Source organism: Halomonas elongata (genome assembly GCF_029081005.1).
Taxonomy (GTDB): Bacteria; Pseudomonadota; Gammaproteobacteria; order Pseudomonadales; family Halomonadaceae; genus Halomonas; species Halomonas elongata_B.
Map to the genome: position 1 here is coordinate 1 of NZ_JAJQTQ010000013.1, position 56451 is coordinate 56451.

A 56451-nucleotide genomic window follows, 5' to 3' on the forward strand; every position below is an offset into this window, starting at 1 on the left:
GGCTTACGGCTTACGGCTTACGGCTTACGGCTTACGGCTTACGGCTTACGGCTTACGGCTTACGGCTTACGGCTTACCGAGGGTTTCCAGCGGCCAGCGGGGGACGGCCTGCATCTGCCCGGGTTCGTCGTGTTCGCCGGCGTGCAGGCGTTGCGCGCCCGCGTAGGCGATCATGGCACCGTTGTCGGTGCAGAATCGGCCGCGAGGATAGTAGACCCTGGCCTCGCGCTTGGTGGCTTCGCGTTCGAGGCGCTCGCGGAGGCGATGGTTGGCGCTGACGCCGCCGGCGACTACCAGTCGCTTCAGGCCGGTGGCGTCGAGGGCGCGCCGGCACTTGATCGCCAGGGTATCGACCACTGCGTCCTCGAAGGCGCGTGCCACATCGGCGCGGGCCTGGTCGTCGAGGGCGCCTTCGGTCTCGAGCTGACGGATGGCGGTCAGGGTGTGGGTCTTGAGACCGGAAAAGCTGAAATCCAGGCCCGGACGATCGGTCATGGGACGCGGGAATCGCAGTCGGCCCGGGTCGCCCATTTCGGCGAGCCGGGCCACCGCCGGACCACCGGGGTAGTCCAGGTCGAGCATCTTGGCCGCCTTGTCGAAGGCCTCGCCGGCGGCGTCGTCCACCGACTCGCCGAGCAGGCGATAGCGTCCGATTCCCGCGACTTCCACCAGTTGGGTGTGTCCGCCGGAGACCAGCAGGGCCACGAAGGGGAAGTCGGGGGGATTGTCCTCCAGCATCGGGGCCAGCAGGTGGCCTTCCATATGATGTACGCCGAGCACCGGGATGCCGAGCGCCCGGGCCATGCCATGGGCGGTGCTGGCACCGACCATCAGCGCGCCGACCAGGCCTGGTCCGGCGGTGTAGGCGATGGCGTCGAGGTCCTGGCGGCTCGCGCCGGCGTCGTCGAGCACCCGCTGAATCAGTGGCAGCAGACGACGGGTATGGTCGCGGGAGGCCAGTTCGGGTACCACGCCACCGTATTCGGCGTGCATGGCAATCTGGCTATGCAGGGCGTCGGCCGCAAGGCCTCGCTCGGTGTCGAAGAGGGCGACGCCGGTTTCGTCGCAGGAGGTCTCGATGCCCAGTACGCGCATGGTCATGGCTCGGTGGATCGGAAATGACAGTATTCTACGCGTTTTGGGCGTGGGGCGGCAGGGGCCAATCGGCGAAACGGTTTGCATGGCAGCACCACGACGACTAGAATACTGTGCGCTGCAAGACTGGGTCGTGCGCCCGGGGCTCGCTTTTTTTCGTTTTCGCCGCGCTGCGGCTCGTCCGAGCGAAGCGTGATGAATGCCCCAAGGCGTGCGTTCGAACCGAACTCAAGTTTTCAAGGTAGGTGAGTGCTTAATGCCTTCTGTCAAAGTACGCGATAACGAGCCGTTTGACGTCGCGCTGCGTCGCTTCAAGCGTTCCTGTGAAAAAGCCGGTGTGCTCTCCGAAGTTCGCCGTCGCGAGCAGTACGAGAAGCCGACTGCGGAGCGCAAGCGCAAGGCGGCAGCTGCCGTCAAGCGTCACGCCAAGAAGCTCCAGCGTGAGCGCAAGCGTTTCGAACGGCTCTATTGATCCGTACTTGGGGCGGCCCTTCTCGGGTCGTCTCGGGAGGACGCCAAGCGGCCGCCAATCGGTGGCCGCTTGTTTTTGCGTCGTTCTTCTCGCTCTCGTTTTCTCCGCTCTCGGGATAGCCTGAATGGCTGGACAGATTCCCCAACGTTTCATCGATGACCTGCTGGCTCGTACCGATGTGGTCGACATCGTGGGGGAGCGGGTCAAGCTCAAGAAGACGGGGCGCAATCACTCGGGGCTGTGCCCCTTCCATCAGGAAAAGTCCCCGTCGTTCACCGTCAGCGCCGACAAGCAGTTCTATCACTGCTTCGGTTGCGGTGCCCACGGTAACGCTCTGGGCTTCTTGATGGAGTATGACCGCCTGCGCTTCCCCGAGGCAGTGGAGCAATTGGCCGCGCGGCTGGGACTCGACGTGCCTCGAGAGGGGGATGACGACCCTCGCCAGCAGGCCCGTGAGCGCAAGCGCAAGGAAGGTGTCAACCTGCTGGAGCTGGCGGCGAGCTTCTTTCGCGAGCGCCTGAAAATGCCGGAAGGAGAGGCGGCTCGTGCTTACCTCGACAAGCGGGGGCTCTCGCCTGAGGTGGTGCGCGATTTCGGCATCGGTTTCGCGCCCGCGGAGTGGGAGGCGATGCGCCGTCATCTCGGCGAGCGAGGCATCAGCGAGGCCGTTCAGATCGAGTACGGTCTCCTGGTGCATCGGGAAGACAGCGGGCGGACCTATGATCGTTTCCGCGACCGGGTGATGTTCCCGATTCGCGACATCCGCGGTCGTACCGTGGCCTTCGGAGGTCGGGTGCTGGGCGATGCCAAGCCCAAGTACCTCAACTCGCCGGAGACACCGGTATTTCACAAGGGACGCGAGCTCTACGGGCTCTATGAGGCGCGTCAGGCCAATGCTCGACTGGATCGACTGATGATCGTCGAGGGTTACATGGATGTGGTGGCCCTGGCCCAGTTCGGCATTCGCAATGCGGTGGCCACGCTGGGGACGGCGACCACCGAGGATCATCTGTCGCGGCTGTTTCGCGTGGTCGATGAAGTGGTGTTCTGCTTCGACGGCGACCGTGCCGGCCGTCAGGCAGCGGATCGGGCCTTGCGCACGGCGCTGCCAATGATGATCGACGGCCGTCAGGCACGCTTCCTGTTCCTGCCCGAGGGGGAGGATCCGGACACCCTGGTGCGTCGAGAGGGGGCCGATGCCTTCGAGGATCGTGTGACCTGTGCGAGCCCCCTGTCGGAGTTCCTGTTCGAACTGGCGGCACAGGGGCGTGACCTGGCGCGCATTGAAGAGCGTGAGCGGTATGCCAGTCAGGTGCTGGAGGCGATCGAACTCTTGCCCGAGGGAATGCTGAAGTCCTTGCTGTTGACGGAACTCTCGCGGCGTACAGGCGTCGACCAGTCAAGCTTCGAATCCTTGATGATGCGCCACGCCAACTCGGAACTCGGCGGTCGTCCGCCGGCCGATGAGGCCGTTCCGCCTCCGATGGCCGAGGCGGCACCGGTGGTGGGCGAGGCGCCGACAGCCGATGGGACCCTCGGATTGATGGCGCGTGCCCTGCAGTTGCTGGTGCATGAGCCGGGATTGGTCGATCGCCTGCCGGAGAGCGACGACTGGTGTGCCCATGAGGAGGCAGACGCCCGGCTGTGTCGTGAGGTGGTGCGCCTGCTCAAGGCCGGACGCTATCGCAGTGCCCAGGTGCTGCTGGCGCATTTTCACGGAACGCCGGAAGGCGAGCGTCTGGCGGCGCTGGCACGCCGTGAGCCCCTGGTGCCGAAGCGGCTGCGTGGTGTCGAGCTGGATAACTGGGTGGCGTACTTCCAGCGCCATCGTCGGCAGCGCTCCCCTCAGGAAGAGTACGACGCCCTGCTGGCTCGGAGTCGCACCGGCGAGCGGTTGTCACAGGAAGAACGGCAGCGGCTGAACGAATTGCTGATGGAGCTGAAGGGATGAGAGCCGTACTGCTGTCCGGGCAGGCCCTGACACCGCCGGGAAAAGTGGCGCGAGGGTTGATTTCTCTCCTACCATCACCACATTAAGAGCGTGACCAAACGGGACGCAACCGGACAAACTAACACACCTGAATGACCGCGCAAATACACCGAACTAGCAAAACAGTACGCTAAACCGCTATACTGTTCGGCTTATCGAGTTTTTCTCCGCCTCAGTGCTTCAGGTGCTTCATTCTTCTTCGTCGAGATAGGGTTTCTATGGCTGGAAATGCGCAGCAGCAGTCACGTCTGAAGGAGTTGATCGCGCGCGGCAAGGAACAGGGCTTCCTGACCTATGCCGAGGTCAACGACCATCTACCCGAGGATATCGCCGACCCGGATCAGGTGGAAGACATCATCGGCATGATCAACGACATGGGTATCAATGTCGTCGAGGAAGCCCCCGACGAAGACACCCTGATGATGGCCGATCAATCCACCGACGAGTCGGCGGCCGAGGAGGCCGTGGCGGCGCTGGCGGCGGTGGAAAGCGATGTGGGTCGAACCACCGATCCGGTGCGCATGTACATGCGCGAAATGGGGACCGTGGAGCTGTTGACCCGCGAAGGCGAGATCGAGATCGCCAAGCGCATCGAGGAAGGTACCCGCGAGGTGATGTCGGCGCTGGCCTACCTGCCCGGCGCCGTGGATTCCATCCTCGACGCCTATGATGCCACTCAGGATGAAGAGGCCCCGGGGCGCCTTTCCGACCTGTTCTCGGGCTTCATCGACCCCGACGAGGGCATCCCCGGCGTGGCCGAGGCGGACGTGCCGGAGCCCGAGCCCGAGCGGAGTGCCGCGGGCGGCGAGGCGTCCGACGAGGATGACGACGCCGAGGAAGAAGAATCCGGCGGCGGCCCGGATCCCGAGGAGGCGAAGGCTCGCTTCGAGCAGATCCGTGAACAGAACGAGGCAGCGCGCCGCGCTATCGAGGCGCATGGTCGCGATGCCAAGCAGGCTCAGAGCGAACTGGCGCGGCTCGCCGAGCTGTTCTCGCCGATCAAGCTGGTGCCCAAGCATTTCGAGCGCCTGGTCGGCCAGGTGCGCATCAGCGTCGAGCAGGTGCGTGCCCAGGAAAAGGCGATCATGCAGCTGTGCGTCAAGAAGGCGAAGGTGCCGCGCAAGACCTTCATCAAGTCCTTCCCGGGCAATGAATCCCGTCAGGACTGGCTGGATGATTTCATGGCCGAGAACGCCAGGCACGCCGACCGTCTCGCGCCGTGGAAGGGCGATATTCAGCGCGCCCAGCGCAAGATTGCCTTCGAGGAAGAGATGGTGACGCTGCTGGTGACCGATCTCAAGGAAGTCAACCGCAGGCTCTCCATTGGCGAGGCCAAGGCGCGCCGGGCCAAGAAGGAAATGGTCGAGGCCAACCTTCGCCTGGTGATCTCCATCGCCAAGAAGTACACCAACCGTGGCCTGCAGTTCCTGGACCTGATCCAGGAAGGCAACATCGGCCTGATGAAGGCCGTGGACAAGTTCGAATATCGTCGCGGCTACAAGTTCTCGACCTACGCCACCTGGTGGATTCGCCAGGCGATCACTCGCTCGATCGCCGACCAGGCGCGGACCATCCGTATCCCGGTGCACATGATCGAGACCATCAACAAGCTCAATCGCGTTTCGCGTCAGATGCTGCAGGAGATGGGTCGCGAGCCGACGCCCGAGGAACTTGGCGAGCGCCTCGAGATGCCCGAGGACAAGGTGCGCAAGGTGCTCAAGATCGCCAAGGAGCCGATCTCCATGGAGACGCCGATCGGTGACGACGATGATTCGCACCTGGGCGATTTCATCGAAGACGGCACCATGATGCTGCCCATCGATTCGGCTACCGGCGAGGGGTTGATCGAGGCCACCCGCAATGTGCTCGGTGGTCTGACGGCACGTGAGGCCAAGGTGCTGCGCATGCGTTTCGGTATCGACATGAACACCGACCATACTCTCGAAGAGGTCGGCAAGCAGTTCGACGTGACCCGCGAGCGGATTCGCCAGATCGAGGCCAAGGCGCTGCGCAAGCTGCGTCATCCATCGCGTTCCGAGCCGCTGCGTTCCTTCCTCGACGAATAGTCGCGGTCGGCAATCTTTGGCTCGATGCACGACGCCCGCGGGTTCTTCCCGCGGGCGTCGTCGTTCCGGCTCCTGGATTCTGCCCGGATGGGCGTCAGCGGTCGGGGCCGGCGGCGAGTCGACGGCGGATCAGCAGGACCAGCTCCAGCATGGCGAACAGCAACAGGGTGTAGCCGAACAGCTCGGTGATTTCCTCTGCCGCGTCCTTGAAGGCGCGCAGGTAGTGGTCGCCGAGGATCTGCTGCCACAGTGCACTGCGTCCATAGAGGCGAGAGAAGGCATAGGTGGTCAGGAAACCGGCCGCGAAGAGCCCGAAGGAGAAGGTGCCGGTGATCGACTCGAGCTCGGTCACGAAGGCGCGGCGCTGGCGAATCACCACGAACAGGATGGGCAGTACCAACAGGGTGACCAGCGTCTGCCAGGCACCATCGAAGACATGGGTGTCGAGCCAGGCATCCTGTTCCCGGATCAGTGACGCACCGAGCAGACCGACCAGCAGCAGGGCAACATTGGGCAGTTGGCGTTGTACGAGGCGCAAGGAAAGTGCCAGCCCTGTTGCCAGCAGCAGCAGGACGGATTGGGTGATTTCCGTGAAGCCCGATTCCGAGAACTGCACGTTGACGAGTCGATGAGCTTCCTGCATCACGCCCTCCATCAGGGCGGCGATGATCAGGAGGTAAGCCAGTGCCCTCAGGCAGGTGGCACGAAAGCTGATCCGGTCGGGAGAGGTCTTGGGCATCCGTCTTCTCGCGGCAGGGTGTATCGAAAGGCGCCATTATACGCATCTTGCCCTGTCGTCGCCCGGTCTCTACCGGGGGGAATGCTGCCTTCCCGCTTCTTCCACGATCCAGTCGTGAACGGCTTTCACGCGTCGGTCGTCCAGGGCGCCGGCGGCGTAGACGATACCGTAGTGCATGCCGGTGGCGACGCGACGCTCGAGGGGCGCAATCAGGGCGCCGGTATCCAGCTCGCTGGTGATCAGGGTCTGGCGGGCGATGGCCACACCCATGCCGGCGATGGCGGCCTCCATGGTCAGATGGTTGCGATTGAAGGTATAGCCACGATGAACGTTCACCGAAGGTGCCTCGATAGCGGCAAGATAGTGTTCCCATTCGCCATAGTCACGGCTTCCTCGCCAGGCGGTGACGTCGTGCAGCAGCGGATACCAGGCCAGGTCGTCGGGGCGACGCAAGGGCGGACGTCCACGCAGTAGCGAGGGAGAGCAGACCGGAAAGATGGTCTCCTCGATCAGGGGGGTGATGGCAAGGCCCGGTGTCTGGCCATCATTGAGATCCAGAGCGAGATCGAAATCGCCTTCCCGCAGCGAGGTGCTGCTGTCTTCGGCGGTGACGTGCAACTCGATGTCGGGGAAGCGCGCCTGTAGCCGAGGCAGGCGGGGCATTAGCCACTTGTTGAGAAAGGAGGGAACGCTGCGCAGCCGGATGATGCCGCTCATCACCCCGCTGCGCAGTCGTTTCACTTCGAGGCCCACGGCCTGATAGGCATCATCGACCACCGTCGCCAGCCGTCGGCCTTCCTCGGTCAGGGCGAGGCGACGAGGCAGGCGGCGGAACAGCTTGAAGCCCAGACGTTCCTCCAGCTGCTTGATCTGCTGACTGACCGCTCCGGTGGTGACGTGCAGCTCTTCCGCCGCCCGTGTGAAGGAGAGGTGGCGTGCGCTGACGGCGAAGACCTTCAGCCAGGCGTGGGTCTGAGAGTTGAGAAGACGGCTCATGGTTTAGTCATACTATACTGGAAGCGAGATATTCTCGATTGCCCCGGGGAAAACCTGGCCCCAACATAAGGGTCAAATGAAGTGAATGCCAGTTGGCTTTAGCCTGACTGACAGAAAGCGCCAGCGAAAGGCGTTCGATAAGCGCCTTCCTCCAGACCCTGACCACCGCGTCCACTCGGTCGCGCAATGAGGCACCACCATGGCAATCAGCGTCTTCGACTTGTTCAAGATCGGTATCGGCCCGTCGAGCTCCCATACGGTGGGCCCGATGCAGGCGGCTCATGATTTCGTCCAGGCGTTGCGTGGTCGCGACCTGCTCGAACGGGTGGCGCGGATCGAGATTCATCTACACGGCTCGCTCTCTGCCACCGGCAAGGGGCATGGCACCGATCGAGCGACCATCATGGGACTGATGGGCGAGCGTCCCGACCACATCGATCCGGCGATCGTCTCGCCCTGTATCGAGGAGCTGCTGGAATCCCAGACCCTGCTGCTTGATGGGCACCTGGCGATCCCCTTCGTCTGGGCCCGCGATCTGCAATGGCACGACGAGAGCCTGCCCTATCATCCCAACGCCATGACACTGGTAGCTCATGGCCATGCCGATGAGCTGTATCGCAATGTCTTCTACTCGGTGGGAGGCGGATTCGTGGTCGATCAGGGGCAGGTCGATCGGGATGAGCTGGATGCCGATACCACGGCCTTGCCTTATGAGTTCAATAGTGCCGCCGAACTGCTGGCGCTGTGCCGCTTGCATGACCTGCGCATCAGCGAGCTGATGATGGAGAACGAGAAGGCCTGGCGGGATGAGCCCGAGATCCGTGCCGGTCTCTGGCGAATCTGGGAAGCCATGCAGGACTGTGTCAACCAGGGGTTCGCGCACGAGGGCATCCTGCCCGGCGGTCTCGAGGTCAAGCGCCGCGCGTCTGCCCTGCATCGACGGCTGCTGGCGATGGAGGACGACGCCAGCCTGATCACCACGACGTTTTCCGCCATGGACTGGGTCAATGTCTTCGCCCTGGCGGTGAACGAGGAAAATGCCGCCGGCGGACGCATGGTCACCGCGCCCACCAACGGTGCGGCGGGCATCATTCCGGCGGTGTTGCACTATTACATGAAATTCCAGCAGGACGCCTGCGAGCGCAACGTGGTGGATTTCCTGCTGACCGCCGGTGCGGTAGGCATCCTGTGCAAGAAGAATGCGTCCATTTCCGGTGCCGAGGTGGGGTGCCAGGGTGAGGTGGGCTCCGCCTGCGCCATGGCCGCTGCCGGACTCACCGAAGTGATGGGAGGCAGTGTCGGCCAGATCGAGAACGCCGCCGAGATCGGTCTCGAGCACAATCTGGGCCTGACCTGCGACCCGGTGGGTGGCCTGGTGCAGGTGCCCTGCATCGAACGCAACGCCATCGCCTCGGTCAAGGCAATCAATGCCACCCAGATGGCCCTGCGCGGCGATGGCGAGCACTTCATTTCCCTGGACAAGGCCATTCGCACCATGCGCGATACCGGCGCCGACATGCAGGAGAAGTACAAGGAAACCTCCAAGGGCGGTCTGGCCGTCAACGCCATCGAGTGCTGAACGATCTCTCTGTCGGGCGGCAAGGGCCGCCCTGTCTGGCGCGTCGCTTCGGTGGCGCGCCTTTTTTGTTTGCAACCTATTGAAATAGCGGCATCTACGCCATTGGTCGAGTTTAACGTTTCGATGGTTGCCGGCCCTCGTTTCGTCCTCTAGCTTACGTTGACGTAAAGGTTAAAGAGTCTTCGAGACTCGGGCCTCGATGCCGGCGACCACGTCATGGTCTCGGTTTACAACAATGACAACAGTAACCTAATGACGGGCCGCCCCGGCGGCCTCGAGAGGACCTCACATGACCCAGGAGTTCGTGCTCGAGACTCGCGGGTTGACCAAGGAGTTTCGCGGTTTCACCGCCGTGGACGACGTCGACCTGCAGATTCAGGAAGGTCAGATCCATGCCTTGATCGGCCCGAACGGGGCCGGCAAGACCACCGTCTTCAACCTGCTCACCAAGTTTTTGCCGCCCACGCGTGGCGAGATTCTCTATCGTGGCAAGCCGATCACCGGCATGCGGGCCAACGAGATCGCTCGGCTCGGTTTGGTGCGTTCCTTCCAGATCTCGGCGGTGTTCGCCCACATGACGGCGCTGGAGAACGTGCGGGTGGCCCTGCAGCGCAAGCTCGGCACCTCCTTCCATTTCTGGAAATCCGAGAAGAGTCTGGAGCCCCTCAACGAGCGGGCCCTGGCGCTGCTCGAGGAAGTCGATCTCCAGGACTATGCCGACGTGCTCACCGTGGAGATGCCCTACGGGCGCAAGCGCGCCCTGGAAGTGGCCACCACCCTGGCTCTGGAGCCCACGGTGATGCTGCTCGACGAGCCGACCCAGGGCATGGGCGCCGAGGACGTCGATCGCATCGTCGCGTTGATCCGTCGGGTCTCGGCCGGGCGCACCGTGCTGATGGTGGAGCACAACCTCAGCGTGGTCAGCCGGCTGTGCGATCGCATCACCGTGCTGGCGCGTGGCGCGGTACTGGCCGAGGGCGACTATGCCAGCGTCTCCGCCGACCCGCGGGTGCGCGAGGCTTATATGGGCAGCGAGACGACATCAGAGGAGGCCGAGGCATGACGGAGGCCGCACTGGAGTACCGAGACCTCGATGGTGCCGAGATGCTGCGCGTCCGTGACCTGCATGCCTTCTATGGCGAGTCGCACATTCTTCATGGTGTCGATTTCGACGTGCGGCGCGGCGAGCTGGTGACCCTGCTGGGGCGCAACGGTGCCGGGCGCAGCACCACCCTCAAGGCGATCATGAACATGGTCGGTCATCGCACCGGCTCCATCGTCATCAACGGCAACGAGACGTTGGCCATGCGGCCGCATCGCATTCCGCGGCTGGGCGTGGGCTACTGCCCGGAGGAGCGCGGCATCTTCGCGAGCCTCGACGTCGAGGAAAACCTGTTGCTGCCGCCCACGGTGCGCTCCGGGGGGATGGATCTCGACGAGATCTACGCGATGTTCCCCAACCTCCAGGAGCGGCGCCGCAGCCAGGGCACACGGCTCTCCGGTGGCGAGCAGCAGATGCTGGCCATGGCGCGCATCCTGCGCACCGGGGCCCGCTTGCTGCTGCTCGACGAGATCACCGAGGGCCTGGCGCCGGTCATCAATCAGGCGCTGGGCGAGGTGCTCGTCAAGCTCAAGGCGCGTGGCATGACCATTGTGCTGGTGGAGCAGAACTTCCGCTTCGCCGCGCCGCTCGCCGATCGCCACTTCGTCATGGAGCACGGCCGCATCGTCGAGGAGATCTCGGCGGCCGAGCTGCCGTCTCGGCGTGAGCATCTGAATTCCCTGCTGGGGGTCTGACGGCAACGCCGCCGCCCCGGCCACTCCACCATCTCTCGACAACAACAAACCGCCCCTCGGGGGCATGGAGAGCACGATGACCTTCAATAAGCGCACTCTCGCCGGCGTCATTGCTGTCGCCACCACCGCCCTGGCCACCGGCACCGCCCAGGCCCAGATGAGCGACGATGCCGTACGGATCGGCTACCTGGCCGACATGTCCGGCACCTATCGCGACCTGGCCGGCCCCGGTGGTCTCGAGGCCCTGAACATGGCCATCGAGGACTTCGGCGGCGAGGTGGGCGGGGTGCCCATCGAGATATTCAGCGCCGACGACCGCAACAGCGCCGACGTGGGCGCCAACACCGTGCGCGGCTGGATCGACCAGGAAAATGTCGACCTGGTGGGCGGCATGGTGGCCTCCTCGGTATCCATCGCCGTGACCAAGGTGCTCGAGGAGGCGAACGGCCTGGCCATCATCTCCGGCTCCGCCGCTTCCAGTATCACCAACGAGCACTGCACGCCGAACCACATCCACTGGGTCTACGACACCTACCCGCTGGCCAACGGCACCGCCAAGGCAGTGGTCGAGCAGGGCGGCGACAGCTGGTTCATGCTCACCGCCGACTATGCCTTCGGCCATGCCCTGGAGGGCGACGTGACCAAGGTGGTGGAGGAGAACGGCGGCGAGGTGGTCGGCGGGGTGCGCCATCCCTTCCCGACCAGCGATTTCTCGTCCTACATCCTCCAGGCCCAGGGCTCCGGGGCGGAGATCGTCGGCCTGGCCAATGCCGGCTCCGACACCGTCAACGCCATCAAGACCGCCAGCCAGTTCGGCCTGACCCAGAGTGGCCAGCAGCTCGCCGGCCTGCTGATCTTCCTCAACGATGTCCATGCCATGGGCCTCGAGGCCACACAGGGCCTGTTGCTGACCACCGGCTGGTACTGGGACATGGACGAGGCGTCCCGCGAGTGGGCCGAGCGCTACTTCGAGCGCGTCGGGCGCATGCCGACCATGGTCCAGGCCGGGGTCTATTCCAGCACCATGCACTATCTGAACGCCGTGGAGGCCGCCGGCACCGACGAGCCGGAGGTGGTGCGGGCCAAGATGGCCGAGACCCCGGTGGAGGACTTCTTCGCCCGCAATGGCCGCATTCGCGCGGACGGCCGCATGGTTCACGACATGTACCTGGCCGAGGTGAAGTCGCCGGCCGAGTCCACCGGCGAATGGGACCTCTACGAGATCAAGAGCACCATCCCTGCCGATCAGGCCTACCGCCCGCTCGACGAGAGCCAGTGCGACCTGGTCAACCAGTGAGCTGAGGCGCAGTGTTTCCCTGACGGCGAGGAGGCCCTTCTTATGACCATGATATTCGGGGTGCCGCTGGCGGTATTCATGGGCCAGCTGATGCTGGGCCTGATCAACGGCGCCTTCTATGCCCTGCTGAGTCTGGGGCTGGCGGTGATCTTCGGCCTGCTGAAGATCATCAACTTCGCCCACGGCGCCCAGTACATGCTGGGCGCCTTCGCGGCCCTGCTGGGCCTTCAGTACCTGGGCCTCGACTACTGGCTGGCGCTGCTGCTGGTGCCCCTGGTGGTCGGCGGGCTCGGCATGGTGATCGAGCGCACCATCCTGCGCCGCATCGCCCATCTCGACCATCTCTACGGCCTGCTGCTGACCTACGGCCTGGCGCTGATCTTCGAGGGCACCCTGATCAACCTCTTCGGCGTATCCGGCGCCAGCTATCCGGTGCCCGAGGCACTGCAGGGGGGCCTCAACCTGGGCTTCATGTTCCTGCCCACCTACCGCGGCTGGGTGCTGGTCGCGGCGCTGGCGGTGTGTCTCGCGACCTGGTTCATCATCGAGCGCACCCGCCTCGGCGCCTACCTGCGGGCCGGCACCGAGAACCCGGCGCTGATGCAGGCGTTCGGTGTCAACGTGCCCCAGCTGGTCACCCTGACCTACGGCTTCGGGGTGGCGCTGGCGGCCTTCGCCGGGGTGCTGGCCGCGCCTCTCTATCCGGTCTCGCCGACCATGGGCTCGAGCCTGTTGATCGTGGTCTTCGCCGTGGTGGTAATCGGCGGCATGGGCTCGATCCTCGGTGCCATCCTCACCGGCCTGGGCATGGGCCTGGTCGAGGGGCTGACCAAGGTGTATTACCCCGAGGCCGCCAACACTGTGATCTTCCTGGTGATGATCCTGGTGCTGATGCTGCGTCCCGCGGGACTCTTCGGCAAGGAGGCATGACATGATGGCCACCACCCAGACCCCTTCCCCCTCGATGAAGCGGCGCCGGCGCGCCCGGCAGCGACGTGGCGCCCTCTACCTGGTCCTGCTGGTCGTCGGCCTGGCGGCACCCTTTGTCGCCTATCCGGTGTTCCTGATGAAGGTGCTGTGCTTTGCGCTGTTCGCCTGTGCCTTCAACCTGCTGCTGGGCTATGCGGGCCTCCTGTCGTTTGGCCACGCGGCCTTCCTGGCCACCGGCGGCTATGTCACCGGCTATCTGCTGTCGAGTCATCCGGCGTTGCCTCCGGAAGTCGGCATCCTCGCCGGGACGCTGGCTAGCCTGGTGCTGGGGCTGGCATTCGGCGCCCTGGCGATCCGTCGCCAGGGTATCTACTTCGCCATGGTGACTCTGGCCCTGGCCCAGATGATGTTCTTCTTCTACATTCAGGCCCCTTTCACCGGCGGTGAGGATGGCCTGCACGGTGTGCCTCGGGGACATCTCTTCGGCCTGGTCGACCTGTCCAGCAACCTGGCCATGTACTACTTCGTGTTCGCGGTCTTCGTGATCGGCTTCGCCATCATCCAGCGGACCGTGCACTCGCCCTTCGGCCAGGTGCTCAAGGCGATCCGCGAGAACGAACCGCGGGCCGTGTCGCTGGGCTACAACGTCGATGCCTACAAGCTGCTGGCCTTCGTGATCTCGGCGGGTCTGGCCGGCCTGGCGGGTGCCACCAAGACGCTGGTCTTCCAACTGGCCTCCCTCACCGACGCCCACTGGCACATGTCCGGCGAGGTCATCCTGATGACCCTGCTCGGCGGGGTGGGCACCCTCTTCGGCCCGCTGATGGGCGCGGGGCTGGTGGTCAGCCTGCAGACGCAGCTCGCCCAGTCGCCGCTGGGCAACTGGGTCAGCGTGATCCTGGGGGCGATCTTCGTGATCTGCGTGCTGAGCTTTCGCAGCGGCATCGTCGGCGAGATCGACAAGATCGTGCGCAAGAACTTCAAGTGAGAGCGCTCTACCCTGGGGCGTTCGTCATGTGCTCGATCGGTGCTGTGCCGGCAGGCTCGGACCGAGTTCGGCGACCAGGTAGTCGAGGAACTGGCGAACCTTGGGAGAGCGGTGTCGATGGCGAGGGTAGACGGCCCACACCGCGGTGTCGTCGTGCCGGTAGGCATCGAGCACGCTGATCAGCTCGCCCCTGGCCAGGTGGTCGTCGACATAGTAGTCGGGCAACTGGGCAAGCCCGAGTCCCTTGAGAGTGGCGTCGAGCAGGGCCGGTCCGGAGTTGCCGCGCCAGGGACCGTCGATGCGTATCTCGCGGCGGATGCCGTTGACGTCGAAGCGCCAATGGTCACGGGTGCCCACCAGGCAGCGATGGCGTGACAGCTCGGAAAGGGCGTGAGGCTGGCCGTAATGGGTGAAATAGTCCGGCGAGCCGACCACGTACTCGCGTCGCTCGCATAGTCGCCGGGCGATCAGCGTCGAGTCCTGGAGCGTGCCCATGCGAATGGCGATGTCGAAGCCTTCGTCGATGATGTCGACTCTCCGGTTGGTGAAGTGCATGTGCACCTCGAGCTGCGGGTGGCGGCGCATGAAGTCATGGACGAGGGGCGCCAGGTAGCGTTCGCCGAAGGTGGTGGCGCAGGTCAGGCCGAGCAGGCCGCTGGGACGGGTCTGGAGTTCCTTGACCGCCGCTTCGGCTTCGCGGAAGCCGTCGAACAGGTGGTGACAGTGCTGGTAATAGAGGCGGCCGGCCTCGGTCAAGCGAATGCGGCGTGTCGTTCGGTAGAGCAGGGGCGTGTCCAACTGGTTTTCCAGTTGGCTGACCAGCCGGCTGACGTGGGAGCTCGAGACCCTCAGTCGCTCGGCGGCGGCATTGAAGGCGCCCAGGCGCACGACTTCGATGAAGGCTTCGACCCGATCCCAGCGTTGCATGTTGGCGTTCTCGCTCCATTGTTGCCAGGTGACAATAATGTCATGCGTTTGATGCAGTTTATACCGGCCGGCACTCTTGCCTAGACTTCAGGGATGCCAATCACCCACCGAGAGGATGGATCATGAAGTCTCGTGCCGCCGTGGCCCTGGAAGCGGGCCAGCCCCTGCAGTTGACCGAGATCGATGTCGAGGGCCCGAAGTCCGGCGAGGTGCTGGTGCGCATGGCCGCCACCAGCGTCTGCCATACCGACGCCTATACCCTGTCCGGTGCCGATCCGGAGGGCAATTTCCCCGCGGTGCTGGGCCATGAGGGGGCCGGTGTCGTCGAGGAAGTGGGCGAGGGCGTGACCAGCCTCAAGCCTGGTGACCACGTCATTCCGCTCTATACCGCCGAGTGCGGCAAGTGCAAGTTCTGCCTGTCCGGCAAGACCAACCTGTGTGGCTCGGTGCGCGCGACCCAGGGCAAGGGCGTGATGCCGGATGGCACCAGCCGCTTTTCCCTCGAAGGTCAGAAGCTGCACCACTACATGGGCTGCTCCACCTTCAGCGAGTACACGGTACTGCCGGAGGTGTCGCTGGCTTCGGTATCGAAGCAGGCGCCCATGGACAAGATCTGCCTGCTGGGCTGCGGTGTCACCACCGGCATCGGTGCCGTCATGAACACCGCCAAGGTGGAGCCGGGTTCGACGGTCGCGGTGTTCGGCCTGGGCGCCATCGGCCTGGCGGTGATCCAGGGGGCGGTGATGGCCAAGGCGAGCCGCATCATCGCCATCGACGTCAATCCCGAGAAGTTCAAGCTCGCTGAGCAGTTCGGTGCCACCGAGTTCGTCAATCCCAAGGATCACTCGGCCTCCATCCAGGAAGTGATCGTCGACCTGACCGACGGCGGTGTCGATTACTCGTTCGAGTGCATCGGCAACGTCAACGTCATGCGCTCGGCGCTGGAATGCTGCCACAAGGGATGGGGCGAGTCGATCATCATTGGTGTGGCCGGCGCCGGCGAGGAGATTTCCACCCGTCCGTTCCAGCTGGTTACCGGTCGTGTCTGGAAGGGCTCCGCCTTCGGTGGCGTCAAGGGGCGCACCGAGCTGCCGGGTTATGTGGATCGCTACATGAACGGCGAGCTGAACATCGACGACTTCATCACCCACGACATGCCCTTCGAGGAGATCAACGAGGCCTTCGAACTGTTGCACCGGGGTGAGAGCATTCGCACTGTGCTGCACTATTAACCTGGCAATCAAATAGATCGTCCTGATCTATTTGATTGTCGCCCGCACCACATCTGGCGCAGATGCGTGGATCTTCTGGTGTGGCGCGGGCTCGCGCTGGCCTGACGGCTGGCGGCGGCACTTCCCTGTGCCGCGATTAACCCGACATAAACGCTTGCCGGGTTAATATGGATACGCGCCCGATGCCGCGCGAAGGGCTCGACACGCGCCTGATAGCGCGCGAACCGTAATGACTGATTCACGCTTGGTGTCGTTCGAGTCGCATCGATCGATGCGACCACGGCACCGGGCGAATCTCCTGAGGAGTCGCTCATGACCATGACCGAACACCTTGAACTGGTCTCGGCCAACCGCAGTTTCGGTGGCTGGCACAAGCGCTATCGCCATCGTTCGCGGGCGCTGGATTGCGAGATGGTGTTCGCCATCTATCTGCCGCCCCAGGCCGAGACCGAGCGCGTGCCGCTGCTGTGGTGGCTGTCGGGCCTGACCTGCACCGACGAGAACTTCATGCAGAAGGCCGGTGCCCAGCGCCTGGCCGCCGAGCTGGGGATCGCCATCGTCTGCCCCGACACGAGCCCCCGAGGGCTGGACTTGCCGGGCGAGCATGACAGTTACGATTTCGGTTCCGGTGCGGGATTCTATGTCAATGCCACCGAGGCACCCTGGAAGGATCACTACCGGATGTACGACTATGTGGCCGAGGAGTTGCCGTCGGTGGTGCGCCAGCACTTCCCGGTCAATGGCCGCGAATCGATCAGCGGACACTCCATGGGAGGACATGGGGCCTTGATCATGGCCCTGCGCCGTCCTGGCCACTATCGCGCGGTGTCGGCGTTCGCGCCGGTCGTCAACCCGACCCAGAGTCCCTGGGGGCGCAAGGCCTTCAGCGCCTATCTGGGCGAGGACGTCAGTCGCTGGACCCAGTACGATGCCTGTGAGCTGGTGGCACGCGGTGCCTCCCGCCAGCCGCTGTTCATCGATCAGGGCGAGGCCGACGATTTCCTGGACGAGCAACTGTGTCCGGCACGGCTGGAGGCGGTATGCGCCGAGCATGATCATCCGCTGACGCTTCGCCGTCAGCCCGGCTATGACCACAGCTACTTCTTCATTGCCAGCTTCATCGATGATCATCTGCGCTATCACGCCGAGCGCCTGCACGCCTAGCCCCTGTACGCCTGGTGTCTCGGTACTGACATTTTTTCTCGTGACTCGCGCGCCGGCCCATACCTGGGCCGGCGCGCTTGTTGGCGATGTCGTGTCGTATCCGGAAACGTCATGCACATATCCAGAACCGACGTCATTGTCGCAGGACAGCGGGAAAGGAGGCGCCGATAGGCAAATTTGACATGCCAGAAAACGACACAAGGATTACATTCTGAAGTGAGCTTGTCTGATCGCGACAGGCGGCTCGGTCAACGGCGTCAGACGCCTTTCGACAATAACAAGACAGTTTCACGACAACCGTGCTGGAGTTTCAAGATGACAACCACCGCCCAGGCCCCGCCCAAGGCCGCCCCCCAGACCCTGGGGTTTCTGCTGCTGGAAAACTTCACCCTGATCTCGCTGGCCTCGGCCATCGAACCGTTGCGCATGGCCAACCAGTTGGCCGGCCGAGAACTCTATCGCTGGTACACACTGAGCATGGATGGCAATGCGGTGCGCGCCAGCGATGGCCTGCAGGTCACGCCAGATGCTTCCACCACGGTACCGTTGGCGCTGGATACAGTGATCGTCTGCGGCGGCGTGGCCCCGCATCGTAGCGTCCAGCGCGAACATGTCGGCTGGCTGCAGGCCCAGGCGCGTCGGTCGCGTCGACTGGGATCGGTGTGCACGGGCAGCTGGGCACTGGCCAGGGCGGGGTTGCTGGACGGTTTCGAGGCCAGCGTCCACTGGGAGTGCCTGGCCGCCATGCAGGAGGCCTTTCCCAAGGTGGCGTTGACCACACGGTTGTTTTCCATCGATCGCGATCGGGCCACGTCTTCCGGTGGCACCGCACCACTGGACATGATGCTGACGTTGATCGGGCGGGACCATGGTCGGGAACTGTCGGCGGGCATCTCCGAGATGTTCATCTATGATCGCGTGCGGGGTGAGCAGGATCAGCAACGCGTGCCGCTCAAGCATGTGCTGGGCACCACCCAGCCGAGGCTGCTGGAGATCGTCGCGTTGATGGAAGCCAACCTGGAGGAACCGATCAGCCTCGATGAGCTGGCCGATTACGTGAATGTCTCGCGGCGCCAACTGGAGCGCCTGTTCCAGAAGAACCTGCATTGCTCCCCATCGCGCTACTACCTTAAACTGCGCCTGACACGGGCTCGCCAACTGCTCAAGCAGACCCCGATGTCGATCATCGAGGTCGCATCGGCCTGTGGTTTCGTGTCCACGCCGCACTTTTCCAAGTGTTATCGCGAATACTTCGGCATTCCGCCGCGTGATGAGCGGCTGAGCAGCAGCGCCGTGGAACTGGTCCCCCCGGTGCGACTGGGCGAGGAGGCGGCGTCGATGCTGCAGACGGCGGCCGCGTTCGAAGCGCTGCCCGGTGAACCGGTTTCCTCCGCCATGACGGCCCTGGATCAGGCACGGGGCGAGCCTACCTATGCCAGCGTGAGATTGAGAACATGAGAGGAAACACTGTTTAAATGCCTGCGCGTGCAAATCGCTGCGTTGCGCGGTACTCGAAAGCTCACCTAACGTGATGTTATGCCTCGCTTTCTGTGTTCCGGGCGCCTTGCGCTTCACGACGCTCGGCAATTTATTCAGCGTTTCCTGAGAGAGGCTTGATGCGGGAGTGGCTGCGACGGGCGGCTCGGGTCCTGGGGCTCGCGCTGCTGGGGTGGGTGGGGCTGTCCGTCCTGCTGGTCCTGATGTTCCGGGTGGTGCCGGTTGCCGGCTCCATGGTGATGGTCGAGCGCAAGGTGGAAGCCTGGCTCGCCGGTGACACCCTCGACATTCGGCAGCAGTGGCGCCCCTGGTCGCAGCTTTCCGACAACGCCAAGCTGGCGGTGATCGCCGCCGAGGATCAGCGGTTTCCGGCGCATCATGGCTTCGACTTCGTCGAATTGCGCCGTGCCGTGATGGCGAGCCTGAACGGCGATGACCTGCGGGGCGCCAGTACCCTCAGCCAGCAGACCGCCAAGAACCTCTTCCTCTGGACCGGCCGCAACTGGGTTCGCAAGGGACTCGAGGCCTGGTTCACCTTGCTTCTCGAGCTGCTCTGGCCCAAGGAGCGCATTCTCGAGGTCTATCTCAATATCGCCGAATGGGACAGCGGTGTCTTTGGCCTGGAGGCGGCGGCGCAGCACTATTTCGGCGTCTCCGCGGTCGAGCTGACGTCCGCCCAGGCCAGCCGCCTGGCGGCGATCCTTCCCAATCCCCGTGGCTGGAGCGCTTCCCGCCCGAGTTCCTACGTGCTTCAACGCAGTGACTGGATCCGTGGCCAGATGCGCAATCTGGGCCATGCTTATCTGGAGCGTCTTTAAGTTTCCGTGGCCGAGCTGTCGCGATCACGACGCTCGTGACGTTTTTGGGATTTTTACGGTCGCTCCCAGGCGCCGGGCCTGGGGGGGCGAGGGATATGCTGCCGGCGTGATCATGCATCAACCGGAGCCCCGCCATGACCCCCGCCGAGCTGCACCAGGACGCCATCGTCATCGATGGTCTGATCATCGCCAAGTGGAATCGCGAACTCTTCGAGGACATGCGCAAGGGCGGACTGACGGCCGCCAATTGCACCGTCTCCGTCTGGGAGGGGTTCCAGGCCACCGTCGACAACATCGTCGCGACCAACGCCCTGCTGGCCGAGTCCAGTGACCTGGTGCGTCCCGTGCATACCACGGCGGATATCACCCGGGCCAAGGAAGAAGGCAAGACCGGCATCATCTATGGCTTTCAGAATGCCCATGCCTTCGAGGACCAGATCGGCTACGTCGAGATCTTCAAGCGCCTCGGCGTCGGTATCGTGCAGATGTGCTACAACACTCAGAACCTGGTGGGGACCGGCTGTTACGAGCGTGACGGTGGCCTGTCGGGGTTCGGCCGCGAAATCGTCGCCGAGATGAACCGCGTGGGCATCATGTGCGATCTCTCCCATGTCGGCGAGAAGACCTCCACCGAAGTCATCGAGGCTTCCGAGAAGCCGGTCTGCTATTCCCATTGCCTGCCTTCAGGGCTCAAGGACCATCCGCGCAACAAGTCCGACGAAGAGCTTAAGTTCATCGCCGACAATGGCGGCTTCGTCGGCGTCACCATGTTCACGCCCTTCCTGCGTGCCGGTATCGATGCCACCGTCGACGACTATGTCGAGGCCATCGAATACGTGATGAATATCGTCGGCGAGGATGCCATCGGTATCGGCACCGATTTCACCCAGGGCCAGGACCATGACTTCTTCGAGTGGCTGACCCATGACAAGGGCTATGCCCGTCGCTTGACCCGCTTCGGCAAGATCATCAACCCCGAGGGCATTCGTACCATCGGTGAGTTCGGCAACCTCACCGAGGCCCTGCTGCGGCGTGGCTTCAGCGAACACCAGGTGCGCAAGATCATGGGCGAGAACTGGGTTCGCGTGCTGAAGGATGTCTGGGGCGCCTAAGCGCGAGGGATGAGGAGCGAGGTGTGAGGGGATAGCCATCATGCCGTTCTCGACTGCTTATCGAAGCCCGAAGACCCGAGGTTATCTCAATAGCACATAGCGAGGGGCGCCGGGGGCAGGCCTGCCCCCGGATCAGCCCCGAGCGGTACTGCCAACGGCAACTGCTTGAAGCCCCATAACAATCAGCAAGATTCGAGGAATACGATCGTGACCAAGATGGCCCCCGAACTGCCCATCGACGTGGACGTCGAGACCGGTGTCTGGACCACCGATGCGCTGCCCATGCTCTATGTGCCGCGTCACTTCTTCATCAACAACCACGTGGCCGTGGAAGAGGCGCTCGGCGCCGAGACGTATGCCGAGATCCTCTATGACGCCGGCTACAAGAGCGCCTGGCATTGGTGTGAAAAGGAGGCCGAATGCCACGGCCTGGAAGGCAAGGCGGTGTTCGAGCATTACATGACGCGGTTGTCCCAGCGTGGCTGGGGGCGATTCATCACCGAACACATCGATCTCGAAGCCGGTACCTGCCGGGTGCGGCTCGAGCACAGTGCCTTCGTCTATCAACTGGGCAAGGTCGGGCGCCGGGTCGAGTACATGTTCACCGGCTGGTTCGCCGGTGCCATGGACCAGATCCTCGCCGCTCGGGGCAGTCAACGGCGGACCATCGCGGAACAGACCCAGAGCGCCGCCGAGGCGGGATGTGACGTCGGCTACTTCGTCACCGTGCCGCGTGATACCCAGGACCAAGGCTGAGGAGAGAGACCATGGCGTTCGATGCGATGTTCCAGCCGATCCAGATCGGCAACCTGACCATTCGTAACCGGGTGGTGAGCACCGCCCATGCCGAGGTGCATGCCACCGATGGGGGCATGACCACGGAGCGTTACGTCAAATACTACGAGGAGAAGGCCAAGGGGGGCTGCGGGCTGTGCATCTGCGGCGGCTCCTCGATCGTCTCCATCGACAGTCCCCAGGCCTGGTGGAGCTCGGTGAACCTGTCCACCGATCGCATCATTCCGCACTTCCAGAATCTGGCGGACGCCGTGCACAAGCACGGCGGCAAGATCATGATCCAGATCACCCACATGGGACGTCGCTCTCGCTGGGACGGCTTCGACTGGCCGAACCTGCTGTCACCGTCCGGCATCCGTGAGCCGGTCCACCGTTCCACCTGCAAGACCATCGAGGAAGAGGACATCTGGCGGATCATCGGCGACTTCGCCCAGGCCGCGCGCCGGGCGAAGGAAGGCGGCCTCGACGGCGTCGAGCTCTCTGCCGTCCACCAGCATCTGATGGATCAGTTCTGGAGTCCACGGGTCAACAAGCGCACCGATCAGTGGGGTGGCAGCTTCGAGAATCGCATGCGATTCGGGATGGAGGTGCTCAAGGCCGTTCGCGAGGAAGTCGGCGACGATTTCGTGGTAGGCATGCGTATCTGCGGCGACGAGTTCCACCCGGACGGTCTGTCCCACGAGGACATGAAACAGATCGCCGCCTATTATGATGCCACCGGCCAGGTCGATTTCTTCGGTGTGGTCGGCTCCGGCTGCGATACGCACGACACCCTGGCGAACGTGATCCCCAACATGTCCTATCCGCCGGAACCATTCCTCCACCTGGCGGCTGGCATCAAGGAAGTGGTCAAGACGCCGGTGATTCATGCCCAGAACATCAAGGATCCGAATCAGGCCAATCGGATCCTCGAAGGAGGGCACGTCGACCTGGTGGGCATGACCCGGGCGCATATCGCCGATCCGCACCTCATCACCAAGATCAAGATGGATCAGGTCGATCGAATCAAGCAGTGCGTGGGCGCCAACTACTGCATCGATCGCCAGTATCAGGGCCTGGATGTGTTGTGCATCCAGAATGCGGCCACGTCTCGCGAGTACATGGGGATGCCGCACGAGATCGAGGCTTCCGAAGGCCCCAGGCGACGGGTGGTCGTGGTAGGGGGTGGCCCCGGGGGCATGGAAGCGGCCCGTGTCGCCGCCGAACGAGGGCACGAGGTGACCCTGTTCGAAGCCGCCGAACAGCTCGGGGGGCAGATCACCATCGCCGCCAGGGCGCCGCAGCGTGACCAGATCGCCGGCATCACCCGCTGGTATCAACTCGAACTGGCGCGGCTGGGCGTCGATCAGCGCCTGGGAACTCGGGCCGACGAGGCCACTATCCTCGACCTGCGTCCGGACGTCGTGGTGCTGGCCACGGGCGGCCGTCCCTTCCTCGAACAGTATGAGGAATGGGGCTACGACGAAGACATCGACAAGAGCCTGGTGGTCAGTACCTGGGACGTGCTCGAAGGTCGTGTCGAGCCGGGCAGGAACGTCTTGATCTACGACACCATCTGCGAATTTTCCGGTGTCTCGGCGGCGGACTACCTGGCCGACAAGGGAGCCAAGGTCGAGATCGTCACCGATGACATCAAGCCGGGATCCGCGGTAGGCGGTACTACCTTCCCGACCTACTACCGCAGCCTCTACGAGAAGGAGGTGATCATGTCCTCCGACCTGGGGCTTCACAAGGTCTACCGCGAGGGCGAATCCCTGGTGGCGGTGCTGGAGAACGAGTACACCGGCGTTCAGGAAGAACGAGTGGTCGATCAGGTCGTGGTGGAGAACGGCGTACGGCCCGATGAAGCGCTCTACTATGCCCTCAAGCCTCAGTCCCGCAACAAGGGGCAGGTGGATATCGAGGCGCTCTACGCCGCTCAACCACAGCCCTGCCTGTCGGAGGAGGGCGATGGTCTGTTGCTGTTCCGCCTGGGAGACTGCACCTCGCCGCGCAATACTCACGCCGCGATCTATGATGCCCTGCGTCTGTGCAAGGACTTTTAACCCCTAGCTGGAAGCCTGAAGCTTGAAACTGGAAGGAAAACCCGCGCTTTTCGCCCTTTCTTCCAGCTTTCGGCTTTCAGCTTCCAGCTCGCCGATGAGGTGAGACGAGATGCTCGATACCCTCCTGCCGATACTGATCTTCGCCGCGCTCGCGTTGGCGGTGATCGGCGCCGGGCGGCGCGTCCGCCTGTGGCGTCAGGGGCGGCCCGCGCGGGTCGACCTGCTCAAGGGACTCGCCGCCATGCCGCGTCGCTATCTGGTGGATCTGCACCATGTCGTGGCGCGGGACAAGGTGATGTCCAACACCCACGTGGCCACCGCCGGCGGCTTCGTCGCCGCCGCGGTGCTGATGATTCTGGTCCATGGATTGGGGCTGGCCGAAGGCGTGCTCGGTTGGCTGCTGTTGCTGGCCAGCGCCACCATGTTCGTCGGCAGTCTTTTCGTGGCGCGCCGTCGTCGCAATCCGCCGTCACGGCTTTCCAGGGGTCCGTGGATGCGCCTGCCCAAGAGCCTGATGGCCTTCTCGCTGAGCGTCTTCCTGATCACCTTACCGACGGTCGGCATACTGCCGGAAGACTTTGGACACTGGATCCTGGCCATCCTGCTGTCCGCCGTGCTGGTCTGGGGGCTGGGCGAAATGGTCTTCGGCATGGCCTGGGGCGGCCCGATGAAGCACGCCTTCGCCGGCGCCCTGCACCTGGCCTTCCACCGACGCGCCGAGCGCTTCGGGGAAGGCAATCGCTCCACCGGCCTCAAGGCCCTGGACCTGGACGACGAGAACGCCACCCTGGGTGTCGAGACGCCCAGCGACTTCACCTGGAACCAGCTGCTCGGTTTCGATGCCTGCGTGCAGTGCGGCCGCTGCGAGGCGGTGTGTCCGGCCTTCGCGGCCGGCCAGCCGCTCAATCCCAAGAAGCTGATCCAGGACATGGTGGTGGGCCTGGCCGGTGGCAGCGACGCCCGGTATGCCGGCAGTCCCTATCCGGATCGCCCGGTGGGCGAGCACCATGGCTCGCCGCATGGCCCCATCGTGGCTCGGGAAGGCAAGGCGCTGGTCGATGCCGAGACGCTATGGTCCTGTACCACCTGTCGGGCCTGTGTCGAGGAATGTCCGATGATGATCGAGCACGTCGATGCCATCGTCGACATGCGGCGTTTCCTGACGCTGGAGCATGGCCAGACGCCCGGCAAGGGGGCCGAGGTGCTCGACAACCTGATCGCCACCGACAATCCCGGCGGTTTCGATCCCGGCGCCCGGATGCACTGGGCCGCCGACCTGGAGCTGCCGCTGATGGCGCAGCAAGGCCAGGCCGAGGTGTTGCTGTGGCTGGGCGACGGCGCCTATGACATGCGTAACCAGCGGACCCTGCGTTCTCTGGTCAAGGTGCTGCGTGCTGCCGGTGTCGATTTCGCGGTGCTGGGCGACGAAGAGCGGGACAGCGGTGACGTGGCGCGCCGGTTGGGCGATGAGGCGACCTTCCAGTCGCTGGCCCGTCGCAACATCGCCACGCTGTCGAAATACCGCTTCGAGCGCATCGTCACCTGTGATCCACATAGTTTCCATGTGCTGGGCAACGAGTACGGCGAACTGGGCGGCGACTATGCCGTTTCCCATCACAGCACCTTCATCGCCGAGCTGCATGATGCCGGGCGCCTCGAATTCCGTGCCTGGAAAGGGGGGCGTGTGACCTATCACGACCCCTGTTATCTCGGACGCTACAACGGCGAATTCGAGGCACCGCGCAATGTGCTCAAGGCGCTGGGCATCGAGGTGGCCGAGATGCAACGCTCCGGTTACCGTTCGCGCTGCTGTGGCGGCGGTGGTGGCGCGCCGATCACCGATGTGCCCGGCAAGCAGCGGATTCCCGACATGCGCATGGGCGATGTCCAGGAAACCGGTGCCGATCTGGTCGCTGTGGGCTGTCCGCAATGCACGGCCATGCTGGAAGGCGTGGTCGACAGTGATGCCGACGTTCGCGATATCGCCGAGCTGGTGGCGGAGGCGCTGGTCGACAGCGCGCCGTCCAAGGTATCCAAACCGAGATTGGCCCAGCAGCCGTTGGCTGAGGAGGTGGCGTGATGAGTGATCTCAGGCGTCGCGATCCCCGCAAGGAGTGGATCGGCCGCAACCGCCTGCATCCACAGCATCTGGAGGTGCTCGCGGAGCTGGGCATGGGGGCGGCGAGCGAATGGATGGGGCCGAACGGCGTGATTCGCCGCAACCCTCATGCGGTGGGCTTCGTCGGACCCAATGGCCTCAGGCGGATCGATCGCAGTGGAGCACAACAGGGCGTGGCCGGTGCCGGAGCATCGACGTCGGTCGCTGTTCAGAAGCCGCGGGTCGAGATCGATGATCCGGCCTTCTCGGTGGTAGTGGTACCCGACATGGCCGGCGGTCGCTTGAGCAGCCATGACCGCGATCTGATCGGGTTGGCGCGCCGTCTTGCCGATGTGGATTCGGGCACGCAGGGCGTCGTGGTAGCCGTCATCTTCGGCCCTCACAAGGAAGTGAACTTCGGTGAGGCGGGCATCGATCGCCTGCTGCATCTCGACTCGCCGGAGATGGCGGGGTATTCGCCCGAGGCGCGGCTGGTTGCCCTGACGCTGGTCGAGCAATCGTGGGCGCCTCGCCATTGGCTGCTGCCGGACTCCAAGCTGGGCGGTGGCGAGCTGGGTCGACGCCTCGCGGCCCGTTTGGGCGAACGCCCGGCGACGGGGGTCTGGCAGGTCGAGGCGGATGCCGAGCTGCCGTCGGGATGGCGCTGCATCGCGCGCGGTGCGGCAGAGTCACTGGATATTCAGCGTCCCTTGCCGCGGGTCTCGCTGGCCCTGGCCGAATGTGCCGAGCCGATCAGCGAGACATGCCATGCTGCCGCTGAACTGTCCTTGCCCCAGTCGTTGCCGTCGATGCTGTCACGCATCGACGATCTCGGACAGGTGCCCGTCGATCCGTCCGGGGTCGCCTTGTCCGAGGCCGAGTTCATTCTCTCCGCCGGCAATGGCGTCAAGGACTGGGACGGGTTCCATCACGCTGCCGAGGTGCTGGGAGCCACCGAAGGGGCGTCGCGGGTGGCGGTGGATGACGGCTTCATGGCGCGCGACCGTCAGGTCGGGGCTACCGGCACCTGGGTCAGTGCCCGGGTCTATGTGGCCGTTGGCATCAGTGGCGCCATCCAGCATCTGCAGGGAATCCAGACCTGCGAGAAGGTGGTGGCGATCAACATGGATCCGGGGTGCGACATGATCAAACGTGCCGATCTCGCGGTGATCGGGGACTCGACCCGGATACTCGAGGCGTTGGTCACCCTGGTGAAGCAAGCGCGAGAGGAGAAACGCGATGCGGCCTGAAACATCCATCAATCCGGGACTGGAGGTGACGGTGCTGGTGTCCATTGGCCGTCATCCGGTGACCGGCAGGGCGAGGCGCGCCGATCAGGATGCTCGGGGGGTGGAATTGGCGCGTTCACTGGAAGGTGCCGAGGTGCAACTGCTGCATGCCGGTGAACAGGCAGAAACCAGCGAGGCGGCGTTGCGCGGCTATCTGGGCATGGGGTTCTCGGAACTGTCATTGCTCGAGCAGCCGCAGGGGGCCGATGTGGTGCCTGCCCTGGCCGAAGCCCTGGACGCAGCGGCGCCGCACCTGGTGATCACCGGTGAGCGTGCCGAGCGGGGCGAAGGGTCAGGGTTGCTGCCTTATCTGCTGGCCGAGCGGCTCGGCTGGCCTCTGGTGAGCGGTCTGGCAGCGGTGGAAGGCGTCGAGAATGGAGTGGCGACTCTGCTGCAGGCCTTGCCGAGAGGCCAGCGGCGCCGCCTGAAAGTGCGGCTGCCGGCCATCGTCACCGTCGATGGCGCGGCTCCCGCGCCGCGCCAGAGTGCCTATGGGCCGGCGCGGCGCGGGACGTTCGAAGCGCTCGCCGGACCGGTCTGTCATGACGAGGAATGGGCCGAATGGCAGGTGCAGCCGGCCCGCAAGCGCCCCAAACGCCTGAAGATCGTCAAGGCGGCATCGGCGCGAGACCGCTTCAAGGCAGCGGCGGCCAAGGCCGAAGGTGGGGGCGGCCAGGTGTTGACGGATGTGACGCCGGAGCAGGGCGCCGAGGCGATACTGAAGTTGCTGCGTGAGGAAGAGGTATTGCGCTGACAACGAGGACTCGAAGGCAGCTCGGCGTGCCTATCGGGCTGATGATGCCTTCCCGAGATACGAAAACGGCGGCCTGCAGAAGGCCGCCGTTTTCTTGTGTATCGCTGATACCCGGGACGATATCAGATCTGGGCCATGGCGTCGGTGAAGCCCATCAGCGAGATATTCAGATCCATGCGCTGCCCATCCGGTGCAATCAGGCTCAGGGTCGCTGAGGTGCCGCCTCGCAGGCTTTGCAACAGCGAGGACTGGAGCGGCACGTCGGCGCGGCAGCCTTGTTGCTGGCAGACCTGGTAGGGGAATTGCACGGGCTCGCCGTTATCGACGCTGAGCTGCAGGCCCGGCGCCAGGCGAACGCCCAGCGGCAACAGGAAGGTCATCACCGGGCTATCGGCCTGAGGCGGGTTGGCGATCACCACACGCATCATCGGCTGGTCGTTCTCGGTGTTGGTGATGACCTGATTCATGGTGCAGGGCCCCTGGCTGGCATCCTGCGGACAGATCACCTGCCAATCCTGAAACTGCTGGGTATCGACGTTGGCATTGCCCGTCGGCTGCTGCTGGGCGAAGGCCTGGGGGGCGAAGGCCAGCAGTGCAAGCAGGACAGCGAGGTAGAGGCGCGGCGCGAGGCGGTCAAACATAAATGGTAATCTCCTGTGGTGACAGCGAATCCGTATCGCTGAAGGTAGTTCAACATGACTATCACCTCCGAGGCGAATTCGCCAGGAAGCGATGCCGGTGGCTTCCCGTAACGGGCTGGTTCCATGCCCTTTCCATGACCGGAAACGCACCACTCATCATCTCGAGACTCTTTGTAAATCAATGGCCCCGTGCCGGGCAACCAAAGTTCGTTGAACAAGGAAAAATTGCCAATGGGTGGCGTCGAGACATCCGTCGGGGTCGTCGTCGGTCATGGCGCCGGCGAGGGTTGACGGTGTTTCGTCTCGCGGGGTAAAAGATAAGTGCCGGCTCATATTTCGAGCCGGTGATAAACGCCGTTTCAGACGAGTCGACGACATGAATCATTCGCGCACCGCATCAGGTTATGGCCTCGCCATCATGCGACAGCATGATCCGCGAGCGCTTGCCTGTCCGTGTGCCGTCGAACGAGTCTGACACCTCGCAGGCCGCGGATCTTGCCGCGGCCTGTAATACTTTCCGGGTGATGACCGCCCGCCTCGACAGGATCCCGGCCTCCTCGATACCCAACGAAGGAGACCGAGACATGATGCTTTCCTCGCTGTTTCGTCGGCTGCCCCGGTATCTGGGCGGCACTCGTCGTGCAACTCCCGCGCCCCTGGGCAGTCTCAATGCGCATCTGCTGCGTGATATCGGGCTGCATGTCGAGGGCGGTGCCATTCGGCCACTCGACCCGGGCATTCCATCGGCCCGTCGGCGCATGGAGACCGTTGCCCCCTTGACCGGAAGGCCATCGGTGGCTGCACGGCGTAGTGGTGCCGAGGTCTGTCCTCACTGTGGCATGACCTTGACCTAGGGAAGCCGCGGTCGCCGGACGCGGCCGCGGCTCTTCGACGGTGCGATGGGGCCGAGGTAACGGTCCCATCGCATCATTCGGTCCTGCCTTGGCAGGGCCCCTGGCGCATCATTCTTCGATGCGTCATGAAGGATGTCTTGTTTTGACATGACGGTGACTCGCTGGGAACAGTGCACTCCTGTGGAGGGGCTATGGTCGTGGAGCGGAGCTTCCGCCTCTCACAACAAGCCGAAGGAAGATAACCATGAGCACAGCCAACCGCGGTGTCGTCTACAAGGGGCCAGGGCAAGTCGCCGTCGAGTCGATTCCCTACCCGGAACTTGCGCTTGGCAATCGCAAATGCCAGCACGGCGTGATTCTCAAGGTCGTGACCACCAACATCTGTGGCAGTGACCAGCACATGGTACGAGGCCGCACCACGGCCCCCGAAGGGCTGGTTCTCGGCCACGAGATCACGGGAATCGTCATTGAAGCTGGGCGCGATGTCGAGTTCATCAAGCCGGGCGACCTGGTCTCGGTACCCTTCAATATCGCCTGCGGTCGCTGCCGTAACTGCAAGGAAGGTCAGACCGGTATCTGTCTCAACGTCAATCCGGCTCGTCCCGGTGCCGCCTACGGTTACGTCGACATGGGCGGCTGGTCCGGAGGGCAGACCGACTATGTCATGGTGCCCTATGCCGACTTCAATCTGCTGAAATTCCCGGATGCCGATCAGGCGATGGAGAAGATCCGTGACCTGACCCTGTTGTCCGATATCTTCCCGACCGGCTTCCATGGTTGTGTCACCGCCGGTGTCGGCCCCGGCAGCACCGTCTACATCGCCGGCGCGGGCCCGGTCGGTCTAGCTGCGGCGGTATCCGCGCAGTTGCTGGGTGCGGCCTGCGTCATCGTTGGTGACATGATCGAGGAACGTCTGGCACAGGCCCGCAGCTTCGGCTGCGAGACCATCGACCTGACCCAGGATGGTGACATGGCCGACAAGATCGAGGTGATCCTGGGCGAGCGCGAGGTTGATGCCTTCGTCGACTGTGTCGGTTTCGAGGCCCACGCCTGTGGCTGCAACCATGGCAAGGAGGCGCCCGCGACCGTGCTTAACTCTGCCATGTCGCTGACCCGTGCCGGCGGGCAGATCGGCATTCCGGGCCTGTATGTGACCGAGGACCCTGGGGCCGCTGACGAAGCCGCCAAGCAAGGCGCTCTGAGCATGCGCTTCGGCCAGGGCTGGGCGAAATCCCATTCCTTCCATACCGGGCAGTGTCCGGTCATGAAATATCACCGACCTCTGATGCAGGCGATTCTGTTCGACAAGGTAAAGATCGCTGATGCGGTCAATGTCCAGATGATCACTCTGGATGAGGCGCCCAAGGGGTATGCCGACTTCGATGGTGGCGCGGCGAAGAAATTCGTCCTGGATCCTCATGGCAGTGTCGCTGCCTGAAGTCGACCAGGTGGTGGCTCGACGAGGTCCACCCGGTTTTCCGGGTGGACCTCTTTTGGCATTGCCTGTCCCTCGGGACGATGCCAATCTTCGTCAAGAGCAGGCGTCACGCGCATCGTGGCCCAGCGTTGTGCCGGAATACGTCGATGCGGCGATGGCCGAAGGGAGGATGACGCGATGATGATCGTTGAGCTGATCGATGGGGACGACTTTCGCGACCGGCTGGTCGCGCTGGGGATTCGCATCCCCGAGCATGCCTGTCCCGAGACCTGTGCCCGGATGGCACTGCTCAAGCATATGGAAGTGGGGGTGCCGGGGCTTCAGGAGCTGGTACGCGAGATGATGGACAAGTCGGATGTGCTGTTGCCCTCGGTGAGGGCGGCCATCGAGCGTTTTCTGTTGCCCGGGTTGCGCTGATTCCGTACGGGGCCGGCCCTGCAAGTCGGGCCGGCGTTCTCGTCCGGCCGCGTTCAGCCCTGGGCCAGGGTCAGGTGGGATGCCTGGCCGAGGTTTTCCAGCATGCGTTCGCTGTACCAGTCGACGAAGTCGATCACGCCGAATTCGAAGGTCTCCGAGTAGGGGCCCGGCTCATAGGCGCGAGAGTTGATGCCGCGCTGGTTCTCTTCGGCGAGCCGACGATCCTGATCATTGGTGGCGTCCCAGACGCGACGCATCTGGTCGGGATCGTAATCGACACCCTCGACGGCATCCTTGTGCACCAGCCACTTGGTGGTGACGACCGTTTTCTGCGGCCCCAGCGGCAGGACACGGAAGACCACGGCATGATCGCCCATGAAATGATTCCAGGAATTGGGCAGGTGGAGGAGACGCAGAACGCCGAGATCGGGACTCGGCAGGCGTCCCATCAGCTTCCGGCAGGCCTGCTGGCCATCCATGGTCATGGAAACGGTGCCATTCAGCAACGGGGTGCGAGTCAGGCGGTTGCGTCGGCCGATCCGCTTGAGCTGCCAGGGTACGCCCATGGCCTGCCACTCACCCTGCTTGCGTGCTACCAGTGCCTTGTAGGCTGGCGTAGCGCGAGGGTCTTCGCTGTCATCGAATTCCTGTAGCGAGTTGAGCAATTCCGGGTGTGCGCCATTGCAGTGATAGCATTCGCGATTGTTCTCGATCACCAGCTTCCAGTTGGCCTGCTCGACGATGCTGGACTCCGCGGCCACCTTGACGTTGTCCATGTCGTAGAGGTCCAGGTAATGCTCGAGGGTCTCCAGCAGTTCATCGATGGTCGGCGGTTGCTCCGCCAGGTTGACGAAGATGTAGCCGCCGGCGGTCCTGACATTAATGGGTTTCAGGCCGTAGGCGGAGAGATCGAAGTCCGTCCCCATGTCGGTGCCGGCGAACAGCAGCCGTCCGTCGAGTTCATAGGTCCACTGGTGATAGGGACAGACCAGCTTGGCGACCTTGCCCTTGTCCTGCAGGCATAGCCGTGATCCACGATGCCGGCAGACGTTATGGAACGCATGTACCTGGCCGTTGTTGCCGCGCACGATGACCACCGGGTTGTCGCCGACTTCCAGGGTGATGAAGTTGCCCTTGGCGGGAATTTCGCAGGTCAAGCCGGCGAACAGCCATTCTTTCTCGAAGATTTCCTGAATATCCAGCTGGAACAGTCGTTCGTCGTTATAGAACGGTTGCGGCAACGAGAAGTGACGACGACGTTGGGCCAGCATGTCGGCCGTGGCGTCGCGGGCGGGAGCCAGGGGATCATCCAGACGAGCGAAGGACAGGGAATCCATGGAAGCACTTCCTCATTGCAGGACCACTCGCGTGGCCTCGGGATTGTGGGTTGGGAGGAGCCGGTCAGGGTCAAGTGGGCCGCGCCAGGGTATGGGTCGTGGCGCATTGGCAGCGAGTTTGGAACACTGCCGTTGGCGAGGGATGTCCATCGACGACGCCGGACGATGCAGTTACGACGCCGGGTATCAGAAAAATTGACGTCTCTGGATGCCACGGATATGCCCGTGTCGCTGACAGGCAAGTCGACGGGGGCGGGGCTGCGCAGAATTCGCTCAACGGCAGGCGGGAACCGCGGTCGGACACCTCCATGCTGCAGCATTAGGCGACGCGACGATGACCATGAACTTTCTCAACCCCGTCACCACCCAGACCTGGACCAATGGCCGCCATCTGGTGCGTTGCGTCAAGGTGATCCAGGAAACTTGGGATACCCGCACCTTCTGTTTCATGGCCGAACAGCCGGTCATGTTCTTCTTCAAGCCCGGGCAGTTCGTCACTCTGGAACTGGAGATCAATGGCGAGCCGATCATGCGCTCCTATACCATTTCCAGTTCGCCGTCGGTCCCCTACAGCTTCTCGATCACCGTCAAGCGCATGCCGGGTGGCGTGGTCTCCAACTGGCTGCACGACAACCTGAGCATCAACGATGAACTGGCGGTACATGGTCCGGTGGGCAACTTCAACATCATCGACTACCCGACCGACAAGGTGTTGATGCTTTCCGGCGGCGTCGGCATCACGCCGCTGATGTCCATGGTGCGCTGGTTGTTCGATACCAACGCCGTTGTCGATATGCAGTTCGTGCACAGTGCGCGGACGCCGCGGGACCTGATCTTCCATCGTGAGCTGGAACACATCTTCTCCCGGATCCCCGAATTCAAGTTGCATATTGTCTGCGAGCGGGGCGACGAGCTGGGCGAGGCCTGGTCGGGGTTCCGCGGTTATCTGAATCAGGCGATGCTCGAGCTGATGGCGCCGGACTTCATGGACCGGGAGATCTTCTGCTGTGGTCCCACCCCCTACATGAATGCCGTCAAGCAGTTGCTGAAGGCCAACGGCTTCGACATGGCGCACTACCATGAGGAGTCCTTCGGTGCCACGCCGATGGATGTCCAGGAAGAAGTCATCGAGAATGTCGAGCAGGCAGAGGCCGAAGCGGAAGAAGTCGATGCTGCCGACCTGGTCACCGTCGAGTTCAGCAGCACCGGCAAGAGCGTGAAGATCCTGCCCAGCGAGACCGTGCATGCCGCCGCTTCCAAGCTTGGCCTGCATATCCCCAAGGCATGCGGCATGGGGATATGCGGCACATGTCGAGTGGGCTTGTCCGGTGGCCAGGTCGAGATGGAGCACAACGGCGGCATCACCGACGAGGACATCGAAGAGGGCTACATTCTCTCCTGCTGCAGCAAGCCTCTGGGTAATGTGGTGGTAGACTTCTAGGCTATAGACGAATCGTGCCTGCGTTCGTCGATTTTTCGTACTAGAGCGGCCCTGGCCCCTGGCCAAGGGGATTGCGCCACCGCCCAGCGACCGGGACACTGCCAGGTGCCCGGTCGTATTGTTCAAGAGGCCGTCATGACCGATTCCTCCGCGCCGCCGCTCTCGGTCGGCTTCGTGCTGTTGCGCCGTTTCACCATGCTGCCCTTCGCGGCCTTCGTCGATTGCCTGCGACTGGCCGCGGACGAAGGCGATCGCAGTCGGCAGTTGCGCTGTCACTGGGTATTCATGACCAGTGCCGGTCAGGATGCCATCTCCAGCTGCGGGGCGGCGATCACGCCCTGCACGGCCTTTCGCGAACCGACCGAGTTCGACTATATCGTGACCATCGGGGGCGTGCAGGACGAGCATGACGATGTGGACGAGACGGCGATTGCCTATCTGCGTCGGGCGGCTCGGGCGGGCGTGCCGCTCATCGGGGTCTGCACCGGCGTCTTCGCATTGATCAAGGCGGGGGTGATGGGAGGTCGACGCTGCTGTGTCAGCTGGTATCACCATGGCGACCTGACGCGACGCTTCCCCGATATCGAGCCGGTGGCGGATCGCCTGTTCGTCGATGACGGCGATCGATTGACGTGTGCCGGCGGTACCGCCGCCGCCGATCTGGGGGCCTATCTGGTGGAGCGTCACCTGGGCAAGGCCTGGGCCATGAAGAGCCTGCATATCATGCTCATCGATGAGGCGCGTCGCGGTGATCACCCCCAGCCCCAGCCGGTGGTCTTCGACAAGGTCGAGGACAGGGTGGTGCGACGTGCCATCGGCATCATCGAGCAGCATCTCGGCGAAGCGATCACGGTGGATGAGCTGGCCCAGCGGGTGGGCACCTCGCGACGCAACATCGAGCGCAAGTTCCGTGATGAGCTCGGGGTCGGGCCGCAGAAGTTCGCGCGTGACCTGCGGCTACGCTACGGCCTCTGGCTGCTGCACTATACCGCCAAGAGCGTTACCGAGATCGGCGAACGCTGCGGCTTTTCCGACACGGCCCACTTTTCCCGCCACTTCCGTGATGCCTTCGGCGCGCCCCCTTCCATGGTGCGCAAGACGGCCTCGGGGCGCGAAGCGACCCGGGTCGATCCTTTCTTCCTGCATATCGAATCGCGTCCTGTCCGGGAGCCGTGACGTCGCTGCATCGGAGCCGGCTGGCGAAGTACCGCGAGTCGTCGCGCTCTGGTGGAGATGTTCAAATATTTAGCGAAAGAAAAGTGAACATTAACAGCATGTTGCGTGGATGGTCGCGAATATGGCGCTAAAGTTGTCGCATATATTCAATCGCTCGTCACCAGGGTTGGCTATTAATGACGGCAAGGAATCCGGACCCCATATCGACGGTCTCGTACAGCGATGACGGTGTCGTTTCCAGAATACTGTGTGGTCCACTTTTTCTTAACGTTGTGAAGCCAACCTACAGGTGATGCCATGAACGACAACAACCTGACCCAGACCGATCCGCAGATCGCTGCCGCCATCGCCGACGAAGTGGCGCGACAGGAAGCGCATATCGAGCTCATCGCCTCGGAGAACTACGCCAGCCCGCAGGTCATGGCGGCGCAGGGAACCCATCTGACCAACAAGTATGCCGAGGGGTATCCCGGCAAGCGTTACTATGGCGGCTGCGAGCACGTCGATGTGGTCGAGCGACTGGCCATCGAACGGGCCTGTGCGCTGTTCGGCGCCGACTATGCCAACGTCCAGCCGCATTCGGGGGCCCAGGCCAACGCCGCGGCCTTCATGGCCCTGGTCTCGCCGGGCGACACCGTGCTGGGCATGAGCCTGGCCCATGGCGGTCACCTGACTCACGGTGCCGCACCGAATTTTTCCGGCAAGCATTACCATGCCGTCCAGTATGGCTTGAATCCGGAAACCGGCGAGATCGACTACGAGGAAGTCGAGCGCCTGGCCAACGAGCACCAGCCCAAGCTGATCATCGCTGGCTTCTCGGCCTATTCCCGGGTGATCAACTGGCGCCGCTTCCGCGATATCGCCGATGCGGTCGGTGCCTGGCTGCTGGTCGACATGGCGCACGTCGCCGGCCTGGTGGCCGCCGGTCATTATCCGAGCCCGTTGCCCCATGCCCATGTGGTGACCACCACGACGCACAAGACCCTGCGTGGTCCCCGTGGCGGCTTGATCCTTTCCGCCAGCGGCGACGAGGCGCTCTACAAGAAGCTCAATGGTGCGGTTTTCCCCGGTCAGCAGGGCGGTCCGCTGATGCATGTCATCGCCGCCAAGGCGGTGGCCTTCCGCGAAGCCATGAGCCAGGACTTCGTGCGTTACCAGGCGCGGGTCATCGACAATGCCCGCGCCATGGCCGAGGTCTTCGTCGAGCGCGGCTGCGACGTGGTGTCCGGTGGTACCGACGATCACCTCTTCCTGGTGTCGCTGATCAAGCTCGGCGTGACCGGCAAGGACGCGGATGCCGCCCTGGGCCGTGCCCACATCACCGTCAACAAGAACGCGGTCCCCAATGACCCCCAGAGCCCCTTCGTGACCTCTGGCCTGCGTATCGGCACCCCGGCGGTGACCACGCGCGGCTTCGATCAAGAGGATTGCGTGGCGCTGGCCGGCTGGATCTGCGACATCCTCGATGTGCTGGCCAAGGAAGAGGACACCGCCGAGATCGAAGCCGAGGTGCGAGGCAAGGTCGCCGAGCTGTGCGCTCGTCATCCGGTCTATGGCACTCCCCGGGAAAGCCAAGCCGACGCCGCCTCCATCGCGTGACGCCCTTCCCGCCCGAGAGGGCGGGAATCCAGTAGGAGAGATCCCATGCAACGTTATTCAGGCTTCGGGCTGGTCAAGCACGCACTGAGCCATCACGAGAACTGGCAGCGCCAGTGGCGCAACCCCACCCCCAAGAAGGCGTACGATGTGATCATCGTCGGCGGGGGCGGTCATGGTCTGGGCACGGCCTACTACCTGGCCAAGGAATTCGGCATCCGCAATGTGGCGGTGATCGAGAAGGGCTGGCTGGGTGGCGGCAACACGGCGCGCAACACCACCATCGTGCGTTCCAACTATCTGTGGGACGAGGCCGCCGCGCTTTATGAGCATTCCATGAAGCGCTGGGAAGGGCTGTCCCAGGACCTCAACTACAACGTCATGTTCTCCCAGCGCGGCGTGCTCAACCTCGGGCATACCCTGCAGGACATGCGTGATATCCAGCGCCGGGTCAACGCCAATCGCCTGAACGGCATCGATGGCGAGGTGCTCGACGCCAAGGGTGTGCAGGAGCTGGTGCCGATCATGGATTGCTCCAAGAACGCCCGGTATCCGGTGATGGGGGCCTCCTGGCAGCCCCGCGCCGGGGTGGCGCGCCACGATGCCGTGGCCTGGGGCTATGCCCGAGGCGCCGATGCGCTCGGCGTGGACATCCTGCAGCAGACCGAGGTCACCGGCTTCAAGATTCGCGATGGCCAGGTCTACGGCGTGCACACCAATCGCGGCGACATCGAGGCCAAGACCGTCGGTTGCGTGGCCGCCGGCAACTCCGGGGTACTGGCGAAGATGGCCGGACTCAAGTTGCCACTGGAATCGCATCCGTTGCAGGCGCTGGTCTCCGAGCCGCTCAAGCCGGTCCTCGACACCGTGGTGATGTCCAACCATGTGCATGGCTATATCAGCCAGTCGGACAAGGGCGACCTGGTCATCGGTGCCGGCATCGACGGCTATACCGGCTATGGCCAGCGCGGTAGTTATCCGACCGTTGAGCATACCCTGCAGGCTATCGTCGAGATGTTCCCGATCTTCTCCCGGGTACGCATGAATCGGCAGTGGGGCGGCATCGTCGACACTTGCCCGGATGCCTGCCCGCTCATTTCCAAGACCAAGGTGAAAGGGCTCTACTTCAACTGCGGCTGGGGAACGGGTGGCTTCAAGGCCACACCGGGCTCGGCCCATGTGTTCGCCGCCAGTCTTGCCAAGGGGGAGATGCACCCGCTCGCCGCACCGTTCTCCATCGATCGCTTCAATACCGGGGCCTTGATCGATGAGCACGGCGCCGCCGGCGTGGCCCACTAGGCGCTGTCCGGGCCAGACGACTGTCGTTCAGCGCCAGTGAGCGCAGAACAATTCTTTGCTTTCATCCAGAGCGATGGAGGAAACGAAATATGTTTTATATCTATTGCCCGTATTGCGGCGAGCACCGGGAAGAAGAAGAGTTCCACCCCAAGGGGGAGGCGCACATCGTGCGTCCGGAAGATCCGGAAACCTGCAGCGACGAGGAGTGGGGCGATTACCTGTTCTTCCGCAACAATCCGCGCGGTATCCATCATGAAATGTGGGTCCACGCCGTGGGTTGCCGCAAGTTCTTCAACATCACCCGCAACACGGCGACCTACGCGATCCTCGAGACTTATCGCATGGGCGAGGCGCCGTCCATCACGGCCGAGTCCCGTGATGACCGGGCGTCTCTCGATGCCCCGGCCGAGACCGAAACTGCCGAGAATCAGGAAGGAGTCCGAGCATGAGCCAGCCCAATCGCCTCGCCCGGGGCGGGCGCCTCGACCGCTCCCGCGAGCTTAGCTTCACCTTCAACGGCCAGTCCTATCGGGGCTATCCCGGCGATACCCTGGCCTCGGCGCTACTGGCCAACGGCGTGGATATCGTCAACCGCAGCTTCAAGTATTCCCGGCCCAGGGGCATCGTCGCCGCCGGCGCCGAGGAGCCCAATGCGGTCGTCCAGCTCGGTTCGACCGAGGCGGCCCAGGTGCCCAATGTGCGGGCCACGCAGCAGGCCTTGTTCGAGGGCCTCGAAGCGCGTAGCACCAACGGCTGGCCCAATGTCCAGCGCGACCTGATGGGCGTGATCGGCAAGCTGGGCGGCCAGTTCATGCCGCCGGGGTTCTATTACAAGACCTTCATGGCCCCGGCCTCGATGTGGATGACCTACGAGAAGTATATCCGCAAGAGTGCCGGGCTCGGGCGGAGCCCGATGGAGAAGGATCCGGACAGCTACGATCACGTCAATCGTCACTGCGACGTGCTGGTGATCGGCGCCGGACCGGCGGGGCTTTCGGCGGCGCTGGCGGCCGGACGCAGCGGCGCGCTCGTGATCCTGGCCGACGAGCAGGAAGAGATGGGCGGCTCGTTGCTCGATTCCCGCGAGTTGCTCGATGAGCGGCCGGCGGAGCAGTGGGCGGCCGCGGCACTCGAGGAACTTGCCGGGCTCGACAACGTCCTGCTGTTGCCGCGCACCACCGCCAATGGCTATCACGATCACAATTTCGTGACCCTGCATGAGCGGCGTACCGAACACCTGGGCGAGACGGCACCCCAAGCGGGCGGTCGTCGCCAGGTTCGCTCGCGTCTGCATCGCGTGCGGGCCGGTCGAGTGGTGCTGGCCACCGGCGCCCATGAGCGTCCGCTGGTCTACGGCAACAATGATGTGCCGGGCAACCTGCAGGCCGGCGCCGTCTCCAGCTATATCCGCCGCTACGGGGTGGTGCCGGGCAACAAGCTGGTGCTCTCCACCAGCAACGATCATGCCTATCGCGCCGCGCTCGACTGGGCGGAAAGCGGACGCGAGGTGGTGGCCATTGCCGATGCGCGTCCCGAGCCTGCCGGTGAGCTGGTCGAGCAGGCACGCGCCAAGGGAATTCGCATCATCCCCGGCGCGGCGGTGCTGGAAGCGCGAGGACAGAATCGCGTGACCGGTGCCCGGGTGGCCCGAGTGGATCTCGAGGGCTTCCGGGTAGCCGGCGAGGCCGAATCGCTGGAATGCGACACCATTGCTAGCTCCGGCGGCTACAGCCCGGTCATTCACCTGGCATCGCACACCGGGGCTCGTCCCACCTGGCGCGATGACATCCTCGGCTTCGTGCCGAACCTGGTAGAAGGGGTGCTGGCCGCCGGGGGGGCTCAGGGTGTCTATGCCACGTCGGACGTGCTGGCCGACGGTTGGTCGTCAGGCGCTCGGGCGGCCGGGGAGACCGGTTTCGACGCCCTCGAGGCGCAACTGCCGCATGTCGAGGCACGGCACGAGAGCGGCTCGGTAGCGCTCTATCAGGTGCCGCACGAGAAGCCGACCCTGCGCGGGCCGAAGCAGTTCGTCGATCTGCAGAACGACGTGACCGCCGCCGCCATCGAGGTCGCCACTCGCGAGGGCTTCGAGTCCATCGAGCACGTCAAGCGCTATACCGCCATGGGCTTCGGGACCGACCAGGGCAAGCTCGGCAACATCAACGGCATGGCCATCGCTGCCCGTTGCCTGGGCCGCTCGATCCCGGAGGTCGGCACCACCGTGTTCCGACCCAACTATACGCCGGTGACCTTCGGCGCCGTGGTCGGCCGCCATTGTCGCGAGCTGTTCGATCCCGAGCGCTATACTGCCATGCACCAGTGGCATGTGGAGCACGGCGCCGAGTTCGAGGATGTCGGCCAGTGGAAGCGCCCCTGGTACTTCCCGCGTCGGGTCGAGGGCCGCATGGAATCCATGCACGAGGCGGTGGCCCGGGAATGCCGCGCGGTGCGCGAGAAGGTCGGTATCCTCGATGCCTCGACGCTCGGCAAGATCGACATCCAGGGCCCGGATGCTCGTGAGTTCCTGGGGCGGGTCTACACCAACAAGTGGGCCAAGCTGGCCCCCGGTCGGGTGCGCTATGGGCTGATGTGCAAGGACGACGGCATGGTGATGGACGATGGCACCACCAGTTGCCTCGGCGAGAACCACTTCCTGATGACCACCAGCACCGGCGGTGCGGCGACCGTGCTGGAGTGGCTGGAAGTGTGGCACCAGACCGAATGGCCCGAGCTCGAGGTCTATTTCAATTCGGTGACCGATCACTGGGCGACCATGACCGTGACCGGCCCCGAGGCGCGCAAGCTGCTGGCCGAGATCACCGATATCGATCTCGACCGTGAGGCCTTCAAGTTCATGGACTGGCGCGAGGGGATGGTGGCCGATGTGCCGGCGCGGGTGTTCCGCATCTCCTTCACCGGCGAGCTGGCCTACGAGATCAACGTCCAGGCCAACTATGCCTTGCACGTCTGGGAGACGCTGTTCGCCCACGGGGAGAAGTATGACCTGACGCCCTATGGCACCGAGACCATGCATGTCCTGCGGGCCGAGAAGGGCTTCATCATCGCCGGTCAGGACACCGATGGATCGGTGACGCCCGAGGATCTGGGCATGTATTGGGCAATCGGTTACGACAAACCGTTTTCGTGGATCGGCAAGCGAGCCTTGACGCGTCCGGATACCGCGCGCACCGATCGCAAGCAGCTGGTGGGGCTCAAGCCCCGGAATCCCGAGGTGGTGCTGGAGGAGGGCGCGCAGATCGTCTTCGATCCCGACCATGCGATCCCCATGCCCATGAAGGGGCATGTGACGTCCAGCTATTACAGCCCGACCCTGGACAGCGGATTCGCCCTGGCGGTGGTCAAGGGCGGTCAGCAGCGGATGGGCGAGACCGTCTATCTACCGATGGCCGATGGCCAGGTTCACGAGGCCGAGATCGTCAGCCCGATCTTCGTCGATCCCAAGGGAGAGCGCCAGAATGTCTAACACTGTTGATGACAAGATCAAGACCTTCGATACCCGCACCACATCCAGGGTGCCGGTCGAGTCGCCGCTGACCTATTCCTATCGGCGTTCGGGCGCTCCGGCGCCCGGCAAGGGCAGTGGTGCGGTGCTGCGGGAGCGGCCCTTCCTTGGCCATCTGGTGCTGCGAGGCGGTGCCATCGTTCTCGACGAGGCGTTGCGCGCGGTACTCGACATCTCCCTGCCCGGCGAACCCCAGGCGCTGGTCGTCGACGCCAGTGGCGAACGCAGCGTGCAGTGGATCTCACCCGATGAGTGGCTGCTGATCGTTCCCGGTGGCGAGGAGTTCGAGCTGGAGAACCGGCTGCGGGGCGCCCTGGGGGATGCGCATTTCGCGATCACCAATGTGGGAGGCGGCCAGACGGTCATCGACCTCGAAGGTGATGCAGCCAGTGAATTGCTGATGAAGTCGGTGGTGTATGACGTCCACCCGCACCATTTCCCGGTGGGCAAGGGCGTGACCACGGTGTTCGCCAAGACCTCGGTGATCCTTCGACGCCCCACCGAGACACGCTGGGAACTGGTGGTCCGGCGCAGCTTCGCCGACTACATCTATCGCTGGCTGCTGGATGCCGGAGAGGAATATGCCATCGGCGTGGAACGCTGACATCGGCCTCTCATTGGCATAGTGCTTCAAATGATCCCGGCACAGGAGATGCGCCTGTCCCCAGCGCTCATCCCGTCCGACTTTGGACAACTAAGGCAACACCAGGCCGGGGTTCGCCCCGGCCTGCTTCGTCAGGAGATTTCGCCATGAGCCGTAGCGCCGATACCTGGATCATGACCGCCCAGTGCCCCAGCCGGCTGGGTACCGTGGATGTGGTCACCCGCTTCCTCAAGGAAAACCGTTGCTACATCACCGAGCAACAGTCCTTCGATGACCGCCTGGCCGAGCATTTCTTCATCCGCACCGAGTTCCGGCCTCTGGATGACGATTTCGATCCCGAAGTGTTCCGTGCCCGTTTCGCGGCTCGGGCGGCGGAGTTCGAGATGGCATTCGACCTGACCCCGCCGGACCGCCGCGTGCCGGTGGTGATAATGGTCTCCAGAGCGGACCACTGCCTGAACGACCTGTTGTATCGCTATCGCACCGGGCAGTTGCTCATCGATATTCGGGCGGTCGTGTCGAACCATCCCGATCTCGAGTCGCTCGCCGACTGGCACGGCCTGCCCTACCACCACCTTCCGGTCACACCGGAGACCAAGGGCGAGCAGGAAGCCGAGGTCTGGCGAGTGATCGAGGAGACCGGTGCGGAACTGGTTATCCTGGCGCGCTACATGCAGGTGCTCTCCAGCGATATGTGCGAGAAGCTCGCCGGACGGGCGATCAATATCCATCACTCGCTGCTGCCTGGCTTCAAGGGTGCCAGACCCTACCACCAGGCTTACGCCAAGGGCGTCAAGCTGGTCGGTGCCACCGCCCATTACATCAATGATCACCTGGATGAGGGGCCGATCATCACCCAAGGGGTGGAAACGGTCAGCCATGTCGACTATCCGGAGGACCTGGTCGAGAAGGGGCGCGACATCGAGCGCCTGACCCTGGCAAGGGCGGTGGCCTACCACGTCGAGCGCCGGGTCTTTCTCAACGACCAGCGTACGGTGGTCTTCGCTCGTTGACCGTCCTGGTCCCGTTTCGAGAGCAGTTACAAACTGTTACTTTTTTGGCTGAACTCGTGGTGGTAGAGGACGTCACAGGGGGGCGCAATCACAAACACGCACCCAATGAATGACTGGAGATCTTCATGCAACGATTCACTACCTTGCTGTCCGCCGCCGTACTTACCACCGGGTTGATGGCAGGCGTTGCCCAGGCTCAGGACTCCTCCACCGCGACCAATCAGGCGCAGACCCAGACCCAGAACTTCTCCGATCAGCAACTGCAGAAGTTCGCCGATGCCTCTCAGGACATTGCGGTGATCTCTCAGGAATACACCCAGCAGCTGCAGGGTGCCGAAGGTGAAGAAGCCCAACAGGCAATCCGCGAGGAAGCCAACGGCAAGATGATCGAGGCGGTCGAAGGTAGTGGCCTCGAAGTGGAGACCTTCAATTCCATCGGTCAGGCGGTCCAGCAGGATCCCGAGCTGATGCAACAGGTTCAGGAAATGACCCAGAGTCAGTGAACCGCATGACCTCCTTCCCGCGACGGCGGGGACCAGCGAATAGGCCACCTTCGGGTGGCCTATTTTCGTAGGGTTGAAGGCAGGCCGCTTTACAGCGCACGGCGAGCCTTTCAGACTGGATATCACCTGTCCCTCCCGGAGTCTGGCCATGGATGTGGAACTGCTGGAAATTCGCCAGCACATGGGGCGCTTTCCCCCCTTCGAGACGCTTTCCGATGCGCTGCTCGACGAGGTGGTCGACCGTGTCGAGGTCGCCTATTTCAAGGCCGGCGAAGAGATTCTCGCTCTGGACCAGGAACTCCACGAACTTTGCTACATCCGCAGTGGCGCGGTGGAGGTGTTCCGGCGCGGCGGGGAACTGCACAATCGGCTCGGTGAGGGCGATATCTTTGGCCAGTTGAGCCTGCTGCGTCACCACCGGACCCGCTACCCTGCCAGGGCCATGGAAGACACCCTGCTCTATTTCATTCCCGAAGAAGTGTTCCAGCGACTCTGCGAGGCCGATGACGAGTTCGCCGATTTCGTCGAGCTGCAGCGGCCGCGGCTGGAAAGTGCGGTGGAACAGCAGAAAAAGAACAACGACATGATCATTACCCGGGTGCGCAAGTTGCTGACTCGCTACCCGGTGATGGTCGAGGCGTCCACTACGGTACAGGAGGCCGCCCGGCAGATCGGCGACTTCCAGGCGTCGGCGGTCCTGGTGCTGGACGAGCCCGGCGACAATCCACGTTACACCTTTCGCGACAGTGAAGATCGTGCCTGGCAGGTGCGGGGCATCCTGACCGACAGTGATTTCCGTACTCGGGTGGTGGCCGAAGGGCGCCCGCCGGACACGCCGGTCGGCGATGTGGTCGTCAACAAGATGATCGCCGTCCAGTCCGATGAATCGGTCCATGAAGCCATGCTGTGCATGCTGCGCAACAATATTCACCACTTGCCGGTCATGCATCGTCGGCGCCCGGTGGGCATCGTGCACCTGTCGGATATCATCCGTTACGAGACCCAAAGCAGCCTCTACCTGGTCAGCAACATCTTTCATCAGCCCAATATGGAGGGGCTGGCACGCCTGGCACCGGATGTCAGCGGGGCCTTCGTGCGAATGGTCGAGGAAGGGGCTGATTCGCGCATGGTCGGCAGCGCCCTGTCGACCATCGGTCGCAGTTTCACGCGTCGCCTGCTGGAGCTGGCCGAAGAGACGCTCGGGCCGCCGCCGGTGCCGTATTGCTTCATGGCTCTGGGCTCCATGGCCCGCAACGAGCAATCGATCGTCACCGACCAGGACAATGCACTGGTCCTGTCGGATGACTTCGACCCCGAGCAGCACGATGACTATTTCCGGGAAATGGCGCGTATCGTCAGCGATGGCCTGGATGCTTGCGGTTATCCCTATTGCAAGGGCGATATCATGGCCACCAACGGCCAGTGGCGGCAGCCGCTGGCGACCTGGAAGCGTTACTTCAGCGAGTGGATCGAGGACCCGAACCCCGAACGACTGCTGCACAGTTCGATCTTTTTCGATCTGGACAGCGTGCATGGCGAGAACGTCATGGTCGAGCAGCTTCAGGATCTGGTGGCCGAGAAGGCGGCACAGAGTCCACTTTTCCTGGCGGCCATGGCCCGCAATGCCCTGAATCGCACCCCGCCGCTTGGGTTCTTCCGTACCTTCGTGATGGAGAAGGACGGCAAGCACAACAACTCGATCAATCTCAAGCGTCGCGGTACCGCGCCGCTGGTCGACCTGATCCGGATCCATGCCCTGGCCTGCGGTTCCCGCTCCCAGAACAGCTTCGAGCGTCTCGACGACATCGATCGTACCGCTCTGCTGGCGCCCGGGGTCAGCGACCGGTTGCGCTATTCGCTGGAGCTGATGTCGATGTCGCGCATTCGCCACCAGGTCATCGACCTCGAACATGAGCAACCGCCGGACAACAATATCGAGCCGGAGAATGTGTCGAGTCAGGAGCGTCACAACCTCAAGGAAGCCTTCCAGGCGTTGAGCCATGCCCAGAAATTTCTCAAGTTCCGTTATCCGATGCCGTCGTCAAGGTCACGCTAGATGACGATGCTCGTTCCCCGTCGCCCCCAGGTTCCCGACTGGCCCGCCTATCTGGCCCGGCACGCCGAACGGGCACGTGACCCGCGGCTCGCGCGTTTCTTCGCCGCCGGCACGCCGGCGCCCGACACGCCGATCAGCGAGACGCCCATGGTGGCGCTGGACATGGAGACCACGGGGCTTGATGCGCGTCATCACGCCATCGTCAGCATCGGAGTGGTGCCTTTCACCCTGGGGCGCATTGCCCTGAGTGAGCGACGTTACTGGATCGTCAGGCCCCAGCGCACGCTGCATGCCGAGTCGGTGACTTTCCATCACATCACGCACACCGACATCGAGCGTGCACCCGAGTTCGGGGATATCCTCGATGACTTGCTGGAAACGCTGGCCGGTCGGCTGGTAGTGGTGCACTACCGACACATCGAGCGCCTGTTTCTCGATGATTCGGTGAAAGCGCGCCTGGGCGAGGGGCTGATGTTTCCCGTGATTGATACCATGGCGGTCGAGGCACGCTTTCACCGCCAGTCCTGGCTGGCACGCTTCAAGCGCTGGGTCGGGCGCCCGCCCGCCTCGATTCGTCTCTATGACAGTCGAGTCCGCTATGGTCTGCCGCTCTATCAGGGCCACCATGCCTTGACCGATGCCCTGGCCACGGCGGAATTGCTGCAGGCGCAGATTGCCAATCACTATCAGCCGGAGATGCCGATCGGCCAGTTGTGGACCTGATCCGGCTCACTCAATAGTCGATGCCGCGCCGTGCCTGCAGCCCGGCATTGAAGGCGTGGCGAACCTCCTGCATCTCGCTGATGGTATCGGCGGCCTCTAGGAGGCGACGGTGGGCGTTGCGCCCGGTGACGATCACTGTCTGCTCCGCCGGGCGGTTGGCCAGGGCGTCTAGGACATCGTCGATGTCCAGGTAGCCGAACTTGAGCATATAAGTGATTTCGTCGAGCACCACGAGGTAGACATCCGGATCGGCGAGCAGACGGCGCGCCTCGGTCCAGACCGTCTGGCAGGCACGGGTGTCGGCGTCACGATTCTGGGTCTCCCAGGTAAAGCCGGTGCCCATGATCGCCACCTCCAGATGGGTGTCATCGATGAGGCGTTCGCGTTCGCCGCATTCCCAGGTTCCCTTGATGAACTGCACCACGCCGACGCGATAGCCGTAGCCGAGCGCGCGGGTCACGGTGCCCCAGGCGGCGGTGGTCTTGCCCTTGCCGTTACCGGTGAAGATCAGTAATTGACCGCGTTGTTCGCCGGCATTGGCGACGCGCTCGTCGACATGGGACTTGAGCTTCTGCATGGCCTGGCGGTGGCGAGTGTCACGATCTGTCATGCGCGGTGTCCGAGCTTGGCATGGAGTAGGGTAGAGAGGGCAGGTTACGTGACGCGGTAAAAAACGTCGATGACTTCATGCATGCCTCTGGTTTTCATGAATAACCTTCACGTTCATACGGCTGACAGTGTCATCACGGCTCGCCACAATCGGCGTCAGAACCACCGGATGCCGTATCATGACACCGACCTTGCGCCCTGCCGCGGGCCATGACCTCGCTTCATTGTGCCACCTCGAGGAAATCGCGCTGAGTGGTGATCGCTTCAGTCGGCGACAATTCCATCATCTGCTGTACCGTGCCCATGCGCTGACGCTGGTGGCGGAGGGGGACACCCGGCGTTTGCTGGGTTACGGTACGCTGCTGTTGCGGCGTAACAGCACGCAGGCCAGGCTCTATTCCCTCTGCGTGCATCCCGGTGCCCGGGGGCATGGCGTGGGGCGGAACATGCTGCAGTGGCTGATCTCGGCGGCGGCGGCGCGTGGCTGCGATCGACTGGTGCTGGAAGTGAGAGTCGACAACCCCGTGGCACTCGGGCTCTATCGCAGCGAGGGTTTCATGCCCGCCGCCTGGCTGACGAACTATTACGAGGACGGGTGCGCCGCCTGGCGGATGACGAAGGGACTGGCCATGTCCCGAGCCGGGTAGGGCCGCGCCCATAGTCGCCCTTTGCCGCCATCATTGACGATGCCGATTGGCAGTCCACTCGGCGATACGCTTCAATGGGAAGCACTTTCTTTACCGCCACAGGGAGTGAGCGCCACATGTCACATGCACGCCGTGTCGCCTTCATGACCCTGGCCGGTATCTGTTTCGTCCTTGGGGTGATCGGTGCCTTCCTGCCGATCATGCCGACGACCTGTTTCATGTTGCTGGCGGTCTGGTTCGCGTCTCGCAGTTCGCCGCGCTTTGCCGCCTGGATTCGTCGCCATCCTCGTTTCGGTCCCACGGTCACGGCCTGGGAAGCCGAGCGGGCGATTCCCCGTCATGCCAAGTGGCTGGCCGGCATCATGCTGATGGTATCGATGGTGGTACTGGCCTTCACCGTCAACCTGATGTGGCTCAAGCTGCTGCTGATCCTGGGGCTGACACTGCTCGGTGCCTGGATCCTGACGCGGCCGGAGCCGGCCACGGACTCTTGAGCCGCACCTGCACATCCCGCTTTGAGGTTCAGGCTCGCCGAGCCGTACAATGGATGGCAATTTTCGACAGGAGCCATCCTCGATGTCCCAACCCCAAGCGATTCACCTGAGCGACTACCGTCCGCCCGCCTATCGTGTCACTCATACCGAGCTGACCTTCGATCTCTATCCTTCCGCCACTCGTGTCAAGGCGCGATTGCACCTCGAGCGCCACCCCGAGCGCGAGGCCGGCGAGGCGCTGGAGCTGGATGGCGAGCAGTTGACACTCAAGGCCATCGCCATCGATGGCCAGGAACTGGGCGAGGACGAGTACCGGCTTACCGAGCGAGGGTTGCGAATCGAGCGTGTACCGTCACGCTTCCTGCTGGATACCGAGGTGGAAATCGCGCCCGAGCAAAACACCGCCCTGGAAGGGCTCTATCAGTCCGGCGGCATGTTCTGCACCCAGTGCGAGGCGGAAGGTTTTCGTCGCATCACCTTCTACCCGGACCGGCCGGATGTCATGGCGACCTTCTCGACCACGGTGATCGGCGACGCCGGCAGCCTGCCGGTGCTGCTCTCCAACGGCAACCCGGTGGAGCGGGGGGAGCTGCCGAACGGGCGTCATTTCGTTACCTGGGAGGATCCGCATCCCAAGCCCTGTTACCTGTTTGCCCTGGTCGCCGGTGACCTGAAGAAGGTCGAGGATCGCTTCACCACCATGAGCGGTCGCGATGTCACCCTGCAGATCTGGGTCGAGGAGGAGAACCTCGGCAAGACCGACCATGCCATGGCCTCTCTCAAGCGCGCCATGCGCTGGGACGAGGAGACCTATGGTCGCGAATACGATCTCGATCTGTTCATGATCGTCGCTGTCAACGACTTCAACATGGGCGCCATGGAGAACAAGGGGCTCAACATCTTCAACTCGGCGGCGGTGCTGACGCATTCCAATACTGCCACCGATGCGGCCTTCCAGCGGGTCGAGGGCATCGTTGCCCACGAGTACTTCCACAACTGGTCCGGCAACCGGGTGACCTGCCGCGACTGGTTCCAGCTGTCGCTCAAGGAAGGCTTCACCGTCTTCCGCGACCAGAGTTTTTCCGCCGATGTGAATTCGGCGCCGGTCAAGCGCATCGAGGATGTCTCCTTCTTCCGTACCGCCCAGTTCGCCGAGGATGCCGGCCCCACCGCGCATCCGGTGCGCCCGGATCACTACATCGAGATCGGTAACTTCTACACCCTGACCATCTACGAGAAGGGCGCCGAGATCGTGCGCATGCTGCGCAATCTGGTGGGATGGGAGGCCTTCCGCCGTGGCTCGGACCTCTACTTCTCGCGCTTCGATGGCCAGGCGGTGACCATCGAGGACTTCGTGAGCTGCATGGCGGAAGCCTCCGGGCAGGACCTGGATCAGTTCATGCTGTGGTATTCCCAGGCCGGCACCCCGGAGATCGATGCCCATGGCGAGTACGACTATGCGCGCGCCGAGTATCGACTGATCCTGCGTCAGCGCACCCCGGCGACGCCGGGTCAGGCCGACAAGCAGGCTCTGCATATCCCGGTGCGTCTGGGCCTGGTGGGCACCAAATCCGGCCGCGACCTGGCGTTGACCCTGGACGGCGAGTCGCTGGGCCGCGATGCGGTGATCCATCTGCGCGAGGACGAGCAGGAGTTCGTCTTCACCGATCTCGCCGAGGCGCCCGTGCCGTCGCTGGCGCGGGGATTCTCGGCGCCGGTCAAGCTGAATTTCCCGTATTCCCGCGAGGACCTGGCCTTCCTGCTGGCCAACGACAGCGATGGCTTCAATCGCTGGGACGCCGGTCAGCGCCTGGCGCTGCTGGCGCTCGACGATCTGATTGCCGCGCATCGCAACGGTGTCGAAAAGGTCATGGACAACCGTGTCGTCGATGCCTTCCGGACCCTGTTGACCGGCGAGACCGACGACAAGGCGGTGCTGGCCGAGATGCTGACGCTGCCGTCCGAGGCCTATATTGCCGAACAGCAGCCGCTGGTCGACGTGGACGCCATCCATGCCGCCCGGCAGTTCGTCAAGCAGTCCCTGGCCAATGCCCTGCGTGACGAATTCCTGGCGGTCTACCAGGCCAATCGCGACGATTCGCCCTATGCCCCCAAGCCCGACCAGATCGCCGGGCGCAGCCTGAAGAACGTGGCCTTGTCCTACCTGATGAGCATCGAGGACGAAGAAGGCGTGGAACTGGCACAGCGTCAGTTCGAGGCGGATCACAACATGACCGATGTGCGTCATGCCCTGACCCTGCTGACGCACAGCAGTCGCGATGATCTCGCCGATCCCGCGCTCAAGGCCTTCGGCCAGAAATGGGCCCATGACCCGTTGGTCATGGATCAATGGTTCAGCATCCAGGTCTCGCGTCCCCAGACGGATGCTCTGGAACGGGTCAAGTTCCTGATGGATCACCCGGCCTTCTCGCTGACCAATCCCAACAAGGTACGTGCCTTGATCGGCGCCTTCGCCCAGAATCGGGTCAACTTCCACCGCCTGGACGGCGAGGGCTACAAGCTGCTGGCCGACGTGGTCATCGAGCTCAACCGCCTGAATCCGGAAATCGCCGCGCGTCTGATCACGCCGCTGACCCGCTGGGCTCGCTATGACGAAACCCGCCAGGACCTGATGAAGGACGAACTGGAGCGTATTCGTGCCGAGGATCTGTCGCCGAATGTGTATGAGGTGGTAGAAAAAGCACTGGCTTGAGCCGGTGTGAGTGCTGTATCCAGAAAAGCGCCGCCCGTCAGGGCGGCGCTTTTTCATGCGCTCCGGTGTTTGCCAAACGATGTCTCTCTAGTTGATCAGCCAGCCGAGCACCAGCAGGCCCAGCAGCCACCAGAACAGGGTGGCGATGATGGCGCGTTGCATCAGTGCGCGCAGGCCGCGCCACAGCATCCACAGACCAAGCACCAGGATGGCCAGGCTGAGCAGTGACGGCGAGATGCCGAGCGAGCCGGACAGGCCATTCAGCAAGCCGTCGACGGCATCGTCGGCATGGGTGAACAGGCCGGTCAAGAGGCCGACAATCAGGCGAATGCCCTCGCCCAGAGCATTCCCGATGAAGGCAAAGAGATCTTCCATGAGGCTTCCGTCGCTGGGCTGAATCGGTCGACAGTATCGCGGCTCATGGGGGCGTGGGGCAAGGCAGGGTGATCGGGCGCACGGCATCAGCCGAGCTGACCGATCTTCGAATCGATACCGGCCTCCTCGGCGGCACTGTCGGCCAGCGCTCGGCCCGCCTCGTCATAGACGTGGAAGACCGCATGGGCGCCGAGTTCGCGGATCGGCTCGATCTCTTCGGGGTATTCCACCACGGCGGTGATGCGGCCCGGGAAATGACGCGAACGCAGTTGCTTGAGTGCTGCCAGGTTACCGGCATGGTGCGGCATGGCCAGTACGACCATGCGGACGTCGGGGGACATCAGCAACTTGTCCCAGAAGTCGGAGTCCACGGCATCCCCTTCCAGGATGTTGAAGCCGCGTCCGCTCAGTCGGGCAACGCTCCTGGGGTTGCTGTCGATGCCCAGTACCTGAAGCCCGTATTCCTTCTGCAGGCGACGATAGGCGCTGCGGCCGATGCGCCCCATGCCCAGCACGACGGCCTCGGCATTGCCGACTTCGATGGGGCGGTCGCTGGGGGAGAGGACGGCGGTATCGATGGTCGGCAAGCGGGCTTCGAAGCGGCGGTAGAGCTGCTCGCTGAACGCGTTGAGCAGCGAGGAGGCGGCGAAGCTCATGGCGACCGCCAAGGACAGGGTCACCAGCCACTGGGCGGGCAGCCAGCCGGTGCCGACGGCGATGGCGCCGACGATCAGGCCGAATTCCGAATAGTTGGTCAGGCTCAGCGACGCCAGCACGGAAGTGCGGTGGCGCATGCGAAAGCGCATGAACACCAGTTGATAGAGCAGGCCCTTCAATGGCAGCAACAGGACCAGTAACGTGGCGACGCCCACCTGCTCCCAGGTGGGCAGGGCCGTCAGGCCAAGGCTCAGGAAGAAGCCCACCAGCAAGAGTTCCTTGAGGCTGAACATCGAGCGTGCCAGGGTCTGGGCGGCCGGATGGGGGGACAGCAGCAGGCCGATGAGCAGCGCGCCGAGATCGCCCTTGACGCCGACTGCCTCGAACAGCGCGTAGCCCAGCACCAGGGCCAGCAGGATGCCGAACAGCATCTGCATCTCGCCGTGGCCCAGTCGGTCGAGCAGGGCGCGCAGGGCGGGTGCGAGAGGGATCAACAGCACCAGGCCCAGTGCCCAGGGACTCGGCAGAGTGCCGCTGGAGATGGTCAGAAAGGCCACCGCGAAGATGTCCTGCATGATCAATACGCCGATGGCCAGGCGGCCATAGGCGGTCTGGGTCTCGCTGCGCTTCTCCAGTACCTTGACCACGAATACCGTGCTCGAGAAGGACAGGGCGAAGGCCAGCAGCAGCAGAGTGGTCGGGGCGACGCCGGTCAACAAGGGCAGCCCCAGTGCCTTCAGGGCCGTGAACATGGCCACCAGGGTCAGTGTCGAGACGAGCATGTGCAGCGTGGCGCCGCCCCAGACATCCCGGCGCAGCAGGGTGCGTATGTCGAGCTTGAGGCCGATGGTGAACAGCAACAGGGTCACGCCCACGTCAGCCAGCACGTCGAGCAGTGGTGAGGGTTCGACGCCCAGGAGGTTGAGCGTGAAACCTCCGGCCAGAAAGCCCACCAGGGGAGGCAGGTGCAGGCCCAGGGCGACGAGGCCGCCGAGGAAGGCGGCGATGATGATGGCCGGGTCGATCATGAAGGCTCCGCTGTACCGGTAACGCATGCAGACAGATAGTGTAAGGAAGTCGTAAAGTGAATGGCATTCATCATTTCAGCGTATCGCGATGCCGTGAAGCGGACGTGACGCATCCGGGAACGCTCAAGGAGGCGGGGTGGGCATGACCAGGCTGATCCTCAACGGCCAGTCAGCGCAGTTGCCGCAAGTGCGCGAGGCCGTTTTCGCCAGCCGAGATGCCGGCGCCGAGCTGGATGTGCATGTGACCTGGGAGAAGGGAGATGCCGCCGGGCTGGCCGAGCAGGCGGGGCATGCCGGCAGATCGCACGTGATCGCGGGCGGTGGCGATGGCACCGTCAACGAGGTGGTCAATGGCCTGATGCGACTGGCACCGGACCAGCGGCCGGCACTGGGTATCCTGCCGCTGGGCAGTGCCAATGATCTGGCGACCTCGCTGGGTCTGCCCCTGATGCCCGGCGAGGCCCTGGAAGCGGCGCTCTATCTGTCGTCACGTCCCGCCGATGTGGCGAGGCTGGATGATCGCTATTTCCTCAACATGACCACTGGTGGATTCGGGGCCGAGGTCACCTCTTCGACCCCCAAGAGTCTCAAGCGACTGTTGGGTGGCGGCGCCTATTCCCTGATCGGCGCCCTCAAGGCCTGGCAGTATCGTCCCTATCCGGGGCGTCTGAGCTGGGCGGATGGTCAACGCGATGCTTCGCTGTTCGTGCTGGCCATGGGTAATGGCGTTCAATCCGGCGGCGGCCAGCAGTTGACGCCGGGGGCACGTCTCGACGACGGCCTGCTGGATATCCTGCTGGTGCGTGACTTTGCCTCGCTTCGGGAAATGGCGGCGATGCGCCGGGAACTGCTGGCTCGTCCTGGAAGGGGGACATTCGTCGAAACCTTCCGCACTCCCTGGCTGACCTTCGAGGGCGAAGGCGATCTGCCGCTGACCCTGGATGGCGAGCCATTGCATCGCCGTGGCTTCCATGTCGAAATCGATGCCGGGGCATTGGAACTCGTCGTCCCCGGGGACTGTCCCTTGTTCGGCCGTGGCGTGTCCGGGGCTGGCGACTCATGGCCCCGCGCGGCATCATGAAGGCAGCCGATGCTGCCAACTCGTGGAGGGACCATCATGCTGACGCCTTTCCATCTTGCCGTTCAGGTGCGCGATCTGGCGGAGGCCCGACGCTTCTACGGCGAGCTGCTGGGATGCGACGAGGGCCGGTCCAGCGACACCTGGGTCGATTTCAATCTCTATGGTCATCAGTTCGTCTGCCATCTCAACCCCGCCCTGGGTGAGTCGGGGGGGGAGGGTCATCGCAATCCCGTGGATGGTCACGGTGTTCCGGTGCCGCACTTCGGTGTGGTGCTGGAGATGGAAGCCTGGGAAGCCCTGGTCGATCGCCTGACCGCGTCCGGCATTCGCTTCGAGATCGATCCCTATGTACGTTTCCAGGGGGAGCCCGGGGAGCAGGCCACGATGTTCTTCCGGGATCCCAGTGGCAATGCCATCGAGTTCAAGGCATTCCGGGACATTCAAGGGCAACTGTTCGCGACATAGAAATGCGTTGATTCATGTTGCGAGCGACGCGAGATTGGTCGCCGCCGGCGCACAAGAAGCGGTGTTGACACGGTATTGAGCGAAGACTCTGAGCAGCGCCGGCGGCCAGGCCCGCTCCTGCGGGCTCGTGCGCTTCCCGCATCCGTGTGGGCCGTCGCGCGCAGAGAGAGATTCAGTGCTTTCATAGCTTGCGATGGTGCGGGGGCTCTGATGCAATGTCGCTTCGTTTCTTGGGAGGCCACGATGTCGATGAAATTCTGGATGCCGCTCGCACTGGCACTGACGCTTGTGCTTGCCGGGTGCGGTGATGATGATAGCGCTCCGACGGGCGATGAGAACGTGACGCAGGAAACGAGTGACGCTCAACAGCCGCAGGGCGACGAGACGGCTGCGACCGAGGGCGGCACGACACAGGATGAACGGGTTGCGCGCGATGCCGAGAGTGGCGACGCGGAACAGGCGATGGGCGAAACATCGGATGCCGCTGCAGCCGAGGGGGCCTCCGCGTCTTCGCCGGGTGATGCCTCCGAGTTCGCCGATGAGCCGTCGGCCCTGGGGGGGCCGGATGAAGGCGAGAGCGCCGGGGTATTGGATGAATCGGAGGCGATGCCGGGCGAGACCAGCAGCGAAGACGTCGATGCCATCATTCAGGAAACCGAGCGGCGCTTCGAGGAAGCGAGCCAGAAGATCGACGAACAGTTCAAGGAGGCCGAGCAGGAGGCGCCTGAACCGGCGTCGGCGCCTGAATCCGGGGCGGGAGCGGAGCTCGATGAGGCACTCGAGTCATCGTCCGAGTTGCCCGGAGACGCTTCCAGCCTGGGAGAGGGAAGCTCCGACCCGGAGGTCCAGGCGATCCTGGAAGAGACGGAACGGCGTTTCGAGGAGGCGAAAGAAAAGATCGACCAGCAGTTCGAGCAGGCCGAACGCAAGGTGCCCGACGAGATCAGCGATTCGACGACGGTTCCGGATGAGACGGCCTCGCCCGAGGGCGATGAGTCGACGCCTTGACGAGACACGAAAAAGGCCCACCTGCCGGTGGGCCTTCGGAAGATGTCGCATCAGATGATGGCGACTCCGGGGTAGAGGTCGTCGACCTCAGTCGGTGACCCGGACGTTGGAGGCCTGAAGGCCTTTCTTGCCCTGGGTGACCTCGAAGGAGACCTTCTGGCCGTCCTGCAGGGACTTGAAGCCTTCAGCCTGAATCTCGGAGAAGTGGACAAAGAGGTCATCGCCGCCGTCTTCCGGAGAGATGAAGCCATAGCCCTTGGTGTCGTTGAACCACTTGACAGTGCCAGTTGCCATTGTCGATTTCCTTAACTAGCTAAATGATGATGCTGGGTCGAACGACCATCTACCGCGTCGTGACCCAAATGCGTGGGCAAGACAAGACAGAAGTGCGCACTGGGTGTATCGAAGGGTTCGACGTACAACTGACGACTTTTCTACTTGCTGACCAACGCAATTGATGGTGCACCAGCACCCGGGTTGCGTCAACCGAGTGCCGCAGGGAGACTGGTGCTTGCCACCCTTGGTCACTGTAGATCGAAAGCCCCGGGGCGTCCAGCGGCTCGGGGCGCAGCGCAACCGCTTATTGCGAGACAGGCTCATGAACCATACGCACATCTCCTCTGAAGGTACGCATAGCAAGCTGATCGGCTATCTGCTCTGGTTGTTCGGCTTTCTCGGTGCCCACCGCTTCTATTATGGCAAGCCGGTCACCGGTACGATCTGGTTCTTCACGCTCGGCCTGTTGGGCGTTGGCTGGTTGATCGATCTGTTTCTGATCCCGGCCATGGATCGCCAGGCGGATCTGCGGTTCCAGGCCGGTCCGATCAATTACACCCTGGCCTGGTTGTTGTTGACCTTTCTGGGGGCCCTTGGCCTGCATCGCTTCTATCAGGGCAAGTGGCTCACCGGCCTCCTTTACCTCTGTACCTTCGGGCTGTTGGGGCTCGGCGTGCTGTATGATTTCTGGACGCTCAACGACCAGATCTCCATGCGTCATACCGAACGCGGCATCTTCGGCTGAGGAGCGGCGATGTTCTTCGATTCACAGTTCTGGCCCTTTCTGGTGGCGATCA

The 56451-nt window shown here is 63.5% G+C and carries 51 protein-coding genes (1 of these 51 only partly in view); 41 read left to right on the forward strand and 10 right to left on the reverse strand.

Features of this window, described 5'->3' with window-relative positions; genetic code table 11:
* Window positions 1-66: 66 nt before the first annotated feature.
* Entirely contained in the window at window positions 67-1095 is a 1029-nt protein-coding gene (tsaD, locus tag LU493_RS10925; RefSeq protein WP_275287936.1) for a tRNA (adenosine(37)-N6)-threonylcarbamoyltransferase complex transferase subunit TsaD, read from the reverse strand.
* A 256-nt stretch (window positions 1096-1351) separates the two neighbouring features.
* On the opposite strand from tsaD, the gene rpsU reads away from it, so the two are divergent.
* From rpsU to rpoD, 3 genes are all read left to right on the forward strand, one after another.
* Window positions 1352-1567: a 30S ribosomal protein S21 gene (rpsU, locus tag LU493_RS10930; RefSeq protein WP_013333229.1), complete on the forward strand. Its 216-nt coding sequence runs from the start codon at window positions 1352-1354 to the stop codon at window positions 1565-1567.
* Between the two features lie 124 nt (window positions 1568-1691).
* Window positions 1692-3518, forward strand: a complete 1827-nt coding sequence (gene dnaG, locus LU493_RS10935) for a DNA primase (RefSeq protein WP_275287832.1) — start codon at window positions 1692-1694, stop codon at window positions 3516-3518.
* 257 nt (window positions 3519-3775) lie between these two features.
* Entirely contained in the window at window positions 3776-5623 is a 1848-nt protein-coding gene (gene rpoD / locus LU493_RS10940; RefSeq protein WP_275287833.1) for an RNA polymerase sigma factor RpoD, read from the forward strand.
* 94 nt (window positions 5624-5717) lie between these two features.
* On the opposite strand, the gene LU493_RS10945 is transcribed toward rpoD, so the two are convergent.
* Window positions 5718-6362: a hypothetical protein gene (locus LU493_RS10945; RefSeq protein WP_275287834.1), complete on the reverse strand. Its 645-nt coding sequence runs from the start codon at window positions 6360-6362 to the stop codon at window positions 5718-5720.
* A gap of 69 nt (window positions 6363-6431) precedes the next feature.
* The gene (locus LU493_RS10950; RefSeq protein ID WP_275287835.1) at window positions 6432-7358 is read right to left on the reverse strand and encodes a LysR substrate-binding domain-containing protein; all 927 of its coding nucleotides are present in this window, start codon (window positions 7356-7358) and stop codon (window positions 6432-6434) included.
* Window positions 7359-7557: 199 nt separating this feature from the next.
* Between LU493_RS10950 and LU493_RS10955 the strand changes: the two genes are divergently transcribed.
* From LU493_RS10955 to LU493_RS10980, 6 genes are all read left to right on the forward strand, one after another.
* Window positions 7558-8937, forward strand: coding sequence for an L-serine ammonia-lyase (locus LU493_RS10955; protein WP_275287836.1), 1380 nt, complete (start codon window positions 7558-7560; stop codon window positions 8935-8937).
* Between the two features lie 289 nt (window positions 8938-9226).
* Entirely contained in the window at window positions 9227-10000 is a 774-nt protein-coding gene (locus tag LU493_RS10960; protein ID WP_275287837.1) for an ABC transporter ATP-binding protein, read from the forward strand.
* Window positions 9997-10734: an ABC transporter ATP-binding protein gene (locus LU493_RS10965; protein ID WP_275287838.1), complete on the forward strand. Its 738-nt coding sequence runs from the start codon at window positions 9997-9999 to the stop codon at window positions 10732-10734. Before LU493_RS10960 ends, LU493_RS10965 begins: the two co-directional genes overlap by 4 nt.
* Window positions 10735-10810: 76 nt before the next feature.
* Window positions 10811-12031, forward strand: coding sequence for an ABC transporter substrate-binding protein (locus LU493_RS10970; RefSeq protein WP_275287839.1), 1221 nt, complete (start codon window positions 10811-10813; stop codon window positions 12029-12031).
* Window positions 12032-12073: 42 nt separating this feature from the next.
* Window positions 12074-12961 carry a branched-chain amino acid ABC transporter permease gene (locus LU493_RS10975; protein ID WP_275287840.1) on the forward strand — a complete coding sequence of 296 codons (888 nt, stop codon included), beginning with the start codon at window positions 12074-12076 and terminating at the stop codon, window positions 12959-12961.
* 4 nt (window positions 12962-12965) lie between these two features.
* A complete protein-coding gene (locus LU493_RS10980) occupies window positions 12966-13949 on the forward strand; it encodes a branched-chain amino acid ABC transporter permease (RefSeq protein WP_275287937.1) in 984 nt (327 codons plus the stop codon).
* 24 nt (window positions 13950-13973) lie between these two features.
* Here LU493_RS10980 and LU493_RS10985 read toward each other — a convergent pair whose 3' ends face one another.
* Window positions 13974-14876, reverse strand: coding sequence for a LysR family transcriptional regulator (locus LU493_RS10985; protein ID WP_275287841.1), 903 nt, complete (start codon window positions 14874-14876; stop codon window positions 13974-13976).
* Window positions 14877-14998: 122 nt separating this feature from the next.
* Between LU493_RS10985 and LU493_RS10990 the strand changes: the two genes are divergently transcribed.
* From LU493_RS10990 to LU493_RS11035, 10 genes are all read left to right on the forward strand, one after another.
* A complete protein-coding gene (locus LU493_RS10990) occupies window positions 14999-16108 on the forward strand; it encodes an S-(hydroxymethyl)glutathione dehydrogenase/class III alcohol dehydrogenase (RefSeq protein WP_275287842.1) in 1110 nt (369 codons plus the stop codon).
* Window positions 16109-16420: 312 nt separating this feature from the next.
* On the forward strand, window positions 16421-17272 hold the full coding sequence (fghA, locus tag LU493_RS10995; RefSeq protein ID WP_275287843.1) for an S-formylglutathione hydrolase: 852 nt from the start codon (window positions 16421-16423) through the stop codon (window positions 17270-17272).
* 315 nt (window positions 17273-17587) lie between these two features.
* Window positions 17588-18730, forward strand: a complete 1143-nt coding sequence (locus LU493_RS11000; protein ID WP_275287844.1) for a GlxA family transcriptional regulator — start codon at window positions 17588-17590, stop codon at window positions 18728-18730.
* Between the two features lie 158 nt (window positions 18731-18888).
* Window positions 18889-19587: a monofunctional biosynthetic peptidoglycan transglycosylase gene (gene mtgA, locus LU493_RS11005; RefSeq protein ID WP_275287845.1), complete on the forward strand. Its 699-nt coding sequence runs from the start codon at window positions 18889-18891 to the stop codon at window positions 19585-19587.
* A 134-nt stretch (window positions 19588-19721) separates the two neighbouring features.
* Entirely contained in the window at window positions 19722-20699 is a 978-nt protein-coding gene (locus tag LU493_RS11010; RefSeq protein ID WP_275287846.1) for a dipeptidase, read from the forward strand.
* 207 nt (window positions 20700-20906) lie between these two features.
* Window positions 20907-21455, forward strand: a complete 549-nt coding sequence (locus LU493_RS11015) for a DUF5943 domain-containing protein (protein WP_275287847.1) — start codon at window positions 20907-20909, stop codon at window positions 21453-21455.
* Between the two features lie 11 nt (window positions 21456-21466).
* The gene (dgcA, locus tag LU493_RS11020; RefSeq protein WP_275287848.1) at window positions 21467-23539 is read left to right on the forward strand and encodes a dimethylglycine demethylation protein DgcA; all 2073 of its coding nucleotides are present in this window, start codon (window positions 21467-21469) and stop codon (window positions 23537-23539) included.
* Between the two features lie 109 nt (window positions 23540-23648).
* A complete protein-coding gene (locus LU493_RS11025; protein WP_275287849.1) occupies window positions 23649-25619 on the forward strand; it encodes a (Fe-S)-binding protein in 1971 nt (656 codons plus the stop codon).
* Window positions 25619-26887 (forward strand): electron transfer flavoprotein subunit alpha/FixB family protein, encoded by a 1269-nt coding sequence (locus LU493_RS11030; RefSeq protein ID WP_275287850.1) that lies wholly within the window; start codon window positions 25619-25621, stop codon window positions 26885-26887. The genes LU493_RS11025 and LU493_RS11030 overlap by 1 nt, the downstream gene beginning before the upstream one ends.
* Window positions 26877-27680, forward strand: a complete 804-nt coding sequence (locus LU493_RS11035; RefSeq protein ID WP_275287851.1) for an electron transfer flavoprotein subunit beta — start codon at window positions 26877-26879, stop codon at window positions 27678-27680. Before LU493_RS11030 ends, LU493_RS11035 begins: the two co-directional genes overlap by 11 nt.
* A gap of 122 nt (window positions 27681-27802) precedes the next feature.
* On the opposite strand, the gene LU493_RS11040 is transcribed toward LU493_RS11035, so the two are convergent.
* Window positions 27803-28321 (reverse strand): invasion associated locus B family protein, encoded by a 519-nt coding sequence (locus LU493_RS11040; protein WP_275287852.1) that lies wholly within the window; start codon window positions 28319-28321, stop codon window positions 27803-27805.
* Window positions 28322-28905: 584 nt separating this feature from the next.
* Here LU493_RS11040 and LU493_RS11045 point away from each other — a divergent pair.
* The 3 genes from LU493_RS11045 (at window position 28906) to LU493_RS11055 (ending at window position 31030) form a co-directional block, all read left to right on the forward strand.
* Window positions 28906-29175, forward strand: a complete 270-nt coding sequence (locus LU493_RS11045; protein WP_275287853.1) for a hypothetical protein — start codon at window positions 28906-28908, stop codon at window positions 29173-29175.
* Window positions 29176-29419: 244 nt separating this feature from the next.
* Window positions 29420-30613: a formaldehyde dehydrogenase, glutathione-independent gene (gene fdhA / locus LU493_RS11050; protein WP_275287854.1), complete on the forward strand. Its 1194-nt coding sequence runs from the start codon at window positions 29420-29422 to the stop codon at window positions 30611-30613.
* Between the two features lie 177 nt (window positions 30614-30790).
* On the forward strand, window positions 30791-31030 hold the full coding sequence (locus LU493_RS11055) for a hypothetical protein (RefSeq protein ID WP_275287855.1): 240 nt from the start codon (window positions 30791-30793) through the stop codon (window positions 31028-31030).
* A gap of 53 nt (window positions 31031-31083) precedes the next feature.
* On the opposite strand, the gene LU493_RS11060 is transcribed toward LU493_RS11055, so the two are convergent.
* Window positions 31084-32367, reverse strand: a complete 1284-nt coding sequence (locus LU493_RS11060) for an aromatic ring-hydroxylating oxygenase subunit alpha (protein ID WP_275287856.1) — start codon at window positions 32365-32367, stop codon at window positions 31084-31086.
* Between the two features lie 334 nt (window positions 32368-32701).
* Between LU493_RS11060 and LU493_RS11065 the strand changes: the two genes are divergently transcribed.
* From LU493_RS11065 to LU493_RS11115, 11 genes are all read left to right on the forward strand, one after another.
* On the forward strand, window positions 32702-33808 hold the full coding sequence (locus tag LU493_RS11065; RefSeq protein WP_275287857.1) for a hybrid-cluster NAD(P)-dependent oxidoreductase: 1107 nt from the start codon (window positions 32702-32704) through the stop codon (window positions 33806-33808).
* Window positions 33809-33943: 135 nt separating this feature from the next.
* Window positions 33944-34984, forward strand: a complete 1041-nt coding sequence (locus LU493_RS11070; RefSeq protein ID WP_275287858.1) for a GlxA family transcriptional regulator — start codon at window positions 33944-33946, stop codon at window positions 34982-34984.
* Between the two features lie 297 nt (window positions 34985-35281).
* Complete coding sequence (gene glyA / locus LU493_RS11075; RefSeq protein ID WP_275287859.1) at window positions 35282-36583, forward strand: serine hydroxymethyltransferase; 1302 nt, start codon at window positions 35282-35284, stop codon at window positions 36581-36583.
* Window positions 36584-36628: 45 nt separating this feature from the next.
* Complete coding sequence (locus tag LU493_RS11080) at window positions 36629-37879, forward strand: sarcosine oxidase subunit beta family protein (protein ID WP_275287860.1); 1251 nt, start codon at window positions 36629-36631, stop codon at window positions 37877-37879.
* Between the two features lie 89 nt (window positions 37880-37968).
* A complete protein-coding gene (locus tag LU493_RS11085) occupies window positions 37969-38328 on the forward strand; it encodes a sarcosine oxidase subunit delta (RefSeq protein WP_275287861.1) in 360 nt (119 codons plus the stop codon).
* Entirely contained in the window at window positions 38325-41363 is a 3039-nt protein-coding gene (locus LU493_RS11090) for a sarcosine oxidase subunit alpha family protein (RefSeq protein ID WP_275287862.1), read from the forward strand. The genes LU493_RS11085 and LU493_RS11090 overlap by 4 nt, the downstream gene beginning before the upstream one ends.
* Window positions 41356-42006, forward strand: a complete 651-nt coding sequence (locus LU493_RS11095; RefSeq protein ID WP_275287863.1) for a sarcosine oxidase subunit gamma — start codon at window positions 41356-41358, stop codon at window positions 42004-42006. The genes LU493_RS11090 and LU493_RS11095 overlap by 8 nt, the downstream gene beginning before the upstream one ends.
* 146 nt (window positions 42007-42152) lie before the next feature.
* Window positions 42153-43019 (forward strand): formyltetrahydrofolate deformylase, encoded by an 867-nt coding sequence (gene purU / locus LU493_RS11100; RefSeq protein ID WP_275287864.1) that lies wholly within the window; start codon window positions 42153-42155, stop codon window positions 43017-43019.
* Window positions 43020-43144: 125 nt separating this feature from the next.
* A complete protein-coding gene (locus LU493_RS11105; protein WP_275287865.1) occupies window positions 43145-43522 on the forward strand; it encodes a DUF4168 domain-containing protein in 378 nt (125 codons plus the stop codon).
* A gap of 148 nt (window positions 43523-43670) precedes the next feature.
* A complete protein-coding gene (locus tag LU493_RS11110; protein WP_275287866.1) occupies window positions 43671-45578 on the forward strand; it encodes a DUF294 nucleotidyltransferase-like domain-containing protein in 1908 nt (635 codons plus the stop codon).
* The gene (locus LU493_RS11115) at window positions 45579-46301 is read left to right on the forward strand and encodes a 3'-5' exonuclease (RefSeq protein WP_275287867.1); all 723 of its coding nucleotides are present in this window, start codon (window positions 45579-45581) and stop codon (window positions 46299-46301) included.
* A gap of 10 nt (window positions 46302-46311) precedes the next feature.
* On the opposite strand, the gene cobO is transcribed toward LU493_RS11115, so the two are convergent.
* Entirely contained in the window at window positions 46312-46911 is a 600-nt protein-coding gene (cobO, locus tag LU493_RS11120; RefSeq protein WP_275287868.1) for a cob(I)yrinic acid a,c-diamide adenosyltransferase, read from the reverse strand.
* Between the two features lie 178 nt (window positions 46912-47089).
* Between cobO and LU493_RS11125 the strand changes: the two genes are divergently transcribed.
* The 3 genes from LU493_RS11125 (at window position 47090) to pepN (ending at window position 50764) form a co-directional block, all read left to right on the forward strand.
* Entirely contained in the window at window positions 47090-47557 is a 468-nt protein-coding gene (locus tag LU493_RS11125) for a GNAT family N-acetyltransferase (RefSeq protein WP_275287869.1), read from the forward strand.
* Between the two features lie 116 nt (window positions 47558-47673).
* Window positions 47674-48051, forward strand: a complete 378-nt coding sequence (locus LU493_RS11130; RefSeq protein WP_275287870.1) for a YbaN family protein — start codon at window positions 47674-47676, stop codon at window positions 48049-48051.
* 82 nt (window positions 48052-48133) lie between these two features.
* On the forward strand, window positions 48134-50764 hold the full coding sequence (gene pepN / locus LU493_RS11135; RefSeq protein ID WP_275287871.1) for an aminopeptidase N: 2631 nt from the start codon (window positions 48134-48136) through the stop codon (window positions 50762-50764).
* An 87-nt stretch (window positions 50765-50851) separates the two neighbouring features.
* On the opposite strand, the gene LU493_RS11140 is transcribed toward pepN, so the two are convergent.
* The gene (locus LU493_RS11140) at window positions 50852-51139 is read right to left on the reverse strand and encodes a hypothetical protein (protein WP_275287872.1); all 288 of its coding nucleotides are present in this window, start codon (window positions 51137-51139) and stop codon (window positions 50852-50854) included.
* A gap of 86 nt (window positions 51140-51225) precedes the next feature.
* On the reverse strand, window positions 51226-52824 hold the full coding sequence (locus tag LU493_RS11145; RefSeq protein ID WP_275287873.1) for a cation:proton antiporter family protein: 1599 nt from the start codon (window positions 52822-52824) through the stop codon (window positions 51226-51228).
* Window positions 52825-52966: 142 nt separating this feature from the next.
* Between LU493_RS11145 and yegS the strand changes: the two genes are divergently transcribed.
* The 3 genes from yegS (at window position 52967) to LU493_RS11160 (ending at window position 55378) form a co-directional block, all read left to right on the forward strand.
* Window positions 52967-53905 carry a lipid kinase YegS gene (gene yegS, locus LU493_RS11150; protein ID WP_275287874.1) on the forward strand — a complete coding sequence of 313 codons (939 nt, stop codon included), beginning with the start codon at window positions 52967-52969 and terminating at the stop codon, window positions 53903-53905.
* Window positions 53906-53941: 36 nt separating this feature from the next.
* Window positions 53942-54370 (forward strand): VOC family protein, encoded by a 429-nt coding sequence (locus LU493_RS11155; protein ID WP_275287875.1) that lies wholly within the window; start codon window positions 53942-53944, stop codon window positions 54368-54370.
* Between the two features lie 243 nt (window positions 54371-54613).
* Window positions 54614-55378 (forward strand): hypothetical protein, encoded by a 765-nt coding sequence (locus tag LU493_RS11160; protein ID WP_275287876.1) that lies wholly within the window; start codon window positions 54614-54616, stop codon window positions 55376-55378.
* 87 nt (window positions 55379-55465) lie between these two features.
* Here LU493_RS11160 and LU493_RS11165 read toward each other — a convergent pair whose 3' ends face one another.
* Complete coding sequence (locus tag LU493_RS11165; RefSeq protein ID WP_013333187.1) at window positions 55466-55672, reverse strand: cold-shock protein; 207 nt, start codon at window positions 55670-55672, stop codon at window positions 55466-55468.
* Window positions 55673-55976: 304 nt separating this feature from the next.
* On the opposite strand from LU493_RS11165, the gene LU493_RS11170 reads away from it, so the two are divergent.
* Window positions 55977-56399, forward strand: a complete 423-nt coding sequence (locus LU493_RS11170; RefSeq protein WP_275287877.1) for an NINE protein — start codon at window positions 55977-55979, stop codon at window positions 56397-56399.
* Window positions 56400-56408: 9 nt separating this feature from the next.
* A protein-coding gene (locus tag LU493_RS11175; RefSeq protein ID WP_275287878.1) for a LysE family translocator crosses the window boundary here: on the forward strand, window positions 56409-56451 show its 5' portion. It continues 599 nt past the right edge of the window; only the first 43 of its 642 coding nucleotides appear in the window; it begins with the start codon at window positions 56409-56411; its stop codon lies off the right edge, out of view.

Excerpts from the sequence above, each read along its gene's own strand:
- tsaD (WP_275287936.1), bottom strand. The coding sequence starts at position 1,095 with ATGCGCGTACTGGGCATCGAGACCTCCTGCGACGAAACCGGCGTCGCC.
- rpsU (WP_013333229.1), top strand. The coding sequence starts at position 1,352 with ATGCCTTCTGTCAAAGTACGCGATAACGAGCCGTTTGACGTCGCGCTG.
- dnaG (WP_275287832.1), top strand. The coding sequence starts at position 1,692 with ATGGCTGGACAGATTCCCCAACGTTTCATCGATGACCTGCTGGCTCGT.
- rpoD (WP_275287833.1), top strand. The coding sequence starts at position 3,776 with ATGGCTGGAAATGCGCAGCAGCAGTCACGTCTGAAGGAGTTGATCGCG.
- LU493_RS10945 (WP_275287834.1), bottom strand. The coding sequence starts at position 6,362 with ATGCCCAAGACCTCTCCCGACCGGATCAGCTTTCGTGCCACCTGCCTG.
- LU493_RS10950 (WP_275287835.1), bottom strand. The coding sequence starts at position 7,358 with ATGAGCCGTCTTCTCAACTCTCAGACCCACGCCTGGCTGAAGGTCTTC.
- LU493_RS10955 (WP_275287836.1), top strand. The coding sequence starts at position 7,558 with ATGGCAATCAGCGTCTTCGACTTGTTCAAGATCGGTATCGGCCCGTCG.
- LU493_RS10960 (WP_275287837.1), top strand. The coding sequence starts at position 9,227 with ATGACCCAGGAGTTCGTGCTCGAGACTCGCGGGTTGACCAAGGAGTTT.
- LU493_RS10965 (WP_275287838.1), top strand. The coding sequence starts at position 9,997 with ATGACGGAGGCCGCACTGGAGTACCGAGACCTCGATGGTGCCGAGATG.
- LU493_RS10970 (WP_275287839.1), top strand. The coding sequence starts at position 10,811 with ATGACCTTCAATAAGCGCACTCTCGCCGGCGTCATTGCTGTCGCCACC.
- LU493_RS10975 (WP_275287840.1), top strand. The coding sequence starts at position 12,074 with ATGACCATGATATTCGGGGTGCCGCTGGCGGTATTCATGGGCCAGCTG.
- LU493_RS10980 (WP_275287937.1), top strand. The coding sequence starts at position 12,966 with ATGGCCACCACCCAGACCCCTTCCCCCTCGATGAAGCGGCGCCGGCGC.
- LU493_RS10985 (WP_275287841.1), bottom strand. The coding sequence starts at position 14,876 with ATGCAACGCTGGGATCGGGTCGAAGCCTTCATCGAAGTCGTGCGCCTG.
- LU493_RS10990 (WP_275287842.1), top strand. The coding sequence starts at position 14,999 with ATGAAGTCTCGTGCCGCCGTGGCCCTGGAAGCGGGCCAGCCCCTGCAG.
- fghA (WP_275287843.1), top strand. The coding sequence starts at position 16,421 with ATGACCATGACCGAACACCTTGAACTGGTCTCGGCCAACCGCAGTTTC.
- LU493_RS11000 (WP_275287844.1), top strand. The coding sequence starts at position 17,588 with ATGACAACCACCGCCCAGGCCCCGCCCAAGGCCGCCCCCCAGACCCTG.
- mtgA (WP_275287845.1), top strand. The coding sequence starts at position 18,889 with ATGCGGGAGTGGCTGCGACGGGCGGCTCGGGTCCTGGGGCTCGCGCTG.
- LU493_RS11010 (WP_275287846.1), top strand. The coding sequence starts at position 19,722 with ATGACCCCCGCCGAGCTGCACCAGGACGCCATCGTCATCGATGGTCTG.
- dgcA (WP_275287848.1), top strand. The coding sequence starts at position 21,467 with ATGGCGTTCGATGCGATGTTCCAGCCGATCCAGATCGGCAACCTGACC.
- LU493_RS11025 (WP_275287849.1), top strand. The coding sequence starts at position 23,649 with ATGCTCGATACCCTCCTGCCGATACTGATCTTCGCCGCGCTCGCGTTG.
- LU493_RS11030 (WP_275287850.1), top strand. The coding sequence starts at position 25,619 with ATGAGTGATCTCAGGCGTCGCGATCCCCGCAAGGAGTGGATCGGCCGC.
- LU493_RS11035 (WP_275287851.1), top strand. The coding sequence starts at position 26,877 with ATGCGGCCTGAAACATCCATCAATCCGGGACTGGAGGTGACGGTGCTG.
- LU493_RS11040 (WP_275287852.1), bottom strand. The coding sequence starts at position 28,321 with ATGTTTGACCGCCTCGCGCCGCGCCTCTACCTCGCTGTCCTGCTTGCA.
- LU493_RS11045 (WP_275287853.1), top strand. The coding sequence starts at position 28,906 with ATGATGCTTTCCTCGCTGTTTCGTCGGCTGCCCCGGTATCTGGGCGGC.
- fdhA (WP_275287854.1), top strand. The coding sequence starts at position 29,420 with ATGAGCACAGCCAACCGCGGTGTCGTCTACAAGGGGCCAGGGCAAGTC.
- LU493_RS11055 (WP_275287855.1), top strand. The coding sequence starts at position 30,791 with ATGATGATCGTTGAGCTGATCGATGGGGACGACTTTCGCGACCGGCTG.
- LU493_RS11060 (WP_275287856.1), bottom strand. The coding sequence starts at position 32,367 with ATGGATTCCCTGTCCTTCGCTCGTCTGGATGATCCCCTGGCTCCCGCC.
- LU493_RS11065 (WP_275287857.1), top strand. The coding sequence starts at position 32,702 with ATGACCATGAACTTTCTCAACCCCGTCACCACCCAGACCTGGACCAAT.
- LU493_RS11070 (WP_275287858.1), top strand. The coding sequence starts at position 33,944 with ATGACCGATTCCTCCGCGCCGCCGCTCTCGGTCGGCTTCGTGCTGTTG.
- glyA (WP_275287859.1), top strand. The coding sequence starts at position 35,282 with ATGAACGACAACAACCTGACCCAGACCGATCCGCAGATCGCTGCCGCC.
- LU493_RS11080 (WP_275287860.1), top strand. The coding sequence starts at position 36,629 with ATGCAACGTTATTCAGGCTTCGGGCTGGTCAAGCACGCACTGAGCCAT.
- LU493_RS11085 (WP_275287861.1), top strand. The coding sequence starts at position 37,969 with ATGTTTTATATCTATTGCCCGTATTGCGGCGAGCACCGGGAAGAAGAA.
- LU493_RS11090 (WP_275287862.1), top strand. The coding sequence starts at position 38,325 with ATGAGCCAGCCCAATCGCCTCGCCCGGGGCGGGCGCCTCGACCGCTCC.
- LU493_RS11095 (WP_275287863.1), top strand. The coding sequence starts at position 41,356 with ATGTCTAACACTGTTGATGACAAGATCAAGACCTTCGATACCCGCACC.
- purU (WP_275287864.1), top strand. The coding sequence starts at position 42,153 with ATGAGCCGTAGCGCCGATACCTGGATCATGACCGCCCAGTGCCCCAGC.
- LU493_RS11105 (WP_275287865.1), top strand. The coding sequence starts at position 43,145 with ATGCAACGATTCACTACCTTGCTGTCCGCCGCCGTACTTACCACCGGG.
- LU493_RS11110 (WP_275287866.1), top strand. The coding sequence starts at position 43,671 with ATGGATGTGGAACTGCTGGAAATTCGCCAGCACATGGGGCGCTTTCCC.
- LU493_RS11115 (WP_275287867.1), top strand. The coding sequence starts at position 45,579 with ATGACGATGCTCGTTCCCCGTCGCCCCCAGGTTCCCGACTGGCCCGCC.
- cobO (WP_275287868.1), bottom strand. The coding sequence starts at position 46,911 with ATGACAGATCGTGACACTCGCCACCGCCAGGCCATGCAGAAGCTCAAG.
- LU493_RS11125 (WP_275287869.1), top strand. The coding sequence starts at position 47,090 with ATGACACCGACCTTGCGCCCTGCCGCGGGCCATGACCTCGCTTCATTG.
- LU493_RS11130 (WP_275287870.1), top strand. The coding sequence starts at position 47,674 with ATGTCACATGCACGCCGTGTCGCCTTCATGACCCTGGCCGGTATCTGT.
- pepN (WP_275287871.1), top strand. The coding sequence starts at position 48,134 with ATGTCCCAACCCCAAGCGATTCACCTGAGCGACTACCGTCCGCCCGCC.
- LU493_RS11140 (WP_275287872.1), bottom strand. The coding sequence starts at position 51,139 with ATGGAAGATCTCTTTGCCTTCATCGGGAATGCTCTGGGCGAGGGCATT.
- LU493_RS11145 (WP_275287873.1), bottom strand. The coding sequence starts at position 52,824 with ATGATCGACCCGGCCATCATCATCGCCGCCTTCCTCGGCGGCCTCGTC.
- yegS (WP_275287874.1), top strand. The coding sequence starts at position 52,967 with ATGACCAGGCTGATCCTCAACGGCCAGTCAGCGCAGTTGCCGCAAGTG.
- LU493_RS11155 (WP_275287875.1), top strand. The coding sequence starts at position 53,942 with ATGCTGACGCCTTTCCATCTTGCCGTTCAGGTGCGCGATCTGGCGGAG.
- LU493_RS11160 (WP_275287876.1), top strand. The coding sequence starts at position 54,614 with ATGTCGATGAAATTCTGGATGCCGCTCGCACTGGCACTGACGCTTGTG.
- LU493_RS11165 (WP_013333187.1), bottom strand. The coding sequence starts at position 55,672 with ATGGCAACTGGCACTGTCAAGTGGTTCAACGACACCAAGGGCTATGGC.
- LU493_RS11170 (WP_275287877.1), top strand. The coding sequence starts at position 55,977 with ATGAACCATACGCACATCTCCTCTGAAGGTACGCATAGCAAGCTGATC.